This window comes from Streptomyces dryopteridis (assembly GCF_049606955.1).
GTDB lineage: Bacteria > Actinomycetota > Actinomycetes > Streptomycetales > Streptomycetaceae > Streptomyces.
Map to the genome: position 1 here is coordinate 1 of NZ_CP187116.1, position 54359 is coordinate 54359.

General features: G+C 72.0%; 66 protein-coding genes and 2 pseudogenes (1 of these 68 running past the window's edge). 45 read left to right on the forward strand and 23 right to left on the reverse strand.

Annotation, left to right across the window (positions count from 1 at the left end; translation table 11 throughout):
- Positions 1 to 42: 42 nt before the first annotated feature.
- The 7 genes and pseudogenes from tpg to ACN20G_RS36815 form a co-directional block, all read right to left on the reverse strand.
- On the reverse strand, positions 43 to 597 hold the full coding sequence (tpg, locus tag ACN20G_RS36785) for a telomere-protecting terminal protein Tpg (protein ID WP_424217807.1): 555 nt from the start codon (positions 595 to 597) through the stop codon (positions 43 to 45).
- Between the two features lie 147 nt (positions 598 to 744).
- On the reverse strand, positions 745 to 1584 hold the full coding sequence (locus ACN20G_RS36790; RefSeq protein WP_424217810.1) for a hypothetical protein: 840 nt from the start codon (positions 1582 to 1584) through the stop codon (positions 745 to 747).
- Positions 1585 to 2136: 552 nt separating this feature from the next.
- Positions 2137 to 2319 (reverse strand): annotated as a pseudogene (locus tag ACN20G_RS36795) (helix-turn-helix domain-containing protein); the annotation flags it as partial.
- Between the two features lie 875 nt (positions 2320 to 3194).
- Positions 3195 to 3551, reverse strand: coding sequence for a helix-turn-helix domain-containing protein (locus tag ACN20G_RS36800; RefSeq protein ID WP_424217721.1), 357 nt, complete (start codon positions 3549 to 3551; stop codon positions 3195 to 3197).
- Entirely contained in the window at positions 3508 to 4098 is a 591-nt protein-coding gene (locus tag ACN20G_RS36805) for a GNAT family N-acetyltransferase (RefSeq protein ID WP_424217722.1), read from the reverse strand. The genes ACN20G_RS36800 and ACN20G_RS36805 overlap by 44 nt, the downstream gene beginning before the upstream one ends.
- Before the next feature lie 7 nt (positions 4099 to 4105).
- On the reverse strand, positions 4106 to 5431 hold the full coding sequence (locus ACN20G_RS36810) for a hypothetical protein (RefSeq protein WP_424217723.1): 1326 nt from the start codon (positions 5429 to 5431) through the stop codon (positions 4106 to 4108).
- A 263-nt stretch (positions 5432 to 5694) separates the two neighbouring features.
- The gene (locus tag ACN20G_RS36815; RefSeq protein WP_424217724.1) at positions 5695 to 6507 is read right to left on the reverse strand and encodes a GntR family transcriptional regulator; all 813 of its coding nucleotides are present in this window, start codon (positions 6505 to 6507) and stop codon (positions 5695 to 5697) included.
- A 729-nt stretch (positions 6508 to 7236) separates the two neighbouring features.
- On the opposite strand from ACN20G_RS36815, the gene ACN20G_RS36820 reads away from it, so the two are divergent.
- The 25 genes from ACN20G_RS36820 to ACN20G_RS36940 all read left to right on the forward strand — a co-directional run bounded on the left by ACN20G_RS36820 (position 7237) and on the right by ACN20G_RS36940 (position 21671).
- Positions 7237 to 7650, forward strand: coding sequence for a hypothetical protein (locus tag ACN20G_RS36820; RefSeq protein WP_424217725.1), 414 nt, complete (start codon positions 7237 to 7239; stop codon positions 7648 to 7650).
- Positions 7651 to 7769: 119 nt separating this feature from the next.
- Entirely contained in the window at positions 7770 to 7964 is a 195-nt protein-coding gene (locus tag ACN20G_RS36825) for a hypothetical protein (RefSeq protein ID WP_424217726.1), read from the forward strand.
- A 49-nt stretch (positions 7965 to 8013) separates the two neighbouring features.
- Positions 8014 to 8277 (forward strand): hypothetical protein, encoded by a 264-nt coding sequence (locus ACN20G_RS36830; protein WP_424217727.1) that lies wholly within the window; start codon positions 8014 to 8016, stop codon positions 8275 to 8277.
- The gene (locus tag ACN20G_RS36835; protein ID WP_424217728.1) at positions 8274 to 9071 is read left to right on the forward strand and encodes a hypothetical protein; all 798 of its coding nucleotides are present in this window, start codon (positions 8274 to 8276) and stop codon (positions 9069 to 9071) included. Before ACN20G_RS36830 ends, ACN20G_RS36835 begins: the two co-directional genes overlap by 4 nt.
- A gap of 1 nt (position 9072) precedes the next feature.
- Positions 9073 to 9579, forward strand: a complete 507-nt coding sequence (locus tag ACN20G_RS36840; protein ID WP_424217729.1) for a hypothetical protein — start codon at positions 9073 to 9075, stop codon at positions 9577 to 9579.
- Positions 9580 to 9720: 141 nt separating this feature from the next.
- Positions 9721 to 12099 carry a hypothetical protein gene (locus ACN20G_RS36845; RefSeq protein ID WP_424217730.1) on the forward strand — a complete coding sequence of 793 codons (2379 nt, stop codon included), beginning with the start codon at positions 9721 to 9723 and terminating at the stop codon, positions 12097 to 12099.
- Between the two features lie 319 nt (positions 12100 to 12418).
- Positions 12419 to 12592 (forward strand): hypothetical protein, encoded by a 174-nt coding sequence (locus ACN20G_RS36850; RefSeq protein WP_424217731.1) that lies wholly within the window; start codon positions 12419 to 12421, stop codon positions 12590 to 12592.
- Entirely contained in the window at positions 12589 to 12762 is a 174-nt protein-coding gene (locus tag ACN20G_RS36855; RefSeq protein ID WP_424217732.1) for a hypothetical protein, read from the forward strand. The genes ACN20G_RS36850 and ACN20G_RS36855 overlap by 4 nt, the downstream gene beginning before the upstream one ends.
- An 18-nt stretch (positions 12763 to 12780) precedes the next feature.
- On the forward strand, positions 12781 to 13107 hold the full coding sequence (locus ACN20G_RS36860) for a hypothetical protein (protein WP_424217733.1): 327 nt from the start codon (positions 12781 to 12783) through the stop codon (positions 13105 to 13107).
- A 7-nt stretch (positions 13108 to 13114) separates the two neighbouring features.
- Positions 13115 to 13336 carry a hypothetical protein gene (locus ACN20G_RS36865; RefSeq protein ID WP_424217734.1) on the forward strand — a complete coding sequence of 74 codons (222 nt, stop codon included), beginning with the start codon at positions 13115 to 13117 and terminating at the stop codon, positions 13334 to 13336.
- A gap of 152 nt (positions 13337 to 13488) precedes the next feature.
- Complete coding sequence (locus tag ACN20G_RS36870; protein ID WP_424217735.1) at positions 13489 to 14079, forward strand: hypothetical protein; 591 nt, start codon at positions 13489 to 13491, stop codon at positions 14077 to 14079.
- 51 nt (positions 14080 to 14130) lie between these two features.
- On the forward strand, positions 14131 to 14340 hold the full coding sequence (locus tag ACN20G_RS36875) for a hypothetical protein (RefSeq protein ID WP_424217736.1): 210 nt from the start codon (positions 14131 to 14133) through the stop codon (positions 14338 to 14340).
- A 100-nt stretch (positions 14341 to 14440) separates the two neighbouring features.
- Positions 14441 to 14680, forward strand: a complete 240-nt coding sequence (locus ACN20G_RS36880; protein WP_424217737.1) for a hypothetical protein — start codon at positions 14441 to 14443, stop codon at positions 14678 to 14680.
- A gap of 511 nt (positions 14681 to 15191) precedes the next feature.
- Positions 15192 to 16736, forward strand: a complete 1545-nt coding sequence (locus ACN20G_RS36885; protein ID WP_424217738.1) for a DUF2637 domain-containing protein — start codon at positions 15192 to 15194, stop codon at positions 16734 to 16736.
- Between the two features lie 86 nt (positions 16737 to 16822).
- Positions 16823 to 17176: a hypothetical protein gene (locus ACN20G_RS36890; protein WP_424217739.1), complete on the forward strand. Its 354-nt coding sequence runs from the start codon at positions 16823 to 16825 to the stop codon at positions 17174 to 17176.
- A 104-nt stretch (positions 17177 to 17280) separates the two neighbouring features.
- Positions 17281 to 17454, forward strand: coding sequence for a hypothetical protein (locus tag ACN20G_RS36895; RefSeq protein ID WP_424217740.1), 174 nt, complete (start codon positions 17281 to 17283; stop codon positions 17452 to 17454).
- 29 nt (positions 17455 to 17483) lie between these two features.
- Positions 17484 to 17918 (forward strand): RRQRL motif-containing zinc-binding protein, encoded by a 435-nt coding sequence (locus ACN20G_RS36900; protein WP_424217741.1) that lies wholly within the window; start codon positions 17484 to 17486, stop codon positions 17916 to 17918.
- 33 nt (positions 17919 to 17951) lie between these two features.
- Positions 17952 to 18470, forward strand: coding sequence for an AAA family ATPase (locus tag ACN20G_RS36905; RefSeq protein ID WP_424217742.1), 519 nt, complete (start codon positions 17952 to 17954; stop codon positions 18468 to 18470).
- Positions 18467 to 18898 carry a DciA family protein gene (locus tag ACN20G_RS36910; protein WP_424217743.1) on the forward strand — a complete coding sequence of 144 codons (432 nt, stop codon included), beginning with the start codon at positions 18467 to 18469 and terminating at the stop codon, positions 18896 to 18898. Before ACN20G_RS36905 ends, ACN20G_RS36910 begins: the two co-directional genes overlap by 4 nt.
- A gap of 20 nt (positions 18899 to 18918) precedes the next feature.
- Positions 18919 to 19641: an NUDIX domain-containing protein gene (locus tag ACN20G_RS36915; RefSeq protein ID WP_424217744.1), complete on the forward strand. Its 723-nt coding sequence runs from the start codon at positions 18919 to 18921 to the stop codon at positions 19639 to 19641.
- Positions 19642 to 19685: 44 nt separating this feature from the next.
- Positions 19686 to 20234: a hypothetical protein gene (locus ACN20G_RS36920; protein ID WP_424217745.1), complete on the forward strand. Its 549-nt coding sequence runs from the start codon at positions 19686 to 19688 to the stop codon at positions 20232 to 20234.
- A gap of 17 nt (positions 20235 to 20251) precedes the next feature.
- Positions 20252 to 20449 (forward strand): hypothetical protein, encoded by a 198-nt coding sequence (locus ACN20G_RS36925; RefSeq protein ID WP_424217746.1) that lies wholly within the window; start codon positions 20252 to 20254, stop codon positions 20447 to 20449.
- Positions 20440 to 20970, forward strand: a complete 531-nt coding sequence (locus ACN20G_RS36930; protein WP_424217747.1) for a hypothetical protein — start codon at positions 20440 to 20442, stop codon at positions 20968 to 20970. Before ACN20G_RS36925 ends, ACN20G_RS36930 begins: the two co-directional genes overlap by 10 nt.
- Before the next feature lie 141 nt (positions 20971 to 21111).
- Entirely contained in the window at positions 21112 to 21402 is a 291-nt protein-coding gene (locus ACN20G_RS36935) for a hypothetical protein (protein WP_424217748.1), read from the forward strand.
- Positions 21399 to 21671 (forward strand): hypothetical protein, encoded by a 273-nt coding sequence (locus tag ACN20G_RS36940; protein ID WP_424217749.1) that lies wholly within the window; start codon positions 21399 to 21401, stop codon positions 21669 to 21671. The genes ACN20G_RS36935 and ACN20G_RS36940 overlap by 4 nt, the downstream gene beginning before the upstream one ends.
- Before the next feature lie 96 nt (positions 21672 to 21767).
- Here ACN20G_RS36940 and ACN20G_RS36945 read toward each other — a convergent pair whose 3' ends face one another.
- The 3 genes from ACN20G_RS36945 to ACN20G_RS36955 form a co-directional block, all read right to left on the reverse strand.
- Positions 21768 to 22574, reverse strand: a complete 807-nt coding sequence (locus ACN20G_RS36945) for a hypothetical protein (protein WP_424217750.1) — start codon at positions 22572 to 22574, stop codon at positions 21768 to 21770.
- Entirely contained in the window at positions 22574 to 23326 is a 753-nt protein-coding gene (locus tag ACN20G_RS36950) for a ParA family protein (RefSeq protein WP_424217751.1), read from the reverse strand. The genes ACN20G_RS36945 and ACN20G_RS36950 overlap by 1 nt, the downstream gene beginning before the upstream one ends.
- A 664-nt stretch (positions 23327 to 23990) precedes the next feature.
- Complete coding sequence (locus ACN20G_RS36955) at positions 23991 to 26672, reverse strand: ATP/GTP-binding protein (protein ID WP_424217752.1); 2682 nt, start codon at positions 26670 to 26672, stop codon at positions 23991 to 23993.
- A 123-nt stretch (positions 26673 to 26795) separates the two neighbouring features.
- Here ACN20G_RS36955 and ACN20G_RS36960 point away from each other — a divergent pair, with 123 nt between their 5' ends.
- The gene (locus tag ACN20G_RS36960) at positions 26796 to 27092 is read left to right on the forward strand and encodes a hypothetical protein (protein ID WP_424217753.1); all 297 of its coding nucleotides are present in this window, start codon (positions 26796 to 26798) and stop codon (positions 27090 to 27092) included.
- Here the strand turns inward: ACN20G_RS36960 and ACN20G_RS36965 are convergent.
- Positions 27079 to 28767: a zeta toxin family protein gene (locus tag ACN20G_RS36965; protein WP_424217754.1), complete on the reverse strand. Its 1689-nt coding sequence runs from the start codon at positions 28765 to 28767 to the stop codon at positions 27079 to 27081. The two genes, ACN20G_RS36960 and ACN20G_RS36965, sit on opposite strands and share 14 nt — an antisense overlap.
- A 77-nt stretch (positions 28768 to 28844) precedes the next feature.
- Here ACN20G_RS36965 and ACN20G_RS36970 point away from each other — a divergent pair, with 77 nt between their 5' ends.
- The 3 genes from ACN20G_RS36970 (at position 28845) to ACN20G_RS36980 (ending at position 31139) form a co-directional block, all read left to right on the forward strand.
- Positions 28845 to 29105 carry a hypothetical protein gene (locus tag ACN20G_RS36970; protein ID WP_424217755.1) on the forward strand — a complete coding sequence of 87 codons (261 nt, stop codon included), beginning with the start codon at positions 28845 to 28847 and terminating at the stop codon, positions 29103 to 29105.
- Positions 29102 to 29488 (forward strand): hypothetical protein, encoded by a 387-nt coding sequence (locus ACN20G_RS36975; RefSeq protein WP_424217756.1) that lies wholly within the window; start codon positions 29102 to 29104, stop codon positions 29486 to 29488. The genes ACN20G_RS36970 and ACN20G_RS36975 overlap by 4 nt, the downstream gene beginning before the upstream one ends.
- A gap of 286 nt (positions 29489 to 29774) precedes the next feature.
- The gene (locus ACN20G_RS36980; RefSeq protein WP_424217757.1) at positions 29775 to 31139 is read left to right on the forward strand and encodes a hypothetical protein; all 1365 of its coding nucleotides are present in this window, start codon (positions 29775 to 29777) and stop codon (positions 31137 to 31139) included.
- A 217-nt stretch (positions 31140 to 31356) separates the two neighbouring features.
- On the opposite strand, the gene ACN20G_RS36985 is transcribed toward ACN20G_RS36980, so the two are convergent.
- The 5 genes from ACN20G_RS36985 to ACN20G_RS37005 form a co-directional block, all read right to left on the reverse strand.
- Complete coding sequence (locus ACN20G_RS36985; RefSeq protein WP_424217758.1) at positions 31357 to 32445, reverse strand: response regulator; 1089 nt, start codon at positions 32443 to 32445, stop codon at positions 31357 to 31359.
- Complete coding sequence (locus ACN20G_RS36990; protein ID WP_424217759.1) at positions 32438 to 32659, reverse strand: hypothetical protein; 222 nt, start codon at positions 32657 to 32659, stop codon at positions 32438 to 32440. Before ACN20G_RS36990 ends, ACN20G_RS36985 begins: the two co-directional genes overlap by 8 nt.
- Positions 32660 to 32951: 292 nt before the next feature.
- Positions 32952 to 33104, reverse strand: a complete 153-nt coding sequence (locus ACN20G_RS36995; RefSeq protein WP_424217760.1) for a hypothetical protein — start codon at positions 33102 to 33104, stop codon at positions 32952 to 32954.
- 107 nt (positions 33105 to 33211) lie between these two features.
- On the reverse strand, positions 33212 to 33595 hold the full coding sequence (locus ACN20G_RS37000; protein WP_424217761.1) for a DUF6233 domain-containing protein: 384 nt from the start codon (positions 33593 to 33595) through the stop codon (positions 33212 to 33214).
- Positions 33592 to 33948, reverse strand: a complete 357-nt coding sequence (locus ACN20G_RS37005; protein ID WP_424217762.1) for a hypothetical protein — start codon at positions 33946 to 33948, stop codon at positions 33592 to 33594. Before ACN20G_RS37005 ends, ACN20G_RS37000 begins: the two co-directional genes overlap by 4 nt.
- A gap of 213 nt (positions 33949 to 34161) precedes the next feature.
- On the opposite strand from ACN20G_RS37005, the gene ACN20G_RS37010 reads away from it, so the two are divergent.
- From ACN20G_RS37010 to ACN20G_RS37025, 4 genes are read left to right on the forward strand one after another with little or no spacing between them, the layout of a single operon-like run.
- Entirely contained in the window at positions 34162 to 35001 is an 840-nt protein-coding gene (locus ACN20G_RS37010; RefSeq protein ID WP_424217763.1) for a TnsA-like heteromeric transposase endonuclease subunit, read from the forward strand.
- Positions 34998 to 37025, forward strand: coding sequence for a transposase (locus tag ACN20G_RS37015; RefSeq protein WP_424217764.1), 2028 nt, complete (start codon positions 34998 to 35000; stop codon positions 37023 to 37025). The genes ACN20G_RS37010 and ACN20G_RS37015 overlap by 4 nt, the downstream gene beginning before the upstream one ends.
- A complete protein-coding gene (locus ACN20G_RS37020) occupies positions 37022 to 38218 on the forward strand; it encodes a TniB family NTP-binding protein (RefSeq protein WP_424217765.1) in 1197 nt (398 codons plus the stop codon). Before ACN20G_RS37015 ends, ACN20G_RS37020 begins: the two co-directional genes overlap by 4 nt.
- A complete protein-coding gene (locus ACN20G_RS37025) occupies positions 38215 to 40056 on the forward strand; it encodes a TniQ family protein (protein WP_424217766.1) in 1842 nt (613 codons plus the stop codon). Before ACN20G_RS37020 ends, ACN20G_RS37025 begins: the two co-directional genes overlap by 4 nt.
- Positions 40057 to 40104: 48 nt before the next feature.
- On the opposite strand, the pseudogene ACN20G_RS37030 reads toward ACN20G_RS37025, so the two are convergent.
- Positions 40105 to 41498: pseudogene (locus tag ACN20G_RS37030) on the reverse strand (NAD(P)-binding domain-containing protein).
- 231 nt (positions 41499 to 41729) lie between these two features.
- On the opposite strand from ACN20G_RS37030, the gene arsM reads away from it, so the two are divergent.
- The 6 genes from arsM to ACN20G_RS37060 all read left to right on the forward strand — a co-directional run bounded on the left by arsM (position 41730) and on the right by ACN20G_RS37060 (position 45295).
- Positions 41730 to 42596 (forward strand): arsenite methyltransferase, encoded by an 867-nt coding sequence (gene arsM, locus ACN20G_RS37035; RefSeq protein WP_424217767.1) that lies wholly within the window; start codon positions 41730 to 41732, stop codon positions 42594 to 42596.
- Between the two features lie 81 nt (positions 42597 to 42677).
- A complete protein-coding gene (locus ACN20G_RS37040; RefSeq protein WP_424217768.1) occupies positions 42678 to 43049 on the forward strand; it encodes an ArsR/SmtB family transcription factor in 372 nt (123 codons plus the stop codon).
- A 99-nt stretch (positions 43050 to 43148) separates the two neighbouring features.
- The gene (locus ACN20G_RS37045) at positions 43149 to 43622 is read left to right on the forward strand and encodes an N-acetyltransferase family protein (RefSeq protein WP_424217808.1); all 474 of its coding nucleotides are present in this window, start codon (positions 43149 to 43151) and stop codon (positions 43620 to 43622) included.
- Between the two features lie 72 nt (positions 43623 to 43694).
- Positions 43695 to 44051: an ArsR/SmtB family transcription factor gene (locus ACN20G_RS37050; RefSeq protein ID WP_424217769.1), complete on the forward strand. Its 357-nt coding sequence runs from the start codon at positions 43695 to 43697 to the stop codon at positions 44049 to 44051.
- A 148-nt stretch (positions 44052 to 44199) separates the two neighbouring features.
- Positions 44200 to 45090: a permease gene (locus ACN20G_RS37055; RefSeq protein ID WP_424217770.1), complete on the forward strand. Its 891-nt coding sequence runs from the start codon at positions 44200 to 44202 to the stop codon at positions 45088 to 45090.
- A 43-nt stretch (positions 45091 to 45133) separates the two neighbouring features.
- On the forward strand, positions 45134 to 45295 hold the full coding sequence (locus ACN20G_RS37060) for a hypothetical protein (protein WP_424217771.1): 162 nt from the start codon (positions 45134 to 45136) through the stop codon (positions 45293 to 45295).
- Positions 45296 to 45455: 160 nt separating this feature from the next.
- Here the strand turns inward: ACN20G_RS37060 and ACN20G_RS37065 are convergent, their stop codons facing one another.
- From ACN20G_RS37065 to ACN20G_RS37075, 3 genes are all read right to left on the reverse strand, one after another.
- Positions 45456 to 46292 (reverse strand): sulfite exporter TauE/SafE family protein, encoded by an 837-nt coding sequence (locus ACN20G_RS37065; protein ID WP_424217772.1) that lies wholly within the window; start codon positions 46290 to 46292, stop codon positions 45456 to 45458.
- Positions 46293 to 46639: 347 nt separating this feature from the next.
- A complete protein-coding gene (arsB, locus tag ACN20G_RS37070) occupies positions 46640 to 47734 on the reverse strand; it encodes an ACR3 family arsenite efflux transporter (RefSeq protein WP_424217773.1) in 1095 nt (364 codons plus the stop codon).
- Positions 47734 to 48039, reverse strand: coding sequence for an ArsR/SmtB family transcription factor (locus ACN20G_RS37075; RefSeq protein ID WP_424217774.1), 306 nt, complete (start codon positions 48037 to 48039; stop codon positions 47734 to 47736). Before ACN20G_RS37075 ends, arsB begins: the two co-directional genes overlap by 1 nt.
- Positions 48040 to 48158: 119 nt before the next feature.
- Here ACN20G_RS37075 and ACN20G_RS37080 point away from each other — a divergent pair, with 119 nt between their 5' ends.
- Complete coding sequence (locus ACN20G_RS37080) at positions 48159 to 48572, forward strand: arsenate reductase ArsC (protein WP_424217775.1); 414 nt, start codon at positions 48159 to 48161, stop codon at positions 48570 to 48572.
- Positions 48569 to 49537, forward strand: a complete 969-nt coding sequence (trxB, locus tag ACN20G_RS37085) for a thioredoxin-disulfide reductase (RefSeq protein ID WP_424217776.1) — start codon at positions 48569 to 48571, stop codon at positions 49535 to 49537. The genes ACN20G_RS37080 and trxB overlap by 4 nt, the downstream gene beginning before the upstream one ends.
- A 136-nt stretch (positions 49538 to 49673) precedes the next feature.
- On the opposite strand, the gene ACN20G_RS37090 is transcribed toward trxB, so the two are convergent.
- On the reverse strand, positions 49674 to 50567 hold the full coding sequence (locus tag ACN20G_RS37090; protein ID WP_424217777.1) for a hypothetical protein: 894 nt from the start codon (positions 50565 to 50567) through the stop codon (positions 49674 to 49676).
- Positions 50568 to 50688: 121 nt separating this feature from the next.
- Here ACN20G_RS37090 and ACN20G_RS37095 point away from each other — a divergent pair, with 121 nt between their 5' ends.
- Together ACN20G_RS37095 and ACN20G_RS37100 are read left to right on the forward strand one after the other, a co-directional pair.
- Positions 50689 to 51246 carry a hypothetical protein gene (locus ACN20G_RS37095; protein ID WP_424217778.1) on the forward strand — a complete coding sequence of 186 codons (558 nt, stop codon included), beginning with the start codon at positions 50689 to 50691 and terminating at the stop codon, positions 51244 to 51246.
- Positions 51247 to 51378: 132 nt separating this feature from the next.
- Entirely contained in the window at positions 51379 to 52068 is a 690-nt protein-coding gene (locus ACN20G_RS37100) for a hypothetical protein (RefSeq protein ID WP_424217779.1), read from the forward strand.
- Between the two features lie 60 nt (positions 52069 to 52128).
- On the opposite strand, the gene ACN20G_RS37105 is transcribed toward ACN20G_RS37100, so the two are convergent.
- Together ACN20G_RS37105 and ACN20G_RS37110 are read right to left on the reverse strand one after the other, a co-directional pair.
- Positions 52129 to 52572: a hypothetical protein gene (locus ACN20G_RS37105; RefSeq protein WP_424217780.1), complete on the reverse strand. Its 444-nt coding sequence runs from the start codon at positions 52570 to 52572 to the stop codon at positions 52129 to 52131.
- Between the two features lie 89 nt (positions 52573 to 52661).
- The gene (locus ACN20G_RS37110) at positions 52662 to 53396 is read right to left on the reverse strand and encodes a hypothetical protein (RefSeq protein WP_424217781.1); all 735 of its coding nucleotides are present in this window, start codon (positions 53394 to 53396) and stop codon (positions 52662 to 52664) included.
- Between the two features lie 263 nt (positions 53397 to 53659).
- On the opposite strand from ACN20G_RS37110, the gene ACN20G_RS37115 reads away from it, so the two are divergent.
- Positions 53660 to 54178, forward strand: coding sequence for a hypothetical protein (locus ACN20G_RS37115; protein ID WP_424217782.1), 519 nt, complete (start codon positions 53660 to 53662; stop codon positions 54176 to 54178).
- 95 nt (positions 54179 to 54273) lie between these two features.
- Positions 54274 to 54359 carry the 5' end (the start) of a helix-turn-helix domain-containing protein gene (locus ACN20G_RS37120; RefSeq protein WP_424217783.1) on the forward strand. 481 nt of this gene lie beyond the right edge of the window, so the window shows 86 of its 567 coding nt (coding positions 1-86); it begins with the start codon at positions 54274 to 54276; its stop codon lies off the right edge, out of view.

Below are 54359 nucleotides of genomic sequence, written 5' to 3' on the forward strand. Positions count from 1 at the left end.
GGGCGCGGCCGGCCCGGGCGCCGGCTCAGACACCGCCGGTCCTCACAGTTCCAGCTCGACGTAGTCGATGTCGGTGAACTCCACGCCGAGCCCGGCCGCCCTCGACCCGCCGTCGCGGAAGTACACCTCGCCCAATGCCTCCGCCACGATCTGCCGGAGCTCGCCCTCGTCGGCGCCGGCGGCCCGGGCGTCGAAGAGCCGGCCTGCCCACAACGGCGGCAGCGCCTGCGTGATCAACCGTGTCCGGGCGTCATCACTCGACCCCGGCGCCGCGGTGAAACCGAACCTGGCCCGCGTCTCCACCACGATCCCGGACACCGACGCCGCACGGTCCCGTGCCCGCTTGCGGACCAGCGGCTGCCACCGAGCGCGGACCTCGCGCTCCAGGCGCGCCGCGAGGTCCGGCTTCGGTGTGTGGATCTGATCGCGGACATATCGCTCAACCGTCCGTCGGCTGATCCCCAACACCGCGGCCACCTCCCGCGTCGACTTCAACGACCGCACCAGGAACCGCACCCGCGCGCCCGCCGACTTCGGGATCGGCCGCGTGAACGCCGCCTCCACCGCCTTCTCCAACCCGTCACCGATGAGATCCATCTGGCCTGCTTTCAGATCGTTTGACAGAACCACTGCCGCCACGCCATCCCCACGAGCCCCCCGGCGGCCACCTGAGCCCCTCTAAGCCCCGGATGGGAGTCATGGGACCTGAAGGGGTTCACGGGCCGTCAGGCGGCCGTCGGGAGGCTAGAACGGGGCTTCGGCGGGCTGTCGGTAGCCGGCGAGTTCGGGGTGCGCGGCCAGGAACCGGGTTCGGGCGGCCTCGATGTCGGCGTCCTCGGCGGCCCGGCGGGCGGCCTGGACCTCCTCGGGGGCCTGGCGGTCGGAGTGCTCGGCGTAGGCGTCGGCCAGGATCACGTCCCAGACCGGCTCCAGCAGCGCGCGCTCGTCGCGCTGCTTGGCGATCCATTCGGCCTGAGCCGTCTCCTCCGCCCGGGCGCGGGTCTCGGCGTCGGCCTCGACGCGGGCCTGGTCGGCCAGGTCCTCGGCGCGGCAGGTGTCGCACATGTGGTCGGCCGGCGGCCGGCCCTCGCCGGAGGTCGGGCAGAGCATGCACTGCCACCGCCGCCCACCCGACGGAGCCGGAGCCACCGGGGGTGCGGACGTCCGGGGCCCGGGAACCGTCCCAGCCTCGGCACCGGACGAGGCCACGCGGTCGCGGCGGTGAGCGGTCTTGCGGTCCGCCCGCCGTTGGGCGCAGGTCCCGCACGGCAGACCGCTGTCGACCATGAACCCGTCCTCGCAGGCGAGGTCCGGGCAGTCGGCCGGCTCGCGGACCAGGCCGACCGCAACGCCGACGGGGGAGCCGATGCCCTTGCCCTCGGCGGAGTGCAGATCGCGGGCGTAGCCGTGGGCGTCCCACCGCCGGGCGATCCGGGCCGCGAGCTGCTCGGGGGTCCGGGTCCCCAGCGCGGCCAGGATCGCGTCCCGGAGCACCGGCGGCCGGTAACGGGGCAGCAGCTCGACCAGCTCGGCCGGCCACGCCGCCTCCACCGCCCGCACCGCGGCCGCCTCCGCCTTGCTCAACCTCGACGACGACCCCTTCGGCGCCTTGGCGCCGCCGGACGCGGCGGAGCCGCCCTTCGCGCGCGCGCCGGTACCGGTAGAGGGCCTACGGCCGTCACCGGCGCTACGCGCCGCAGGCGCTTGAGGTTCTGTTGTGACGGTTCTTACTGACGGTTCAAGGGGTGACACCGGTGACACCGGGGCCGGTGACATGGGCGTCACCCCCCCCGGTGACGCCGGTGTCACCCCCTCCTGAGCTGCGAAAACGCTTGAGTTAACGAATTCGGTGTCCTCGGCGCTCGGGGACGTCACAGACGTCACCCCCTGCTGACCTGCGGAAACACTCGATTTAACGCTCACCGCGCGCGCCGCCGCAGTCCCCTCGCGGAACTTGCCCTCGCGGGGCTGCTCCGCCCACTGCTCGGCCCGCTTCTGCTTCGGCGTCTTGATCGTCGCGAATGGGACACCCGTCCTCGCGTAGTCGTCCCAGGGCCCGTGCAGATAGAACCTGCTCGACGCCGTCGACCCGTCCGGTCGCAGTCGCTCCTTGTCGGACATGACCCCCAGCGCGCGCAACTCCGCCAAGTGCCTCTGCACCGTCCGGTCGGAGACCTCCGCCTCGGCCGCCAACAGCGGGATCGAGGGGAAACACGAGAACCGCTCGTCCGCCCGGTCAGCCAGCCGGGACAGGATGTACTTCCGCGTCGTGTCCCCGATCAACAACGTCGCCACGTACGCCAACGCCTCCGTGCTCATCGAGGCACACCACCCTCGACAACCTCGACCCGCCCCACACCCGACCTCGACCAAGACCACGGCACACGGGCACGACGCCCACGCCGAACGGACCCGACGAAGACAGGCAGACAGGGCACGGGGAACACCGCTGTGGACAAAGAACACGGACCGACGACGAGACCGCCGTCGCGGACGGCACGAGGGGCAACAGAACAACTGGTCATGCCCCGATTGGACCGGCCAAAGCGGACAACGCCGTTTCGGAGGGTCGCCGGGACCGGCCGGCGGGACGAACCGCCGACTCCGACGGCCACACGGACCGCGAGACGGGACGGGACGGTGTGCAGCAAGAACATCCCCCGACCCTGACGGTCGGTGCCTGTGGACAAGGGTCGCCGGTCGGCGACGACGGGCGAGACACCCCCGCCATCGACGGTCGACACGACCGCGACAGGGGACGAGGTGAGGCCGGCAAGCGCGCGGGGCCGGCGCGGGGCGTACATGAGGTGGGACTCCTTGTGAGCAAGGAGTCGCAGGTCACGGCAGGTGTAGCCAGAAATCACCCAGGTGGTGATGTGTAGTGCCCCTGGATCTGGCTATCCTGGCAGTGGTGGCCGGGCCTTGTGCTAGGCGCCCGGCGTACTGCCGAACCTGCGACTCGGGCTGGCTGGAACCGAGCGAGTCGTGATGTAAGACGAGGGCCGTTCCCTGGTGACACAGGGGGCGGCTTTCGTGTTTTCTACGGGGGCATGTGGTCCTCTCGCGGCTGGTGAGCCCGTTCTACCTGATGGAGAAGAGGTCGTGCAGCATCTGGCGAATCGGTCAGGTGGCTGAGGGCGTAGGTCCCGGTGTGTCTGGTTCGGATCTAGGTCCTCGGGCCGTGAACTGCAAGGTCAATTGGATGGCGCGGTCTCGGACACGGCCCCAGGATGTCTGGCGGCGAGGCCGTCCAAGAGGCGTCGGTACGCTGCGAGGTGTGGCTGCCTGGGCTCTGCGGTTCCGCGTTCCCATCGAATCACTTGGTAGCGCGTGACCCCGAGGGCCTCCGCCACCTGCTCCTGAGTCAGCTTGGCCGCCTTGCGGAGGCGCGCTCGGGCCGCAGGCGCCGGGAGGTCGAGCGACTGCTCCAAGAGCGCGTCGACAGCGTCGTTCAAGTTGGGCATCGCACCCTCCACAACGGCAGTCACAGTCAAAGTCACATTCACTCTACTGTGCTGCCGTCGCGATTGTCTCGTCCGACGCGGGCCCATCTGGAGTTCCGGCCCACTCGTGGGCGAGCACGGAGTACAGGACGCTGTCGCGCCAGACTCCTCCGGTGTGGACGTGGTCCCTCAGCACTCCCTCGCGTTGCATGCCCAGGCGGGCGGCGACCGCCATTGAGGCGTTGTTGTCAGGCCCGATGGCTGCGCTGACGCGGTGCAACCCCAGACTGTTGAACGCGTACGACGTGAGGACGCGGGCGGCATCCGTCGCGTACCCGCGGCCCCACCAACGGGCCGCGACGGCGTACCCGAGTTTGGCCGCTTGGACGCCGGCGAACGCGATGCGAACGAATCCGACGACGGTGTCGTCCGTACCACGTGGGGTGATCGCCAGGTAGTACTCGCTCCGGGGAACTCCCTGAGCCCGGGTGATCGTCCCCTCGATCATGGCCGCGGCCTGTGTGCGGGTGCGGCTGTCGAACGATAGCGAGGCCGTGACGGCGTCGTCGCCGATGACCGCCAGGACGTCGTCCACGTCGTCCTGGCGGAACTCGCGGAGGACGACTCGGTCGCCCTCCAGACGGATGGGGTACACGGATCTCCTATCGCGGCAGCTGCAACGGCAGCCGGCTGAACACTTCGATCTCTTCTTGGAGGGACGTGCCACCGGCGGCCTGGGGCGAGTCGCGCAATGCCCGGTGCACCTGCTTGGTTGCGCGCACGATCCCGTTGATGCGTTGGCCCGGGGGGAGGCTCAGCACCGGGGCGAGGGCCTCGGCAGCTCCCTCCACCTCACCCGCCTGGACCCGCGCGACCGCCAGCGCCGATCGTGCGCCGGCCTCGTCGCCGAAGGCCCACTCGGGTCCCTCGCGGTCTTGGTACGCCTCGACGGCGCGCAGCGCGTACTCCTGTGTCGCTGCGCTCTGGCTCGGAAGCCACGACGATGCCTCCGCCGCGTAATAGATCGTCCGTACCTGTCCGAACTGGCAGAGGCCACCCAACTCGTCGACCTCGTCCTCCCGGACGGTGTCCCAGGCTGTCTCGGCACGCGTGATCGCGGCTCGGGTGCCGTCGATGTCCCCGAGGGCGGCGCGGGCCCGGGCCTCGTTGGCGGCCAACCAAACGCTAGAGGTGTTGGTTGCCCCGAGGGCCGCGCCGTCCTGGGCGTACCGCACGGAGTCGCGGGGGCGGCCGGCCCAGTACGAGACCAGGGACTGAATTCCGCGGATCCATGCCTGCAGGCCGGCGTGGTCGGCACGCTCTGCGCAGAGGTACGCGGTGCGAGCCTGGGTCATTGCCGCACGCGGATCTGCCAGGTCGTGGCTGGCCTTGGCGAGCAGCCCGCTGGCGACACCGGCCAGCCAGTACAACTGCCGGGCTTGCGCCGGCTGTCGGGGGTCTTCGACCAGGGAAAAGATCATGTCTTGAGCGGCGATGAGATCCGGCAGTAGTTCGGACAGGGGGCGCTGGGGGTAGTCCGTTGCGAGGGCCTGGACGTCCGCGTGGATCTGGTCCATGACGCTGGTCGTCAGGTTCGGGCGGGCGGCGTTGAGGAACGATTTGGACCGTTCGGCAGCCATCCTGATCAACTCCCGGTCTGCAGGGGGCTGTCCCATGGGGAGGAGCAGCCCGGAGGCGGATCCGGGCGCCGCGACCGGAAGCGCATCCCCCGGCTTGGCCAGGAGTACTTCCAGCGGGTGCCCGAACATCAGCTGCAGAACACGTCTTGTCACGGGGTTGGTCGCGAGCTTCTTGAACTCGTCGTCATCCTCGTTCGAGGATTTGGCATCCCCGCGCTTGCCGCTGGCTAACCGGCTGAGGTGACGCACGCTCATCGTGGCGTCCTCGCCATGCTGACCCGCCAACCTGAGGTACTCCTCCACGACCTCGGGCTTCGTCTGCGGGCGGTCCCACAGCAGCTGCTCCAAGAACGTGTGCGGTCCTTCCTTCCGTCGTCTGCCGGCCACCGGCCCTCCCGAGTCACATCACGTGCTCTGCTCCAGCAGTGTCGGCCGGGATGGCCGGTCTGTCAGCAGAGCACAGGCCCTGGTCCGGTAGTGGTCCGCCTCATGTCCGATGGTGGTCTCATTCAGGGCGGATACAGGACCTCGTGTGGTCATGTTCCCTCATCAGATGCTGGTGATCAGCAGTTCCGCACAGCTGATGACGAGGAGGACCTGATGAGAGACCGTCACAGAGGGAGAGATTCGTACAAAAGCTCCACCCGGTCCGCTGGCGTAGTCGTCGTGAGCACCTCCACGACGCGCTCGGCGGCCCGGGTGACCCGAGTGATCGCGAGGATGGTGACCTTCGAGCTGATCTCCAGCTCGTCGGCCTCCGAAGATGTGGGGAGCCGGCACAGAACGTGCTCGGAAACGGTTGTCGGCGTGTGGCCGGCGGCGGCGAACGCCGCCAGCGCCCCACCGACCCGTTTGGTGTCGTCCCCGAGCCCGACCTCGTCGGCGAGGACCGCAGGGTACGAGGCGCGCTGGATCTGTACCACGTCCTCCCGCCCCAGCATCGCGTGTCGGTGCCGCACCACCAAAGGGGTTCCGGCAGGTACCTCTAGGAGTTCGGCGGTCTCCTCGTCGGCGTCTGTGCGGTGCACCCCGACCACCTGCATGTACCCGTCGAGCCCTTGGTCGGCGCACGCGGTCTCCCAGGGGCCGCGGGGTGACGTGGAGAGCGTGCGGGTGTACCGACTCAACGGCACGCGTACTCGCACCCGGTGACGGACGACGGTTCCGGCGCGCCCCTTGGTGACGACGAGCCCCTCGTCGCTGAGCACCCCGATGGCCTCTCGGACCGTCTGCCGGGAGAGTTCGTACTCCGCCATCAGGTCAGTGATCCGGGGCAGCACGGCACCGGGTGAGTACACCCCGTCCGTGATCTGTTGGCGCAGGACGTCTGCCAGGTCTCGGTAGCCGCGCATCTCAACTCCTCTCATCAGCCAGTTCGCATTAGAGGCTAGCCCCTTGTTGACAACTTTAAGGGCTAGCCTCATTCTGGAATAGAGCTAGCCCAAAAGAAGCCCAAGGGAAAGCCTCGGCTTCGGGAGAGCACCGCCATGCCTGCACCACCTGCACCACCGCGCCCGGACGCCCGACCTCGTAGAGGCCGCGAGCCAAGGAAGCGCTTGTCCTTTGACAACTGGAGACGCAGTCCGCCGGGTGACGACTACCGCCCCTGACCAGCACGGTCGGGTGTTGCGGCACGGGTGACCGGACCCCAGCCCTTGCGGGGCTGTCGGACGCGTCTGAAGGGCAGGGCCGGAGCCAGAATCCCGGCCACCGTGAACGGCGGTACGCCGCAGGGGAGCGAGAGCAAACCCGCGTCGTGCCACGGACCCCGAGCGATCACCCTCCCCCCGCAGCACCACGCGGCGGCGGCGCGACGACAGGTCCCAGCCGGTATACGGCACATCGCACGACCCGGCAGGTGAGCCGTGGTCGCGGGCACGTCACCTCCCGGACGAAAGGTGACCAGCGCGGAAGGCAGAAGGCCGCGCACCTGAACCACCCCGTACTTCGCAGCTCGCGCTGCCCAGACGTCCACCGACCGGTCCACGTGGCCAGGCCGGTGGGCGGTGGAGAGCGCGGAGGTGCTCGATCCCGCTCTGTCGAGGCGTTGTTCCGCCTCGGTCCGCACGTGCCTCGGCCCCACCAGTAGTCCCTTCGTTGCAGCGGAGGGTGGCGGGGCCGAGGTGCGATCTCCCAGCACAGGAGTGAATCGCATGGACAGCATGCCCCACCCCCTGAGCTCCACCCGCTACCCCGCCGACCACCTGGCGGCCGCGACGGTCGCCGGTGTCGACCGGATCGCCCTCTCCGCCGCCCTCGGCGTCGAGGTCGACCTCCTCCTCGGCCCCGTCGAGGGTGAGTCCGGTCTCGCCGAGCAGACCCGCCAGTCCGCCCTCGTCGACATGCTCGCCGAGAGCGGCGCGTTCCCCGCCGAGCTGGGTGCGAAGCGCTGGGTGACCACGCGTCGGCTCGGTCTGCTCGCGGGCTGGATCGAGGACATGGAGCGGGACGACAACGGGCGCGGCTACGAGGCCGAGCCGGAGTCCGTGACCCCGCTCCCGACGCAGGCCACCACGACGCGGACCCTGGTCGACGGCCGCTGGGCCGGTCGGGCCTGGGCCGCGTAGCACCACCGCACCCCTGCTCGCCCTGTAGTCCCAGGCCCCGGCCGGGCGCCGGCGGATCCCGCATCCGCCGCGCCGCCCGGCCGCGCGGGCCCAACCCCAACCACTTCCTGGAGTTCGTCATGGCCTTCTTCGGCCTGTTCGGATCCGAGTCCTCGAACCGCGAGACCTACAGCGGCCGCGAGTCCGCCAGCGACAAGGCGGCCCGCAAGCGCCGTGAACGCCACCACCGCGAGGCGGCCCAGGCCGACCGCGACGGCTGGGCGTGGGACGCGGCGGAGCGCGAGCGGCACTCCCGCCGCGGCCGCCGCCGCTGACCCCCTCCCCCTTCCTCTTCTTCACCGACCCCGTGTCAGGAGAACGACCGTGCACTCGATCACGACCCTGCGCAGACTCCGCCGCCGTCGCCTGATGGTCGCGGTGGCCCCGGTCACCGTCACCCGGCTGCCCGGCCGGACCACCGGCCACGGCCAGGTCCCCGCCGAGCAGCTGCCGCCGCACCAGCGCACCGCCGGCACCGCGCCCGCCCCGATGGACGGGGACGAGTACGCGGTGTGGCTGTGGCTGCACTACCGCCAGTACCGGCTCGGTGCCGACGCCGAGGCGGGCACCGACGGGGCCGGCCGATGACCACCGACGCCGCCGCCGAACCGGGCGCGGGTGCGGACGAGTTCCCGGTGTTCTACCGCAAGCCCGAGGACGCCCCGGTGGGTTTGTGCGCGGGGTGTCCGATCCGGCCCGGGTGCGCGCTCGCCTCCGACGAGTACCGCACGTGCCCGGTGACGGGCGCGGGCGCCCCGTCCGGGCCGGTCGGGATCCCCGCGCAGGGTTCGGCGCCCGCCGCCGAGGCTTACGCGGACCCCGACCTCGACCTCGACGGCGCCCCGGAGGCGGTCGCGTCGCGGCCGGACCGGTCCGCCGCCTGGGCCGACGCCGCCGGACGCACTGCCGAGGCCGCCGTCTCCGCCGCCCTGGGCCTGTCCTGGGTCGACCTCGCGATCGGCCTGGCCACCGGCCTCAACCGGCACGACTCCGAGGGCAACGAGATCGACTGGGCTCGGTTGCAGCTCAGGCGGAACGCACTCGCGATCGGCGCGGCGACCATGATCCCGCTTGGGGACCACACCGCCACCATGTGGGTTGTCGAGTTCCTGCGCGACCTGCGCGTCGGCGACCTCCCGACCCTCCCCGCCATGACCCTCGGCCTGGCCCTGCCGCTCCTCGTCGGCCAGGTCGTGCCCGGCCCGATCGGCGGGATCTGCCGCGCCACCTGCCACGGTGCGGCTGTCCTCGGCCGCTGGACCTGGAAGTTCCTCAACGGCCGCCTCGGCTGGCTCGTCACCCGCCCCGCGATCTGGGCCGCCATATGCGGCTTCGGGTTCTTGACCGGCCGCTGGTTCATCCGCCTACTCACAGGAGCCTGACGTGAACATCTTCGACAACGACGTCGCGAACGCCGGATTCGGCGCGCTCGTCTTCGGTGCGATGGCCACGGTCGCTTTGATCGCCGGCCTCAAGTTCAAGCTCCTCAAGAGCTGGAAGACCACCCTGTTGGTCGCGGTGTTCGTGCTGTTGGTCACCGTCAACAGCGGCGGCTTGCTCGGTGAGCTCGCCGGGGTTCTGAGGTTGGGCATGAACTCGGGCGGTGAGGCCGCCGTCGACACCCTCAGCGGCGCGAAGCTCGCGCCCAACCCGCTGCGGACCCCTGTCGAACCGGCCAGTGCCGGTGGCGCCGCGATCGGCCTGTGCGGCCTGACCTGGTACGGCGTCAAGGCATACGCCGCCAAGGGCAAGCTCAAGGAAGCCAAAGAAATGATCTTGGGTGCCGTCCTCGGCGTCTGCTACGGCACCACCCTGGGCTTCATGGGCATGGTCGTCGGCGTCATGATCCCCGTCGCGAACAACATCGGCTACTGGGCCTTCTCCGGCTGAGTCCGGTTCGGGCCGTGACGGTCCGGCACACCCCGCGCCCGAGTAGCGGCGTGTGCCGGTCCACCTCAGCCCGCACCACCCGCACATCCCTCTCGCACCACCCCTTCCCTGTCCCTGCCTGCCCTGATGGAGGAGACACCCGTGGCACGCGACATCGAGCCCTTCGAGGGCGAGTGGGTCTGGGCGGAGCTCGTCGACGACGAGACCCCCGGATCCGACTCCCGCAGAACCCGCACCACCACCAACCCGGCCCCGGCCCGTCGGGGCGAGGACGCCGAGGGCGGTCGTCACCGCGCCGAGCCGTCCGGCCGCACCGTCGCGCAGGCCGCGGCCACGATCCTGCGGGCCGCCGGTGCGCAGGTCGTGCCCGGGCTGCGGGACCTGGCCCGGGGCCTGCACCACTGGACCACCGTGGCCCACATGTCCGACGAGGAGATCCGCCGGCACCTCGTCAAGCGGCACTTGGACCTGCGCGACGAACAGCGCGAGGAGGTGCGGGCGGAGGTGACCCGTCTGACCAAGCGCACCGCCAAGTTGACCAGGGACGCGGTCGACTGGGGCCTGACGGCGGGCGAGGCCGCCCGCCTCAAGGACGCCGGGGTCAACCTCAAGCTGCACTCGACGGCGGCGAAGGTCCTGCACAAGCAGCAGCTGGACTTGGCGGCGATCCAGCCGACGCCCGACCAGATCCGGCACCACCGCACGACCCGGACGCTGGCCCGGGCGGCCGGGGTGGTCCTGCCCGTCGGGCTGACGACGATCGGCCTGGTCCTGGCCGCGCCGTTGGCCGGGCTGGTGGCGATCCCGATCCTGGCCGGGGCCGCCTGGTGGGTCGGCCGCCACCCCCTGGCCCTCGGGGTCCGGCCGATCCCCGCCGAACTCTGCTCGACGCCCGAACTCGACCCGATCCCCGGGGCCGACACCCCGACGTCGGTCCCGGCCGGGGCCGAGGCGCCCGCCGAGGCCGAGGTCGACGAGCGGCCGTTCCCGATCTCCAAGGCCACCACCGTGGCCGAGGCGACGGAGGCGGTGCGGCGGGCGTTGCTCGCCGAGGACCTCGACATCGAGGCCGTCACCGACGTCGAGGCCACCCCCTACGGATGGTCCGCCCGCGTCACGTTCGCGACCGGGTCGCCCGACGTCCTCCACAAGGAGGTCCACTACGGCCGGTTGATCACCGCGCTCAAGTTGCGGCGCGCGGGCCTGCTGGTCGAGGGCGACCCGGACTCCGGGGACACCGCGATCCTGCGCATGCTCCTGCGCGACCCGTTCACCCCCGAGGTCCTGGGCCCGCTCCCCTACCGCGCCCCCCGCTCGACCTCGATCCTCGACCCGTTCGACTTCGGTGTCGCGATCGACTCCGTGCCCTTCGTCTTCACGTTGGCCGGGCTCATGCTCCTGATCGTCGCGGACTCCGGCGCGGGCAAATCGGGGATGCTCCTCGCGCTCGCCGAGGCCGTCACCTCCACCCGCGACGCCGTCCTCATCAACCTCGACCCCATCAACACCGGCGTCGGCGAACTCGGCCCCGCCATCACCCTCAACGCCTTCAACCAGACCACCATCGGGGCCGTTCTGGAGTTCCTCCTGGAACTCTCCAGCGTCCGCGCCCACATGCGGGCCTCCTACGGCTGGGGCAACCAGTGGCGCCCGAGCCCCCTGCACCCGGCGCTGTGTGTGTTCGTCGACGAGTGGCCCGCCCTGTCCGAGGAGAACAAGGAGATGTTGATCCTGCTGTTGCTGCGCGGCCGCAAGGACGGCGTGTGGGTCTTCGGCGGATCCCAGTTCGGCACCAAGGACGCGCTCGGCAAGGCGATCGGTCCCAAGCTCGCGGGCAAGCTGCTCGGGTCCTGCCGGGGCGAGGACATCACCGGTCTCCTCGGCAAGGGCGCCATCGCGGAGGGTTACCGAGCCGACCTGTTGGAGCCCGCGACCAACGCGTACATCAAGCGCGACGCGGGCCAGGTCTACGGCACCGTCGCGGGCCTGGACCGCCGTCCGATCCGCTACAAGTTCCGCGAGATCGACCCGGTCGTCGCCCAACGCCTGGGCGCGGAGCGGGCCGCGGCCGGGCTCCCGGACCTGATCCCCACCCTCACCGAGGCCGGCCTGAGCACCCGGTGGTCGGAGTTGGTCGAGTTCTGCGCCAGGGGAGGGAAGAAGGCCGACCCCGCCACCGCGTCCGGCGAGGCCGACGGGTCGGGCACGCGGAGCGCCAGGCCCTCGACGCTGGGGCGGATCCGGGCCGCGTTCGAGGACCTTCAGGACCCGGCCTGGTTGACCCTCGACGCGCTCCAGGAGGCACTGCGCGAGGGCGACCCGGAGACCTGGTCCGCGTGGGACGACCGCAGCGACCAGGACCGCCTGCGCGAGGTCGGCCGCACCCTCGCCCGGCTCCTCAAGAAGGAGAAAGCGGAGCTCTCCTCCTCCAAGATCCACGAGATCGGCGGACTGCGCGGCTACTACCTCGCCGACGTCGAGGCGGCCATCGGCAACCTCCCCGCCGACCCCCTGGACTGAACGGCCGGGCAATGGCCGCGCAATGACCGAACGGCCCTCGGCAATGACCGCGCACGGCCATTGCCGGTCATTGCCCAGCCATTCAAAAACCGTTCCTGACCTGCGAAAGCCATTACGGCCATTCCCGGCCCCACACCCCCTGTTTCGGGCCCCCACAGGGCCGTCCGGGGCCCAATGACCCCCCTGCGGCACCCACCCGGTCCGGCAACGACCGCCGGACCGGCCCGGGCCCCGACTCCCGCACCACGCAAGCGGCCCCGGCCGGTCACCTCTCACAGCTCCCCGGCCAGGGCCAACCACCGAAGTGGAGGACACGATCATGGCACTCCGCCAGCCGTCCGTCACCCCCGACGACCCCAGGCTCCAGGGCCACGCGACCGAGTACCAGGCCAGCCGCGGCGGCTACTACCCCACCCCCGACCGGCCCGTCCCCGGCACCCCCCAGGCCCCGACCGGCACCCCCTCCCAGGACCGCGACGGGAGCCGGAAGTGAGCGCCGACGCCGAGGCCATGCGCCGCCAGGCCGAGGCCGAGATGGTCGCCGCGCAGCAGCGCGCCGCCGCCCAGCTCGCCGCCGCGAACGCCGCCGCCGACGCCATACGTCACGCCGCCGAGGCCGCCGCCGCCCTCTCCGCCCAGATCACCGCGCACCTCAACCGCTGACCCAAAGGGGAGACCGCCATGACCACCAAACACGCCGTTCTCGCCGGAGTGACCCTGGGCTCCACGGAGATGGTCGCCCACGACCTCCTGGGCCCGATCCCCGCGCAGCTCTGGACCGTGATCCTCGTCCTCACGGTCGTCGCCTGGACCGTCATCCCCACGCAGCGCTACCGCATCCAGCCCGTCGTCGACATGGACGGCGCCCCCTGCTGGATGGTCACCGAGGCGTCGCTGCCCGCCGACGACGACGTCCTCGCCGTCACCACCACCCGCTCCGAGGCCCGCGCCTACGTCCGCGCCCTGCGCGCCACCGTCCACCCCACCATCCCCGCCGACGAGATCTGAGGACCCCATGCTCCAGTCCACCCGCACCCGGTACATCAACACCGGCATCGGCCTCGCCGGGGTCGTTCTCGGCGCCGTCTACGCCGACACCGTCGCCCTCGTCCTCACCACCATCGTCGACTGGTGGTCGTCCCTCCCCCGCCCGGTCCACATCATCGCCCTGGCCTGCGAGATCACCGTGATCTGGACGGTCCTCGCGGCCCTCCGCAAGCGGGGCGCCGGCCGGTGACCATCCCCGTCACCCCCGTCTGACCGGCCGCTGTGACCGGCGTGCTCCCCACCCCCACCGGCCCCCTCTCGGGCCGGGCGTGGTGGGGGGTGCACGGGCCACACCGACCCTCCGGCCCCACCCACCGCACCACGATCCCGAAGGAGATCGCCGTGTTCGGAGACCTGCTCCCGCTCGACATCGACGGCATCACCGGCAACTACGAGACCGCCGACGCCGAGTTCAAGGCGGCGATGACCCGCTGGCGGGCCGCCCACCCCGACGCCACCGGCGCCGACGTCCACGACGAGGGCATGCGCCTGGTCGCCCTCACCGAGACCGTCGCCCGCTACGTCGAGGTCCGCTACCTCCTCGCCGAGGAGGAGACCGCCCGCGAGGCCCGCGACGACCTCCTCGACGCCGTCGAGACCCGCTGGGACGCCCTGACCACCGCGAACGCCTGGCACGCCGCGCACCACGCCTACGTCTGCGCCGTGGACGAGGCCCGCATCGCCATCGACATGTGGCGCGAACGCGCCGCCCATGCCCTGCGCCGGCCCTTCTTCACCGACTCGTGGCTGAGTGACCGCGCCTACATCCAGATCCAGGCCGCCGGACACCAGCCGCTGAGGCCCGCGATGGACGCCCTGGACCCGGAGCCCCAGCAGACCGCCGAAACCATGACGGCCGTGCTCGACCAGGCCCACACCTACCGCCTGCGCCTGACCGCCCCCACCCTCACCGCCACCGCCCCGCAGTTCTGACCCGCCCTCACCCGTCCTGACCCGCCGCACCACCGATCAGGGAGCCACCCCGTGACCCAGCCCGTCGAGTACGCCATCGCCATCACCCTCCGGACCCCGGGCGGCGACCACATCACCACCCACGCCACGATCACCCCCGCCCCCGGGACGACCCGCCGGAGCCTGATGAACGACTTCAAGCGGCACGCCGAGCAGCACAACCGCGTCGAGCACTGCGCGATCGTCTGGTTCGACCTCCAGCCCAACCAGCTCCCGCGCTGACGGCCGGTACGACCGGCGTGCTCCCCGCCCCACCCCTCCCCCGGAGCGGGGGGTGCGCCGGCCGGACCGACCCGGCCCCGACTGCCTACTGGAGGACCTGATGCTGCTCCGTACCTACCGCCACCAGCGCCTGTTGGCGATCGTCATCGACCTCGTCCGCACCCGCGAGACCCGCGAGCTGGGCAGCGCGAGCGAGCTGACCCCCGCGCACGTGCAGGCCATCGTGTTCGCGCGTCAGGGGCGCCGGATCCACGAGGACCTCGCCGCCGACTACCTCCGCGCCGCGCTGATGGTCCGCGGCCGCCACGAGCTCGTCGGGCCCTTCCCCACCCAGGACTGACCTTCGGCGAGGCCCGTTTCGGGAGCACCCGGACCCGTTTCGGGGACGCGGTCCTCGACTTCGGGAGCACCCGACCCCGTTTCGGGAGCACCCGAAATCGAGGGTTGGCCGCTTCGGCGGCGACGATGACAGACCGCCGGAACCACCCGTTCCGGCAGACGGTTCAGGGCCCGCCCGGGCCCTGTCCAACCCCCGTTTCGGGGACGCGGCTCCCGACTTCGGGAGCACGCCTCCCCGCTTCGGGGCCACCGATCCGACCATCAGGAGACCACTCGTGACACTGCTCGACTGGGGCCGCAACGTCCTCTCCGACACCTCCTCCCCGAGAGCCGTTTCGGAGACACCCGAGCCGATTTCGGAGACGCCCGCGCTCGTTTCGGAGACGTGGCCCGCCGTTTCGGAGACGCCCGAGGGCGTTTCGGGGACGGAAACCGGAACCGGAACCGACACCTCCCCCGGTGGAGTCGACCCGGCGGCCGCGGGGCGCGAGAAGATCACGCTCTGGCAGGGCGTGGTGATCGCCGTGATCGTCCTGGCGGCCGCCGCCCTGGCCGCCGTGGGCCTGTACCTCTCGTTCAACAACGTCGCCTCCTTCGCCCACCGCAGGCTCCACTTCGCCACCCTCCACGACGGCCGCCTGTTCGCGATCGGTGTCGACGTCGGCATCATCGTGATGATCGGCATCGACCTGGTCATGGCGTGGCTGCGCCGGCCCATCGGCTGGGTCCGGTTCCCCGTGTGGGCGCTGACCGGCGTCACCGTCGTCCTCAACGGCGGCAGCGTCCTGCCCGAGAAGGGCCGGGCGTGGGAGCTGATCGACGTCCTGGCCGTCCTGGCCCACGGCACCGTCCCGATTTTGTTCATCATCGTGGTGGAGATCGGTCGGTATGCCATCGACCGGATCTTGCGTCCCCGGACCAAGACCCGCACCCGTGACCGGATTCCCGTGATCCGTTGGGTTCTCGCTCCCGGCGCGACCAGCGACATCTACAAGCGGATGCGCCTGTGGGGCATCTCCTCCTACCCCGAGATGGTTCGCCGTGACCAGGAGCGGCTGGGCTACGAGCAGTGGCTCTCCCGCAAGTACAAGGGGGACCTGAGTCAGGCGACGGCGGACGAGAAGCTGCCGATGGAGATGGCCCAGTACGGCTACACCGTCGCCGAGGCGTTGGACCTGCCCCGCGCGCAGGAGCGGGACGCCAAGCTCCGCGAGGAGCAGGCCAAGCGCGACAAGGCAGCCGCCGAACAGGCCACCGAGCTGGCCGCGATCGCCGACGAACGCGAGCGGATCCTGGCCAAGGGCGACCGGGACCGGACCCGGATCCTGGCCGAGGGCGGGACCGCGACCGCCCAGGCCGAGATGGACGGACAGGTCCAGATCGCCCGCCGGGTCGTCGAGATCGAGACCGAGGCCCGCGAACGGGCCGAGACCGCCGAGTCTCTCGCCCGCAAGGCCACCGCCGACCGCGAGGTGGCCGAACAACGGCAGCGGCAGGCCGCCGCAGACGACCGCGCCGCCGAACTGGAGCGCGCGGCAGCGCAGAAGCGGAAGGAAGCGGCCGACCTCGACCGGGTCGCCGCCGCCGAGACCGCGGCCGTGGAGACCCAGACCATCGCGAAGGCCCGCCAGGCTTCCGCCGAACACGACAAGGCCGCTGCCGAAATCGCGAACGCCGCTGCCGAAACCCGACGCCGTGCGTCCGAAGTCGCCCGGCGCGCGGCCGAAGAAGACGAGCGCACGCAGCAGGCGATCACCCGCACCGAACAGCTCAAGGCCGACGAGGCCGAAGCCAGGAAGCGCGCGTCCGAAGCCCGACTGGGCGCGTCCGAAGTCGAAGCGCGTGCCCTCGAAATCGAGGACGCCAACCGGCTCCGGCCCCGCGAGCGGATGATCCGCCGGGTCGCCCGCCTCATCCTCGCCGCCGGCGGAGACGCAGAGAACGTGCCCCTCTCCGAAATCCAGACCGAGTTCGCCGTGTCCCCGCCGACGGCCTCCGACTACCGGCGCGAAGCCCAGGACCTCATCAACTCCGGCTACACCCCCACCACGACCTGATGATCCCCCACACGCACGAGACCCCCGGCGCTCGTGACGCCGGGGGGCCCGTGAACCCATCATCCCGCTCCGGAAGGACACCCGAGGTGAAATACGCGATCACGTCCCACGGCGGCAGCCTCGACGGCGACGACATCCACCCGCTGGCCCACCTCACCGCCCTGATCGGCTACGCCTCCGCCACCCTCCCCCACGACGGCGCCCAGGCCGTCGTCCGGCTCCTGGCCGCCCCCGCCGACGCCGTGACCGGCGAGACCTACACCGTCCCCGCCGACCACGCCGCCCGCCTCGCCCCCCTCCTCGCCCGCCTGTCCACCACCCGCTACAGCACCGCCACTCGCCCCCTCGGCGCCACCGCCCGCCTCCTCGCCGACAGCGCGGCCCGCGCCGCCGACACCGGCGAGCCGTGGACCTGGCAGATCGAGACCGGCGCCTCCTGACCGGCCTGTCCCACCGGCGTTCCCCACACCCCCACTCCGGGGTGTGGAGTTCGCCGGCCGGACAGCCCGCCCGGCCGGTCCCCACCGGCACCCGGGAGACCCCGATGCGCACCACCCGCACCCTGCTCCGTCTGCCCGACCCGGCCTGCCCCGACTGCGGCGGCCGCGGCTCCCACACCCTCGCCGACGGCGACGACGTCCACGGCGACATCCCCTGCGACTGCCTTCCCACCGACCAGACCACGTGGGGCGCCACCGACACCGTCGCCCCGTTCTGACCCCCCGACCTCGACCCGGAGGCAGCACCGTGACCCGCACCGCGCCCGCCCCCGACACCACCACCGACGAGGGCCTGGTCGATGTCGACCCCCACGACGACGGGACCCTCCCGATCCATCGCTGGCGGCAGGCACCGCCCGGACTCGCCACCCGCAGGCAGTTGATGGCCCGCCGGCTCCGCCCGGGCGGCCAGGAGCCCGTCGCGCGGATCGAGTGCCGGGGCGGGGCTCGCTGGGCCTGGCTCTACCGCATCGACCTCGCCGCCCCGATACGCCCGATGACCCTGGCGCGCGAAGCGGCCCTCGACCGGGCGATGGCCGCCCGCCAGACCTGCCCCCGCTGCCACCGCCGCTACTGGCACTGCCTCCCCCTGCGCACCCTCGGCGCCTGCCTGGAGTGCACCGACGGCACCCCCGCCGACCCCACCAGCTACCTCCCCGCCCCCGCCCCGACTCCCTCCTGACCGACCCGCCACCTGCCCGAGTTGGAGATCCGCATGTTCACCGTTCCGCTGCACCTGCCCGCCGGCGTCGTGGTCCTCGTCGGCCCGCCCGCCTCGGGCAAATCCACCTACGCCGCCTACCACCCCACCACCTGGCGCCTCTCCCTCGACGCCTACCGAGGCGCGGCAACCGACTCCGAAGCCGACCAGTCCGCGACCCCCGTCGCCGCCCAGATCCAGTCCCTCCTCCTCGACGCCCGCCTCTCCCGCGCCCTGCCCGTCATCGTCGACAGCTGCAACGTCCACGGTCACGTCCGCGCGACGCTCCTCGCCCGTGCCCGCTACTGGCAGCGCCCCTGCGTGGCGATCCTGTTCGACACCCCCCTCAACGAGGTGCTGGCCCGCAACGCCGCCAGGCCCCGGGTCGTCCCCGAACACGTCATCCGCGACCACCACGCCCTCCTCCCCACCCGCGAACAACTCCTCGCCGAAGGCTTCGACGCCGTCCACAACGGCGCCAGGATCCCGGCCCTCCCCGCCCAGACCACCCCGGCCACCCGGACCCGCCGATGACCACCCCGGCCCCGGCCTCGGGCGTGGATCTGGCCCGCGCGGCCCTCGCCGCGGCCCGCGCCCAGGCCCGCACCCGAGGCACCACCCCGACCATCGCCACCGGCCGCGCCCGGGCGGCTCGGACCGAGGCCCGGGGCGCCGGCCGCGAACCCGTCTCCCTGATGGCCGCCCTCGAACGCCTCACCGCCGAGCGCGGCTGGGAGCGGCCGGTCGCGACGGCCGGGGTCATCGACCGGTGGCCGGACCTCGTCGGCGAGGCCACCGCCGCCGGCCTCACCCCGGTCCGCCATCAGGACGGCGTGCTGCACCTGCGCCCGGCCTCCCCGGCCTGGGCCGCCGAGCTCCGCTACCGCTCCCCCTCTCTGCTCGCGCTCCTCGCCCAGGCCCTCGGGCCGGGCGTCGTCCACACCCTCACCGCGCACCGCTGACCCCTGGGGAGCCACCCACCATGACCAACACCATCCCCGCCGACCTGCGGGACTGGGCGATGCCCTGGCCCGGATACCGGCCGATGGACGCCACTCCGTCCGAGCTCAGCCCCGCCGCCCTCGCCGGGCACGTCCCGGCCTGGGCCGAGGCCGCCGTGACCCCCGCCGACGTCACCGACTGGCCCGCCCGCCAGGCCGCCGCCCTCGTCCCCTACCGCCTCGACGCCCGCGGCTGGCCCCTGCACCCCCACGGGCGTACCGGCCGCACCGGCCGAAACCTGGGCCGGTGGGCCGAGAACTGCGCGGCCGACCCCATCGTCACCGCCGGACACGGCCGGGACCGGCGGGTCCTGCTGATCACCCGGTCCGACATCGCCGTCGAGGCCATCCCCGGCGGCATGGTCGACCCCGGCGAAACCGCCCCCGAGACCCTGATCCGCGAGTTGCGCGAGGAGACCGGGATCGACCTCACCGGACACCAGCCCGTCATCCTCGGGCGCGGCATCGTCGACGACTGGCGGACCACCGACCACGCCTGGATCACCACCACCGCCGCCCTCTACCACCTCCCCGCCCCGATCCACGCCGTCGCCGCCGACGACGCGACCGACGCCACCTGGTGGCCCGCCCCCACCCTCACCGCCCTCGACACCGCGATCACCACCACCGGACGCACCCTCTACCCCGCCCACCGCCCCTGGCTCCGCCACGCCCTGGACCACCTCGACACCCACGACCGCTGACCACCCCCCCCCACCGTCCCGCTACCACCGAGAGGAACACCTCCGTGACCACGCCGGATCAGATCACCGAGCAACTTCTGCGGCAGGCCGTCACCGGCCCGCTGCGCGTCGCGTCCCTGGCCTGGACCGCGCTGACGCTCCGCCAGGCCCTCGCGGACGTCGCCCCCGACCTCGTCGACCCGGCCCTGCTCCGGGCCCACGCCGAGCACCAGGCCGACACCGGCCACTACGGCCTCGCCCGGGCCGCCGCCCTCACCGCCGGACACGACCCGGACCAGTGGGCCGAGACCGAGCCCACCACCGTCGTCCTGTGCGGATCGATGCGGTACTGGGAGCAGATGCTCGCCCGTGAACGCGAGGAGACCCAGGCCGGGCGGATCGTCCTCAAGCCGATCCGCACCTGCCGCCCGACCACCCCCGACGAGCGAGTCCGCCTCGGAGCCCTGCACCTGGCCCGCATCCGCGCCGCCGACCACGTCGTGATCGTCGGTTCGCACGTTGGGGTCTCGACCCGCGCCGAGATCGCCTACGCCCGACGCCTGGGCAAGCCGATCGAGTTCACCGACCCCGAGGCCGACCCCGACGGCCACTGACACGCCCCGGACCCGAGATGCGCTTCACCATCGGCACCCGCGTCACCATCACCACCCCGCTCACCACCCCCGCCGGCGCGACCGCCCGTCCCGGCGACCAGGGCGTCGTCACCGCCCGATACCGCGACGACGCCTACCGGATCGACCTCGACCACGGCCCTGTCGTCGTCGCCGGATGGGACCAGATCACCCCCACCGCACCGCCATGCCCCTGACCAGCACCGACCCTTCTTGGAGGATCCTCGTGTTCAACCTCAGCACCCGCACCCGTGCCCGCCTCCGCGCTGCCGCCGAGGACCGCATCGCCCTCCACGCGGAGATCGCCGCGCTCCGCGAGGCCCACGCCGACCAGGTCCGCGACCTCACCGACCGCCTGACGGCCGCGCTCACCGAGAGCGGCCGCCAGTCCGGCGAGGCCACCGCGGCCGACGGATACATCGCCGACCTCCACACCCGCATCGAGCACCTCGTCGCCGAACGCACCCAGGCCGAGCTCGCCCCCAGCCTCCCCCTCCAGCCCACCCCGCCCGTGTCCCTGGCCCCCGCGCTGACCCACGCCGGACTCCCGGACTCCCCCTACGACAGCCAGGAGTGGACCGCGCTCGGCGACTCCCTCCTGGAGACCGCCCTCACCATCACCGACCCCGACCACCGCCGCGACGCCATCGCCGCCGCCCACGCCGCCTACACCCGCGCCCTCACCCTCCGGCAGACCGTCTACATCACCAAGTACTGACCTCCGCCCGGGGTGGTCCGACCCGACGGGCCGGACCACCCCGGACGCACCCGATGCCGTGATGACCCCTCGCCAGTCACCCGCACCCGGCAGGATGGTCCTGGCCCCCGGCGGGCCGGGACCCCGCACGAAGGAGACATCGTGACCGCCCAACCCACCCCCGAGCCCCACCCCATCCCGCCCATGCGCACGCTGGCTGAACTGCGCGCCGCCGTCTCCCGCTACGGGTTCGACGGCGACAGCAACGCCCTGGAGCGCGAGCTGGGCGCCGTCGTCCTCGACGACCTCGGCGCCGTCCGCGCCATCGCCCAGGCATACCGACACCGCGTGCTGCTCCACCTCAACCCCGCCGCGATGGCCGAGGTCATGCGCCCCACCGACGACGTCGCCGCCGAACTGCGCCGGCGGATCGCCGAGGCGGGCGCCGCGTGAGCTACGCGTTCCTCGGCGACGCCGCCACCAAGGCCCTCGCCGAACTGACCCCGAGGGAGCAGGGCGCGGTCGAGTTGATCCGCCGGCTCCTGGAGGACGACCCCACCCCTGACGGAGTCCGCGGCCTGCCCGATGCCGACCCGGCCTCGGAGTCCTACGCCATCGACATCACGCCCGAGGTGACCGGCGGCCGGGGCATCACCGTCGTCTACCGCCACGTCCCCGACCTCGACGCGTGCCTTGTCTCCTGGATTATCGCGGGCCCCTGACCCTCACCCTGATTCGGATCTGGGGCCTTGCCCTGAACGCAAAGAGGCCCCCCGGCAGATCGCTGCCGGGGGGCCTCTTTGCGTTCAGGGCGGGTATCAGGCGGTGATGCCGGCCTTGATCTCCACGTTGATGCCTGCCGAAGCGGACAAGGCGGTGATCAGGGTGTGCACCATGGCCCGGGCTCCGTCCGGGTCCTGTTCCATGGCCGCCGCGATGGAGTCGGAGGTGAGTTCTTTCGAGGCCCGCCGCAACAGCTTGTACGGGTCGCGAGCGGCGGGGAGCTGTGGCTTCGTTTCGAGCGAGGCGAGGTAGGTCAGGACGGCCTCCTCGGTGGCCTTCTTTTTCCCGGCCGCGCTCGCAGGGAGAGCGGCGGCGGCGCCGGCCACCACCGTCGCGGTGAGCTTCAGCCCCAAGACCTGGATCAGGGCCAGATAGAGGTGGGCGGCGGCGTCCGTACCGTGTTCCTCGGCCAAGGAGACCAGCTCGCGGGCCTGGCCGATGCCGAGCTTCTTGGAAACAATTGTTTCTGAGTTCTTCCCTTGGGCCCGGGCCAGCTCGAAGAGGCGCTCCGTGATCCGCCAGGTTCGGACCAGCTGGTTCCCGTACTGCGGGGTGATGTCCCACAGCTCGTTGCAGTAGCCCTCGAACGTGCCGTGCGTGGCGCGGAACAGCTTCCCGTCACGGATGGCCTGGAGCGCCTTGCCCGCAGCCCAGTAGGCGATGCGGTGGTTCTCCAGCGCCGCCTCGCAGCGCGTCAGCAGCTCTCGTTCCTGGGCGATGAGCACCGGGGTGTTCGCGAGCTGCTTGGTCGGCATCTTGTCGATGGCCTTGGCCAGTGCCACCGCAGTGCCGGGCTTCGCCGGGCCCTGGGGGGCGCCGGAAAGGTCGATCTGCTGTCCCATCAGAGCATCTGCTCCATCGTCAGTGCGAGACGCATGAAGTCCTCGCGCGCGTTCAGAGCGGTACCGCTCATCTTGTACTCGGTGACGAGGGTGCCTTTTTCGTAGGCGTGCTCGTGGATGGTGTAGCGCCGGATCGGGTCGCTGACGCGAGGGTACTTCCGCTCGTCGACCCATGCCTCCGCCTTGGCCAGCTGGACCTTGGTCTTGTCCTTGGCGGAGTCGTGCATGTTGATGACGACGAGGAACGGGATGCCCCGGGGCTTCAAGACGCGTTCGATCGTGAACTCGGCCTCGTCCCAAGTCATCTTCGACGGCGTGATCGGAACGATCGCAAGGTCCGCGATGTCCAGGACCTCGCGCAGGGCGTCGGCGGTCCGACTCTGGCCGAGGGGGTCGGCATCCCACTCGGCGTCCGGGTCGATGTCGAGGAACCCAGGGGTGTCGACGATGATCCGGCGACGGCGCGGGTCATCGACGACCACCGGCAAAATCCCGGTCTTCCCTCGCGTGACCAAATAGTCGAACGGAAGCGCCTTCTCCCGTACGCCGGCGCACCACTTCTCCAAGGTGCCCTGGACGTCGATGCCCGCAGCGACGACAGGCAGCGCATCGTCGGCATCTTGGGGCGCGATCGCCGACCGGCCGGCGCAAGCCGCGGTGTTGACGGCGATGGTGCTTTTGCCCGCGCCGCCCTTCTGCTGGATGACGACGATCACCTTGACGGCGCCGTTGTCAGGGGTGGATGTGGACATCCGTGGCCTTTCGATTGTCCGTTGGTTTCACCACGTTCGTGGCTACTCGGACAGTCCCCAGCTTGCCAGATCGGACGGCGCTGTTCCGGTGCCAGGGCGCGCCACCCGGTGAGGTTGCCCGACAGTTCCTGACCGGACTCCCAAATTTGGGAGTCCAGGCCGTAGCCCGGCAATCCCAAGAGCCTGTCACCGCAGGGCCCACTCCCGATGACTCGGGTGCGGGCCCTGCGGTTTCCTCTTTTCGTTACCGGCGGGCAGGGGTGTTCAGGAAGGTTGCAAGGGCCTGCGGTGCAGGTGCTCGCACAGCGCTGGGGCCGGCTTGTCGAGTGACGAGGGAAGACGACGCCGAGGGTGATCGTTGCCGCGCGGAACAGCTGTCGGCCCTCGGGGGACTGCGGTGTCGTGGACCAGGCGTGAGTCTCGCGGTCGGTGACGGCCTGGCGGAGCATCCGCAGTGCGTAGCCGCGCCGTTGCCACGGCCCGGTGACCCGGATCTTCGCGATCCGGCCGATCGCGCAGGCGTCGCAGACTTTCCAGGACAGGCGAGCGAAGTCGTAGCCGTCTGGGGCGAGCACGTGAAGGTGCTGGAAGCCGGCCGACGCGCCGACGGGCGGGGTGTGCCGCCAGACCTCCTGAGGCTGGCTGCCGTCGTCGAGGCCCCGGCTCATGAGGCGGGCCGTTCGCCGCGGCGGTTGATGACGAGGGCGACCCACTGCCCGCGGACGTTGGGGAGGGCGTCGATCCACTGGGTGCCGGTGGTGGGCGGGGTGAGGCCGGCGAGGTGGTGGGTGATGTCGACGTAGTGGGCGTGGTTGCCGTCGCGGGTCTGCTCGACGAGCCCGTCGAGGAGTTGCCGGGCCTGGTCGGTGTTGCCGAGGACGGTGTGGTGGAGGACGAGGACGAGGTCGAGGAGGAGGGCGGCGGAGGTGATGCCGGCGATGTCGATGCGGGCGCGCAGGACGGCGGCGCGGTCTACGAGGTCGGTGTCCGGGCGGCCTGCGTGTTGGGCGAGGTGGGCGACGTGGAGGGTGAGCGCGGTGGCGCGCTGATCGAGGCCGGTGAGGAGCTGCCCGGCCAGGGCCAAGGCGCCGTCGGCGTGTTCGGGGTGGGCGAGGGCGGCGGCGAGCGCGAGGTTGGTCTGGGCGATGGCCTGCTCGCCTTGATTGCCGTGGGTGGAGGCTTCGTCGCGGGCGGCGGTGAAGTGGCGGATCGCGCGGTCCATGTCGCCGTGCGCGAAGTGGATGTCGCCGAGGACGCGTTCCCCGCGTCCGGGCCAGCCCAGGGTTTGGGCGGTGGCGTGGGCGGTGGGGAAGTCGCCGGTGGCGCGGGCGAGGTGGGCGAGGCCGCGGGCGGCGTCGGGGGCGAGGCGGCCGCCGCCTGCGGCGACTTGGCGCATGCCGCGGCTGGAGGCGGTCAGGTTCCCGAGGTCTCGGTGGGCCTTGGCCTGGTAGTAGAGGGCCATGTCGGCGAGCTCGGGGGGCAGGAGCCGTCCGGCGAGGACGTCGGTGAGGCGGGAGACGGTGATGGCGCGGTGTTCGTGTTGGCGGCGGGCGAGGGCGGTGAGGAGGTCGGCGAGGGCCTCGGCGGGGGTGCCGGCGCGCCCGGTGTGATCGGCGGGTTCCGGTAGGGCGAGGGGTTCCCACACGTAGTCGTCGGTGTAGGCCCAGGCGGCGTCGACGAGCCAGTCCAGGTCCAGGCCGTGGTCGCGGGCCAGGAGCAGCCCTTGGCGGAGGGCGGCGGCGAGGAGACGGCGGTCGCGTGCGGGGTGGGCGCGCCATTGGGTGCCGAGGGCGGTGTGGGCGCGGTGGGCGGCGGCGGTCCAGTCGGTGGGGGTCCAGCGGTCGTCGGTGGTGTCGGTTGCGGTGCGGACGGCGTCGCGGATCAGGGCGTGGAGGTGGTAGGGCCACAGCCCGAGCGGGTTGTGCCTGACGAGGGGGCGTTCTACGAGGCGGGCGGCGGCGGCCTGGTGGGTGAGCCCGGCGGCGGCCGTCGCGAGGGTGAGGTCGAAGGCGTCGAGGAGGGACACCGAGCGGAGCAGGTGGCGTTCGTCGGGTGTGAGGTCGGCGAGGGTGCGGGTGACCAGGGCCCCGAAGTCGGCGCCGAAGTCGGCCGGGGTGGGGGAGTGGCCTTGGCGGTGGAGGTCGAGGAAGCGGGCGGCGGCGAGGTCGAGGTAGAGGGGCAGGCCGTGGGAGCGGTCGGCGATGACGGCCCGAAGGTCGTGGCTGATGAGGGGGCGGCCGTCGTGGGTGAGGCGGCGGGTGAGGTAGTCCTCGCAGTCGCGGGGGCTGAAGTCGCCGATGAGGATCTGTCGGCCGGGAACGGTGGGCAGCCCGGTGCGGGGGGAGGGCAGGGTGTGGTGGGCCAGCCCGGGCCAGGCGGCCGGTCCGACGTGGTCGAGGTGGCCCTCGAGGGCGTCGTCGGCCCACTGGAGCCGGTCCCGACCGGTGATCACGAAGAACACGTTGGGCATCAGCCAGACCATGCGCTGCACCAGCCGCTCCAGGTCCCGATGGGTGCGCGAGCCGATCTCCTCGAAGGTGTCCAACAGCACGACCGGCAGCACCGCCTTGTCGGCGGGGAGCTGGGAGATCTCCCAGGCGAGGAGGTGCGGGTAGTAGGAGAGGGTCTCCAGGTCGGGTTCGGCCTCCAGGAGGTCGGCGAGCCGATCGCACTCGGCGAGTGCCCGCACCGTCTGCCGCCGTTCCCGGAGGGCGCCGACGAGGGCGCCGGTGAGTTGCCCGATCGCGCTGCCTACGGCGCCGGGCAGCAGCAGCGCCTGGGCGACCTCGCCGAGCGCGGCCTGCATCTGCGCCGGCAACGCCCGGCCGAACCTTGTCGCGAGGTTGCTGCGCCGGAGGTACTCCTCCAACGACTCGCCCGGGTGCTGGTGCTCCCAGTAACGCTTGAGGGCGAGGTCGAACGCGGGCAGCGGCTTGCCGACGGCGCCGGCGAGCGCGAGCCGGACGGTGAGCAGGATGCGTTCGTAGTCGACGCCGGCGGAGCGGGCGAGGTCGATGCGGACCGGGACCAGCCGCGGCCGTTCCGGCCACACCGGCTCCCCCCACGACGCCGGCCGGGCCCTCGGGTCGGCGAGCGCGGCCTCCAGCGTCCGCGACAGCGTGGACTTCCCGATGCCGCCGACGCCGTGCAGCATCAGGACGTTGGTGCGCGGGGCCTCGAGGTCCTCGACGTCCAGGCCCGCCCCGGTGACCCGGGCGAGGTGTTCGGCGACGGCCCCGGCGACGACCTCCCACTGCTGATGCCGGTCGGCGAACACCTCCTCGCCGCCCAGGCTCCGGTTGTTGGTGCTGAACAGCGCCCGCAGATCGCGTCCCGGTCCTGTCACGTCGTCCCCGTCCCTCGCCGCTGGTGTCGGTCCTGGTCAACCTATGCCCGCATCACGCACGGTGAAGGCGTGTCACCGACAATGGCCGACCAGGCACGACAGCACGACGCAAAGGACGACCCCATGCCCGAGCACCCCGACGCGCAGCACCAGCACGAGGACGAGGAGGCGTTGCGGCAGCCCGGGGGAGATTTGCGCCAGGCACAGGACGCCGTGCACCAGGTCCTCCGCCACCTCAACGCCGCCCTCCTGCGCGCCGCCGAGGCGAGCGCTGCGGACGAGACGGAACGGGCCCGGCTCCGGGCGCTGCGTGCGCAGGCCCTGGAGGCCGTGGACCGCCTGGAGGAGGCCGAACCGGAGGAGGTCGTCGAGATCGCCGTCCGCTACGCCGCCCTCCTCAAGCAACTCACCCAGGACTGACCCGGCCGGCCCGGGTGGCCTCGGCCGGTGCGGGCAGGCGAACCGACCCGACGCCGCCGGTGTCGAGCGGGCGGGCACGGAGCCCGGGCGGCATCAGCGGGTCGGCCTGCGCCGTGATGCCGTCGATCTCGGCCCCCAGCCGGGGCAGCGCGCGGTGCAGGGCGCGCTGGACCGTCCGGAACCGGGCGGCCTCGGCGGTGGTGTAGGGGCGCAGGCGGGCGGCGGCCAGTGCCCACAGGGCGTGCCGGGCTCGGCCGAGCTCGTGTTGGTCTCCGTCGACGACCCGCACCGTCGCGATCCCGGGGTGCGCGGCTGCGGCCGCGACGATGGCGTCGACGGTACGGCAGGCGCGGGCGTGGTCGGCCGGGGTGGGCAGGGGAGTGGGCACGTCGAGTTCGAGTGCACGGGCGTGGGCGATCAGGGTGCGTTGGCGGCTGTCGGCCGGCCGGTCGGCGACGGCCACGACCTCGACCCGATACCCGGCCCGCACGAACCGCCCCGCGCTCGCGGCGAAGTCCTCGACGGTGGTGAAGTCGGCGAGGACCAGCACGTCACCCCGCCGCTCGCGCACGAGCGCCTCCGCCTCGACCTGCCACGCCTCCGCGTCGGGGCGCACCAGCTCGTCCGCGATCCGGGGCGCGTCGGTGACCAGCGCCGCGTGGTCGGGGTGGGTGCCCCGCAGCAACTCCGCGTCCAGCCGCACGGTGCCCGGCCGCAGCGCGCGCCCCACCACCCGCCGCACCTCCGGCATCCGGGTGCCGGGCTCGCCCACCAGGTAGACCACCACCGGATCGAGCCGGGCTGGCGCCCGCACCAAGCCCGGGGCGACGAGCTCGTCGAAGGCCCAGCGGTGTTGGCGCGCGGACAACCGGTGATACCCCGTCCCGGGAGGCCCCGGCACCGGGTGCGCGATCCTGCGCACCGGCTCGGCACTGGCCGCCGCCCGCTCCGCGTCCCGGGACACCGCAAGGCGCCGATCCACCGGCAGCCGCTCGTCGTGCACCCGCACCTCCGCGCGCACCAGCTCCCGCCCGAAGGCCCGGCTGCGCCGGGCACCCCACGGCCGCGCCCGTTCCGCGCGCACCGCTGTCGCGGCGGCGGTCGGCCGTTCCCACCGGCCCTCGACAAGCACGTTCGTATAGAGGGGACGGAGACCTCGGCGGACCACGGTGACACGGTCCGCGAGTCCTTCGGCCTCGACGGCGGCGAGGACATCGGGCAGGGCGGCCGCCGTGGTGTCGTGGTTCTCCCACGCCACGAACCGGCCGGTGTCGAGAAACCGGTCGAGGACGGAGAGCTGACTGCGGGCCTCCGCGACCGCGAGGGCCACCACCTCGATCCGGTACCCGGCCGCCCGGTACGCGGCCGACGCCGCCCGCGCCTCGTCCACGTCGTCCAACGCGGTCTCCACGATCACATCGAACCCGGCCACCCGCGCCCGCTCCTCCTCCTCGGCCTGCCGCCGGCGGACGTCGGCGCGCACCAGCGCTCCGGCGGTGCGGACGTCGGCGGCCAGGAGGGCCGGGTAGTGGGGGTGGTCGGCCTTGTAGAGGTCGCTGCCGATCCGGACGACCGTGCCCCGGCGGGAGAGCACGGCGTGCAGCAGCGCGGCCGTGGTGGTCTTCCCGCTGCCGGGCTGTCCGGCCACCCACACCACCACCGGCTGCGCCGTCACGACCCGAACCCCCACCCCGTCGTGTTTACGGGTACGTACCCGTACCCCTACAGTGATCGTACGGGAAGGAGCCCACCATGTCCGACGCCAACGTCCGAATCCCCGAGTCCACCCGCGACCGCCTCGCCGCCGTCGCCGCCGCCGAAGGACTCTCCCTGCGCGCCTACCTCGCCCAACTCGCCGACACCCTCCAGACCCCCGACGAACGCGCCGCCCGCGCGATCGCCGCCAAGGCCGCGCTGACCGCCTGGTCCGGCTACGACCCCACCACCGCCACCGAAGCCGACCTCGACGCCGAACTCGACCGCCGCCTCAACCAGGCCCGAGGCGCCGCATGAGTACGACCGAGCCCGTCCACGTCATCCTCGACGACACCGCCATGGCCGCCGCCGGCAAAGGCCACGTCCTCATCTCCCGCCTCATCCACCGCGCCCACGCCGAAGCCGGCTGGCGCCTCTACGCCACCACCTGCGCCCTCGTCGAAGCCGACCGCGACCGCCCCGGCACCGCCGAACACCTCGCCTCCCTGCCCGGCCTGATCGTCCTGGACCTCGACCTGCCCGCCGCCCTCGACATCGCCCACCACGACACCTGGGCCCACGCCCACACCCTCCACGCCGCCCAGCCCTCCCCGGACCGACCCGACGGCGCGCTCGTGGCCACCGTCGACCCGGCCCGCTGGACCGGACACCCCGTCCGCGTTCTCGACCTGTCGCCCTGACCGTCGAGCCTGGTCGTGCGGCGAGCCGCAATGTCACCTCAGGACCGACCGACCAGAGGCGCCCCGCTCGCCCGGCCGTCTCTCCCGATGCCCGGCGGATCAGGCGCCGCCGCAGTCGTCGAACGGATCACCCCGATCGAGACGACGGCGGACCCACTGCGGGGACGAGGTCGTCGGGCGGCCCGCTGATCGTGGACGGTTTAGCGGGGCCGGTGCTGCGCAGGGATGGGGGGATGTTCGCCCCGCACCGTGCGGGGTCCGCACGCGGCAAGATGGAGAGACGATCTTGGGTGAGTTCCGTCCCGTGGCCAACGGACTTCGAACCGATCATCCCGTTCCGGGCCTGCCGTTCATCAACGACGAACGGCTCCCGCTCGACAACCCGGATGCGATCGAGCGCACGGGCCGCAACCAGGGCGCGGGCCTGTGGGGCCGCACCGACAAGTTACCGGGAGGCGGCTGGGTCGCCTTCACCACCGAGCCCAAGAACCGGAAGTACGCCTGGGCCGTCCACTACCACCCCGAGCACGGCCGCACCGTCGTGCTGGTCTCCGACGCCAGCTGGAGCGGGCTCCACCACGACTGGATGTACAGCCACACCGGCTTCCTCTACCGGCACGGCGGCTACTGGTGGGACGGCACCGCCTGGAACCGGCCCGGCGTGGTCTTCGACGGAGCCTACGAACGCTACGACGCCCGCCCCGTCCAGGACGCGCTCACCGTGACGGCCGCGGACCTGCTGATCCACCCGACCGACCCGGGCAACGCGAGCGTCCTCACGATCGCGGGCTTCACCGCCCCCACCGAGAACCTGCCCAACTGGCTGGACCACCTGGCCCTGTGGGCGGAGCACCGCCGAGGCACGCCGGACGCGAGGCCGCTGGACGCCTGCGTGGTCGACCTGAACGCCCCCGAACTGGAACCGGGCACCCTGGTGGACCGCGCCGGACTGGCGAAGATCGCCAGCATCGACGAGAGCGACCTGCCGGCCCCCAAGTACGGCGACCACCAACTCCCCGAGCCGCAGACACGCACTGCGACCGGACCGCTGTGGTCGCGGCCCGTGGCTCGGGACTGGGCTGAACAGCACCGCCGCTCCCACGGCCCCGGCGTGCTCCTTGCCGCCTCCACAAGCTTCGACACCACCCAGCCCCTTGGGCTCGTCGCCGACCACAACCGTCTCACCGAGATCATCCAAGGGGACGGTGAACAGACCGAGCAGGTCGCGAAGAACCTCGCCTGGTGGCCGGCGGTGGCTCTCACGGAGGGCACCGAGAGCCTTTTCCCCATGTCCGCGCTGCGCACGACGCTGATCGAGGCCGTGCTCGCCCATCTGGCGATCGCCGTTCACGAAGAGAGGAGCAATCTGCAGTTCGAGAGTCTCCGCCGCGACGTCGTCGCCGTCTTCGACTGGTACGTCCAGCGCAAGCCCGAACACACCGCCGGGCTCCTGAGCGAGATCTGCCTGGAGGCCCGCGCACAGTTGGACCTGGATCCGGTGACCGTGGGGCAGCTCATTCGCCGGTCGGTTCGCTTCGATGGCACGTTGAGCCCGGAGACCGTCGACGCCCTCTTCGACATGGCGCTGCCTCCGTCCGCGCGGCCCGCCGAAGGGCCCACCTCGTCCGGCAGCGACTCGTCCCGGTCCTGAACCGGACGGACTCCTCGAACGGGCGCTTTGGGGCTGCCGGCGAGGGGGAAGCCGAACGAGGACCTCGCCCGCCCTTGGCGAGAGCCGATCGCCGGTTGCCGGGCCGGAGTCGCCGAGTGCTGGGCAAGCCCTGTTGTGAGGCTTGTCCAGCACTTGGCGACCGAGCCCCTGCCTGGGGCGCAAGGCCGCGAGCGTCGGTCGCACCTTCGTGAGGTGGTCAGCGGTGTCGTTCGAGGTAGAGGTTGGTGAACGCGGTGACCTTCGCGCGCAGGGCCCAGGGGTCGAAGGGTTTGACGATGTAGTCGACGGCGCCGGCGGCGTAGCCGCGGGCGGAGTGTTCGGGGCTGGGGCCCATGGCGGTGAGGAAGATGATGGGGATGCTGCGGGTGCGTTCGCGGCCCCGGATGTGCCCGACGGTCTCGTAGCCGTCCATGTCCGGCATCTGCACGTCCATGATGATGACCGCGAAATCGTCGTGTAGGAGGAGCTTCTTGAGGGCTTCTTGACCGGAGGGCACGGTGATGAGTTCCTGGTTGAGGGTGGCCAGGACGGCGGTGATGGCCAGGAGGTTGTCGGGTTGGTCGTCCACGATGAGGATCTTGGGCATCTGCTCGGGGCGGAGCGGGCCGCCGGGAGCGGCCGGGAGAGCGGCGGTCCGGGCGACGGGTTCGAGGAGGGCGAGTTGTTCCTCCAGGAGCTGGCATCGGGCCTCGGCGTCGGCGTGTAAGCGGGCGGTCTTCTCCAGCTGCGCCTTCAACTCGACGGCCTCGTCGCGCAAGGCGTCGCGTTCCCGTTTGACCTCCAGGAGCTCGTAGGCCGTGCTGCTTTCGGAGCGCAGGGTGCTGAGCTGGACTTCGAGTGCGGCGATCCGGGTCCGTCGGTCCAGCAGTGCCTCTCCGAGGGCGTCCCCTTGCACGGTGGAGAGAAGGGATGCGCGATCGGCGGCGCGCAGGGCCTGGGACATGTCCGCGACGTGATGGTCGATGACCTGCACGGCCTCGGTGGGTGTGCCCGCCCCGCTGGCGGCCGCGGCGGCCTGGTGGAGGCCCTGGATCAACTCGATCGCCTCCGGGGTCGCCGGCATGCCGCGTACCTCGGCGACCGTCGTGATCAGTTCGTCCACGACGTCCCAGCCGGGGTGGCGAGTGCCGGAGAGGTAGCGGGAGATCGTGCTGGGGTCCCGGTTCACGCGGGCCCCGTAGCGCCGGATCGAGATGTTCAGCCCGGTGAACAGGTGGCGCAGCGCAGTGGCCAGGGACCGAGCCTCGTCGGAAAGGGTGGCGGGCAGGGGGCGCAGCTCAGCCACGGTCGGTTCCCTCCTGCTGGGTGCCCACGGGCCCGGGGCCGGCCACCAGGCGGTGGGTGACGGCGAGGGTGCCGCCGGCGGCCAAGAGGCCGGCGAGCACGCTCCGGGGGAGCGGTTCACCGCCGTGAGCGGTGAGCACGCCGACGAGCACACCGGCCAGGGCGGCGATGAGGAGGACCACTGCCGCGCGCAGCGACAGCAAAGGCTGGTCCATCGAGACTCCTTCTGGGCACCCACGGCATCGACCGGCGGTGGGGACGGTCCGGTGCGCTCCACGGCGCGCCGGATGGAGATCAGGATGGGCGCGCTGAAACCTGTTGCACCACTGATGCAGGATTTTGACAACGAAATCGGCTGATGCCGATGGGGTGCAACGGTTTTCGCGCTGGTCACTTGGGGTTCGCCTTGTTGCAAGCTCTGCAACAGCACCTGCAACACGGCAGGCAAGAAGAAGGCCCGGAACCGTCCGCCGACGAGTTCCGGGCCACCTCACATCCAGACGCGGGTCAGACGCGGCGTCCCCAGCCGACGTCGGGCGTCGTGCCCCAGCCGGTCTCGGCCGATCCCCAGCCGCTGTCGGGTCCCACGCCCCATCCGGACTCGGGCGCGACGCCCCAGCCGATCTCGGCGTATCCCCAGCCAGTTTCCTTGCGCATCATGCGTCCCCTCCCGGTGTTGTCGTGATCGCGATGGTACGTACGAGGCGGGTGGGATTCACCGGTCGAGTGCGGGTCTGGCCGAAATCCGCCGGCCTGGAGCGTGCGGGTCAGGTGGTGCCGAGAAGGCGCGCGGCGCCGCAGATCCCGCAGGCATCGACGGATGGGTCGCGGAGGACGTCGAGGGCCTGGGCGCGGGTGGCGGGGCGTCGGCGGCGGCCGGGCATGGTGCAGTCGCCGGCGTGGACCAGGATGGGTCGGCTGAGGGCGTCGATGCCCAGCTCGATGATCCATTCCGGTGGGGGAGGGGTTGGCCGGGATCTGACCGTGCCGGTGGTGTCGGTCGTGCGGGGTCCGGCGGCGGCTTCGAGTTCGGCGATCCGGGCGCGCACGGCGTCGAGGAGCACCGTGGTCCAGGTCTCGATGGTGCGCAGGCGGTCCAGGTCGGGTGGGAGGATGTCGCCGAGCGCGCCGGGGCCGGGTATGCCGGTCATGCCGCCGCGTCCCCGGCCGCGTCGTCGGTGCAGGTGGTGACCCGCTTCAGCCCCATCCGGGCGGCCACGAGCTGCTCCCGTTCCACGGTGGCCCAGTGGGGGTGCGCGCTGATGGCCTCGGCGAGGCGGAGCGTGCGGCGGCGCAGGCGGGCGATCTCGGCGGCCTGGTCGGGGGTGTAGCCGGGGCTGGGCGGGACGGCGCCGCGGTGGGAGTGGCGATGCTCGGAGGCGGGCCAGCCGGGCAGGGGCTCCGCCGACCAGGGCAATGTCGCGGCGTAGCGGGCCTGCTCGGCGCTCACGCGGTGGAGCTGGAGCTGGAGGGCCCGCAGCCGGAGGGGGTAGGAGATGCTCACCCCCCGAGCGTACGTCTGTTCGAATTATTTGTGCGAGTGAGGCACGCTCGCGGCGGTCACGTTGTGACTGAGCACTACATCTGTCCAATGAGCACTCGACTTGTCCACGGTGTGCGCTCCAGATGGCCAGCAGGGTAGCCCTGGTTAGGCCCGAGCTGGGTGGTTTTGCTGGTTTCTCTAATGTTGTGTCGCCGTACGTGGTGCTCTGGTGGCGTGGAGAGCTGGCTGAGGGTCGAGCCCGTGGCGCAGGGGCCGGCGTGGTCGCATCGGGTGGTGCTGGGTGATCTCGTCGCGCGAGGTGTTCCTTCGGCCGAGGTCGAGGGGGAGGTCGCGGCGGAGTCCCTGCGGGGTTGGTCGCTGAGATGGTCGGTGGGTCGGGCCGATGTGCTGTTTCCGGTGGGTGATCTGGCCTTCGGGCCTCCAGACGGCGCGGTGCCCGTGCGTCGGTTCTCGTGGCGACCGGGGCAGCGGCACCGGCCGGGGCTGGGCTACAGCGTTTCGACGGGGCGGATGCACGGTTTCGAAAGCCTCGCCGAGCGTCGGACCCTGTTGGTGCTCGACTTCCTGGGAGGTGTCGGGGAGGTGTCGTCGCAGCCGTTCGTGCTGCGGTTCACGGTCGGTGGGCGCCGGATGGAGCACGTCCCCGATCTCGTGGTGCTCGGCGAGGGCGGGGTTCGGGTGGTGGACGTGCGGCCTGGAGCTCGGGGCGACAGGACGGACGCGGTGAAGTTCGCCGCGACCGCGCGGGTTGCCGCGGCCGCCGGATGGTCCTACGAGCTGGTGGCGGGATGGCGGCCGGGGCCTGCGAAGGTGATCGAGACGTTGGCCGCCCGCCGCAGGACGCTGCGGGACCCGCTCGCCTTGCAGGCTCGCTTGCTTGAGACGGTCGCGCGCGAGCCAGCCCGCTTGGGCCGGCTGGTCGCGGGCACCGGTGTGCCGGCGGTGGCTCGCGTCCACCTGCTGTACCTCCTCTGGCATCGGCGCCTGGCCGTCGACCTGCACCACCCCCTGGATGATGCGACCTGGGTCCATCTCGTGGGCGGCGCGCGATGACCGGCCAGGACTTCGGGCTGGAGGAGCTGCCGCCCGAGGAACGAGCTCGGCTTCGACTGCGCCTGGAACACCTGTTGGAGGTCGAGAGCGGGTTCCGCAGTGGCAGCCGGTTCTGGGCGAGGCCGGGGGAGCCGCGTCCAGGCTACGACCCGGCGACGACGACCTTGATGCAGCGACGGCACCGCAAGGTGGCCGAGCTGAAGGCGTTGGGCTCGGGCGAGGCTCGGCAGCTGGGTTGGGCGGGAGTGGGGGTGCGGACACTGGGACGGATGGCGGCGGCCTACCGGGTCGAGGGCGCGGCGGGACTGGTCGATGGACGTCGGATCGGCAGGCCGCGTGGTCGCCGGTCGGTGGGGCCGGAGGTGGAGGAGGCGATCCGGGCGGTTCACGAGCAGTGTCTGCGGCGGTCGCGGATCAGCATGACTTCGCGGGAGCGGTTGATCCACCAGTACGTGCGGGAGGTATTCCCCGGCCGTGAGGTGCGGGTGCCGCACCGCACGACGCTGGCGCGGGTGTGGAAGGAACGGTTCGGCCCCGGAGGTGCCCGCCAGCGATACGTCCGATCCGCCGCCGCCCGGCCCGCTCCGGTCGGGGCGGCGGTGATCGCGACACGGCCCGGGCAGGTGGTGGTGCTGGATTCGACGCCGTTGCCGGTGAAGGTCCTGGACGACGTGTTCGGCACGCCGATCACGGTGCACCTGACGATCGCGTTGGACGCCTGCACCCACTCGATCGTCGCGTTCCGGCTGACACCGATCGCTGAGTCGTCGATCGAGGTCGCGATGCTGCTGCGGGACGTCCTGGCTCCGCTGCCGATGAGGGCGGGCTGGGGCGAGACCATGGCCTGGCCCTACCCGGGTGTCCCGGCCGCGCTGGTGGCGGACTTGGCGGGCGGGCCGGTGGCGGGGCTGCCGTTCTTCGCCCCGGAGGCGATCACCGTCGACCACGGGACCGCGTTCAAGAACCATCACCTGGTCGAGGTGGCCCGCACGCTTGGCATCGACGTCCTGCCGGCCCGCGCGATGCGCCCCACCGACAAGGCCGCGTGCGAGAGGGCGTTCGCCGCGATCCAGTCCCTCCTCCTCGAACTCCTCCCGGGCTGGCGCGGCATCGACGTCGCAGACCGGGGGATCGACCCGGAGGGCGACGCCTCCTGGACGGTGGGGGAGATGGAGCACCTGCTGGCCTCCTGGATCGTCGCGGTCTGGCAGAACCGGCGCCTGGACCAGCACGCCCCCGCCTGGGACCCGGCCGGCCGGCACAGCCCGAACACCCTCTTCGCCGCAGCGGCGGCCCGGGACGGCATCGCGCTGGAGATCCCGCCGCCGGAGCTCTACTACGAACTGCTGCCCGTGCATTTCGTCAAGGTCGACGCCCGCCGCGGCGTCAAGGTGGGCGGCCTCTGGTACGGAGCCCGCAGCCCGGCCCTGGATCCGTGCCGCGGGGTGCGGGCGCCCCGCAGTGGGCGGCACACGGGGAAGTGGGCGATCCGCCGTGACCCGCGCGACGTCCGGCACGTGTTCATCGAACTCGACGGGGCCTGGCACACCCTGGCGTGGAACGGCCTGCCCGAGGACGGCACCGTGCCGGCGTTCGGGGACGCCCGGATCGGAGAGGTCCTCAAGGAGGCCGCCCGGGCCGGGCTGCGGCCGCGGACGGACGCCGAGCTGCTGCCGGTGCTGCTCGACCTGCTGGCAGAAGTCACTCCGGTCGAGGGCTGGCCCGGGCGGCCCGGGGCCCGGAAGAAGGCCGCGGCTCGCGCCCGGGAACTGGCCCGAGCCCGAGCCGCTGCCGCCGACCGCCCCGACACTCTCCTGCTCGGCGCACCGGGCGTTGGGGGAGGACCTGCCGCGGAGGTGGCGGCCGCGATCACGGCCGACCGCCTCCGGCGCCGGCGCGCGGCGGGTACCACTCGGCCGGTGCCAGCCGCGCTCCTCGGCGACGACCTGACCCGCAACGGGCTGTTCCCCGCCGCGAGACCACGACCCGACGGCGACGGTATGGAGGAGGGGGAGACGGGATGAACGGCGAGGCAATTCGGAGGGACACGGCCGCCGGGTGGAAGGCGTGGCGGGTGACCCGGCACTCCTTCACCCCGGCGCCCTGCCTGTCCCCGGCTCGCTGGCGCGCGCTCCCGCCGGCCGAGCGGGCGGCGTGGGAGTTGGCGCGGGCGGCCACCCACGCGAACCTGCCGCTGCTCGGCACGCCCATGAGCCGGGCCGTGGACCACCTGCTGTCGGGGCGGATCCGGCAGAACGCATTCAAGGCCCGCCCGGCCACACGAGCGGGGGTGATGGTGTCCGGCGGCGGTTACCAGGGCAAGACCGAGACCGTCTGCGAGATCGCCGCCGTCTTCGAGGACTCCTGGCGCGCCCTGCACGCGACCAACCCCGACGCGGTGCCCGGCGCCCGGGACCTGTGGGTGCCCGTCGCCTACGTCCAGACCCCGGTGACGGCCAAGCCGAAGAGCACCTGCAAGGCGATCCTCGACTTCTACGGCGCCCCCAACAAGAACATGGACCTGCCCGAACTGATCCGCCAGGTCGCCGATTCCCTGGACGATCACGGGACGAAGGTGTTGATCCTCGACGACATCACCCGCCTGCGGATGCACCGCGTCGACGACCAGGACACCCTCGACCTGATCCGCGCGTTCATGTCCATGCACGTCACCCTCGTCCTGGTCGGCGTCGACATCCCCGGATCCGGACTCCTGAACGAAGGCCGCACCCTCGCCACCGGCCAGACCGCGCGCCGGCCGGTGAACGGGTGGGAACCCACCCAGACCCAGCGCCGCTTCGACCTCGTCGAACTCGACCGCTTCCGCTACGACAGCCCCGACCAGATCACCGCCTGGACCTCCCACCTCGCCGGCGTGGAAAACCACCTCCGGCTCCTCAACACCCGACCCGGATTCCTGACCGACGGCACCATGCCCGAATACCTCTACGCACGCACGGACGGCGTCGTCGGACTGCTGGAGCGCCTCATCGAGGACGGCTGCACCCGCGCCATCACCACCGGCGCCGAAACCCTCACCCCCACGCTGCTGGACGAACTGCCCCTCACCCTCGCCGGAGCAACGGGCCGCCACCAAGAGGCCGGCGAGATCCCCACCGTCCCCACCACCCCCCAGCCCGCCAGCCGCACCGGACGCGGGCACCGCAACGGCGCCTTCGACGACACCGGAACCCCACCCATCGGAGCCACCGCGTGACCGCCGTCCCGCTGCCCCGCTCACTGGACCCGTCACCGGGAGAAATCCTCCCCGGCTACCTGCTGCGCCTGGCCCACCGTCTCGGGATCAGCCCCTTCACCCTGATCGACCGGTGTGGGCTGGCCACCGGCGCGAACCGGTCCGGGCTTTCCACCCGCCACCTGGTCCGCCTCGACGATGACCACGCCGCCCACCTCGCGACCACCTGCGGCCTCACCCTCTCCGAAACCCATACCCTCACCCTCGCCGGACAGTTCCCCGGCTACGGCCCGCTCGCCAAGACCCACCTCGGCCGAACCCTCAACCACGCCGGGCTCGCCAACGACGGATGGGTGTTCACCGCCCTCACCCGCTACTGCCCCCAATGCCTGGCCACCCCGGACGGACCCATCTGGCAGGCCGCCTGGCGACTGCCCCACACCTTCCTGTGCCCCCACCACGACCGACTCCTGGACCTGCACTGCCCCGCATGCCGAGCACCAGCCCAGTCCACCGGTCTCCGCGGCGACGGCCGCCGCCGCAACAACGGCCGTCTCGTCCCCTTCCCCCTCGTCCGACTGCACCCGGCCGCATGCCGCAACCGACCAGGACCGAACCACAGCAACCCCCACTGCGGTCACCGCCTGGACCACGCCGAAACCTCCGCCCGACCCACGGCCGCGATGCACACCACCCACTATCTGCTGGCCACCGCCGCGCGCACCCACCCCGGCACACCACAGGCCGCCCCATCACCGCCCGAGCGCGACCTGTTCGCAGACCTCCGCCTGACAGCCCTCCTCATCACCGGCACCTGGCCCCACCTGGCCCCCCACTGCGAAACCGACACCGAACGCGCCGCCATCACCCGCCACGTCACAACCCACCGCAGCAGAAACACCACCACCCCCTGGCACCACCGCTCCAGCCACGCCGCACCCCTCCCGGCCGACGAAGCCGCCGCCACCCTCACTCTCGCCCACCACCTCCTCATGCCCGACCAAGCACCAGTGTTGGCCGACACCGTCGACTACCTGTCCCCCACCTGGGACGGCTGGGACCGCCTGCGCCGCTACGCCCCCCACTGCTCCCCAACCCTGGCCGACATCGTGCTCGCCCGCGCCCAAAACCACGCCAGGCCGGCCGGACGCCGCCCCCTCTTCCCTCAAGCCGCCACACACTCCGACCGGCTCGACGCCCGACACATCCCTCAATGGCTGCCCGAAGCCTGGGCCGAGCCGCTCCTCGCCCTCGACGGACCAACCGTGGCACTCCACCGCGACGCCGCCGTGCGACTTGTCCAGATGACCACCCCGCTCACCTACCAGGCCGCCACCCGCCACCTCGGTCTGCCCCACAACGCCATCCACAGTGCCGCCACGGCGGTCCGAACCTGGCTTCGCACCCCGATCCATCACACCTGTCACCGCGAGGCATTGGCGCGCATCGCCGATCTCATAGCCGCCCAGGAAGCCCCGGTCGACTACCACCACCGCCGGACCTGCATGGCCGACCACACCCTCACCGACCAGGACTGGCAACGCCTCCGAGCCCTCATCACCCGAGCACATCCCCGCGCACGACCCCCGGGACGGACAGCTGTGACCGCGTTCATCTGGGCCGTCGTCACCAGCTCCGAGATTCGGTGGGCCCCCGTTCTGAGCACCTCGCCCGACCTGGGCACACGAGCACGTGAGCGCGCAGAAGCCCTGTCCTTCGTACGACCCGGAGCACGCCGGCGTGCACCGCTCCGAGCTGTGTTGACCGAGTACGCGCTCACCATCGTGTCCGGGCTCCACGACGTACAGAGCCCTCCGGCCGAGGGAGGCCGAGGCGGAACCCCGGACAGCCGCCGGTGAACAAGCCGCAGCGAACAACACCCCCGTGGGCTGTCCGCCGCGGCGTCCTCACACGCTGCATCCGGTTCCGCCGGCCCCATCCACCGCAGGCTTGGTGACGTCGATCCCGCAGGCATGGTCAGGGACCGTCGAGCAGCAGCCACTGCCCGCTGCCTCGTCGACCGACGGCTGTTCGAAGAGGCCCGCGCCGCCGCACACCCCGGTCTCGGGCAGGACGAGTTCGACGCGTTCGGCGGCCTCGTGGTCGCCGGCGATGGCGGCGGCCACGGAGCGGACCTGCTCGTAGCCGGTCAGGGCGAGGAAGGTGGGTGCGCGCCCGTAGGACTTCATGCCGACCAGGTACACGCCCGCTTCGGGGTGGGCCAGTTCGCGGGCGCCGTGGGGGTAGACGGTGCCGCAGGAGTGCTGGTTGGGGTCGATGAGGGGGCGAGGGTGGTGGGGGCCTGGAGGCGTTCGTCGAGGTCGAGGCGGAGTTCGTCCAGGAAGGTCAGGTCGGGGCGGAAGCCGGTGAGGACGATGACCTCGTCGACCGGGTCGAGGCGCCGGCCGTCGTCGCCGATCAGGATCAGGAGGCCGTCGGGGGTGGGTTCGACGGCGCTGGTGCGGAAGCCGGTGACGGCGTCGGCGCGGCCGTCCTCGACGGCGGCCTTGGCGGCCAGGCCGAGGGCGCCGCGGGCGGGGAGTTGGTCGGCGGTGCCACCGCCGAAGGTGGAGCCGGTGATGCCCCGGCGCAGGACCCACGTCGCGTGGGTGCCGTTCCCGTCGGGGGCGGCGGCGAGGGAGGCCAGGGCGGCGAGGGCGGTGAAGGCGGAGGCGCCCGAGCCGATGACGGCCGTCCGCCGGCCCGCGTACCGGGCCCGGACGGCGGGGTCGTTCAGGGCGGGAACGCGGTAGGAGATGTTCGCTGCGGCGGCGCGTTCGCCTAGGGCGGGCAGTCCGTCGCCACCGGCGGGGCTGGGGGTGGACCAGGTGCCGGAAGCGTCGACGACGGCGCGTGCGAGGATCCGCTCCTCGCGGCCGTCGGCGTGGGTGACGTGCACGGTGAACGGCCGGGTCTCGCGGTCGGCGTCGACGATCCGGTCCCGGCCCACGCGGGACACGCCCGTGACCCGGGTGCCGTGGCGGACCTTGTCGCCGAGGGCGTCGGCGAGGGGCCGGAGGTACTCCTCGGCCCAGTCCTGTCCGGTGGGGTAGGTCTTCGGGTCGGGGTGGACCCAGCCGGTGGGGGCGAGGAGCTTTTCGGCGGCCGTGTCGACGACCTCGCCCCAGGTCGAGAACAGCCGCACGTGTCCCCACTCCCGCACGGCCGCACCGGCGGCGGGTCCAGCTTCCAGGACGAGGGGTTCGATGCCGCGGCCGACGAGGTGGGCGGCGGCGGCCAGACCCGCGGGGCCGGCTCCGATGACGACGACGGGCAGGTCATGGGTGGCAGGGGTGTTCACGACGGCTCCTCACACAAGCTGTTTCGACGTTTGTCGATGTGATGACGTCGGCAAGCGTCACACCCACTTCGATGCTCGTCAATATAGGCAAGCGTCAAAGTTGAGTCACCCTCCACCCGGTGACCTCTTTGTTTCGACATTCACCTATGTTGACGTTTGCCGATTCAGAGCGCAGGGTTGCATAGAGGACTGTCGAAACAGGTCGATGGTGCCCGAGTCCGAGGAGTCTCCATGTCCGAGAACACCGCCCCTGTCGCCGTGGACGCCGGCGCGCTGCGGGAGACGGTCCGCTCGCGGTACGCGGCGGCGGCCGTGCAGGTCGCCGAGGGCGGGTCGGCGTGTTGCGGGCCGGCCGCGATCGAGATCGACGAGAACTTCGGCGCGGGCCTCTACGCGGACGGCGAGCGCGGGGAACTGCCCGCCGAGGCGGTGGCCGCGTCCCTGGGCTGCGGAAACCCGGCCGCCGTCGCCGACCTGAGCGAGGGTGACCGGGTCCTGGACCTCGGCTCGGGCGGCGGGATCGACGTGCTGCTCTCCGCCCGTCGGGTCGGCCCGACCGGCAAGGCGTACGGGCTGGACATGACCGAGGAGATGCTCGCCCTCGCGCTCGCCAACGCCGAGAAGGCGGGCGCGACGAACGTGGAGTTCCTCAAGGGCGCCATCGAGGCGATCCCGCTGCCGGCCGCGACGATCGACGTGGTCATCTCCAACTGCGTGGTCAACCTGTCCACCGACAAGCCCGCCGTCTTCGCGGAGACCTTCCGCGTCCTGAGGCCCGGCGGTCGGATCGGGATCTCGGACGTGGTCGCCGACGACTCCCTCACCCCCGCGCAGCGCGCGGAGCGCGGCGACTACGTCGGTTGCATCGCCGGCGCCCTGTCCTTCGCCGAGTACCGGCGGGGCCTGGAGGTGGCCGGGTTCACGGAGGTCTCCATCACCCCGACCCACGCGGTCGCCGACGGCATGCACTCCGCGATCGTCAAGGCCCTCAAGCCCGCCGACGCCCGCACCGTCCTCCCGCTCGCCGAGGCCGCCCCCGAGGCCGGTTGCTGCGGGAGCCCCGCCCCGGCGCAGGAGGCGCCGTCCGGCTGCTGCTGAACAGACGTCGACCGGCCGGGCCCGGCGCGAACGTCCATCACCCCCCTGTCCTCCTGATTCGACATGTGTCAACATAGACGTATGTCGAATGCGAGGTTGTTGCCGGTCCTGGAGCCCGACGCCGGCGCGGTGGCGCCGTGCTGTCCGCCGTTGACCGAGCGGCCGATGAACGCGGACGAGGCCGAGGTCGCCGCCCGCATGTTCAAGGCCCTGGGCGACCCGGTCCGTCTGCGGCTGTTCTCCGCCGTCGCCTCCCACGAGGGTGGCGAGGCGTGCGTGTGCGACATCTCCGACGTCGGCGTCTCCCAGCCCACGGTCAGCCACCATCTGAAGAAGCTCAAGGACGCCGGGCTGCTCTCCTCCGAGCGGCGCGGCACCTGGGTCTACTACCGCGTCGAGCCCTCCGTCCTGGCGGCGATGGGCGCGATCCTCGGCAACGTCGCCGGCCGCTGACCGACCGATCCACCCGCCCCGCCCCGCGCACTGTCGCGGGACGGGGCGGTTCGCGTGACACGGGACGAAACGAGGAGGTCCACAGTGGAGATCGTGCCGATGGCGGCCGGGCACGCCGAGCGGGTGCTGGCCATCTACCAGGCCGGCATCGACGAGGGCAACGCCACCTTCGAGACCACCGCCCCACCCTGGACCACCTTCGACACGGCCCGGCTGCCCGAGCACCGGTTCGTCGCGCTCGACGCCGACGGTACGACCTTGGGCTGGGTGGCGGCGAGCGCGGTCTCCGACCGCTGCGCCTACGCCGGCGTCGTCGAGCACTCCGTCTACGTCGACCCCGCCGCACGCGGCCGAGGCGTCGCCCGCGCCCTCCTGGACGCGTTGATCGCCTCGACGGAGGCGGCCGGGATCTGGACGATCCAGTCCGGGATCTTCCCCGAGAACACCGCGAGCCTCGCCCTCCACGCCCGCACGGGCTTCCGCGTGATCGGCACCCGCGAACGCGTCGGCCGTCACCACGGCGCCTGGCGTGACGTGGTCCTCCTGGAGCGCCGCAGCCCCGTCGTCACCTGACGGGACCACCATCCACACCTATCAACAGCATTTGCTGTTGATAGGTGTGGATGGTGGTGTTAGGGTCGGATCATGACAACGACTCTTCCGGTCGCGGTGACCACCCCTACCGAGCTGCTCTCCGAGGGTGATCGGGCCCGGCTGCTGGCCCCGAAACTGCGGGCCCTGGGCGACGAGACCCGCCTGACGCTGATGCTGCTGATCGCCGAGCGGCCCCGCACGGTCAAGGAACTCCAAGAGGCCACCGGCCTGAGCCAGACCCTGGTCAGCCACCACCTCGCCCCCTTGCGGGAGCAGGAACTGATCAGCTCCAAGCCCCGCGGGCGCAGCAACGTCTACTCCCTGTGCTGCGCCGAGCTCGGCGGCCCCGTCCAACTCCTGGCGAGCCTGGCCGCCCAGGCGCCCGAGGGCGCCGCCTCCTGCCGGTGACCTGAGACGGGGGCCCCTCCCCGTCGCCCCCGTCCCCGCACATCTCAAGATCGCGTCCCCTTCCACCGGTTCGGCCGTTGCCCGTGCCGGTGGGACGGCACCGCGCTGCCTTCACCCACTCCTCTCTGTTGCTCAAGGTGCACCACCCGTGAACCCTCTCCTCGACGTCCTGTCGACGTTCGCCCTGATCACCGCCGAACTCGTCGCCCTGTTCATCGCGATCACCTTCCTCGTCACCCTCCTGATGCGCAGGCTCGGCCCCGAGAAACTCGCCCACTGGCTGGGCGGCGGCCACGTCAAGGGCATGATCAAAGGCGCCGTGTTCGGCGCGGTGACCCCGTTCTGCTCCTGCTCGACCATCCCGGTCATGGCCGGCATCCTGCGCGCCGGGGTGCCCTTCGCGACCGCCGTGGCGTTCCTGATCTCCTCGCCGATCATGGACCCGTTCGTGTTCGTCGCGGTCGGCACCCTCTTCGGCTGGAAAGCCGCCGCCGGGTTCACCATCGTCGCCGCCGCAGGCACCCTGCTGATCGCGCACGGCATGCACCGGGCCGGATTCGCCTCCCAGGTCAAACGCGTCCGCGTCACCGGCGGCCCAGACCAGGCGCATACGCCGTGGCGGGGTCTGCGCGCCGAACTCCCCGACGCCTGGCGCGAGGCCCTCGCCGAGTTGAAGCCCATGGTCAAGCCGATGCTGATCGGCGTCGCGGTCGGCGCCCTGATCTACGGGGCCGTGCCCACCGACCTCATGGCCGCCGTCGCCGGCGACGGCAAGTGGTACGCGATCCCACTCGCCGCACTGATCGCCATCCCCCTCTACATGCGGGCCGAGACGGCCCTGCCCATCGGGTTCGCCCTGATGGAACGCGGCATGAACCTCGGCGCCGTCTTCGCCTTCGTCATCGCCGCAGCAGCCATCAGCCCGCCCGAACTCTCCCTCCTCACCAAGCTGTTCAAGCCCAAGCTCCTGACCACCTTCACCACCTCGATCTTCCTCCTCGCCCTCGCCGGCGGCTTCCTCGTCCCCCTCGCCACCTGACCGCAACACCCACCACCCGCTTCACGAACCACGGAGACACCTCATGACCGCCAAGACCGGCTTCCTCGCCAAGCTCTTCCGCAAGCCCGACACCCCCGCCCCCACCCCCGCCCCCGCCTCCGACTGCTGCGACGTCCGGATCGTCGAAGAGGACGGCATCACCGTCGAACCGGCCACCACTCCCCGCCGGGACCACGGCAACTGACCCACCCCTCTTCCACACCCCGCCCGGCAGACGGCAGACGGCGGGAGTCCCCACCGGATCACCGGTGGGGACTCCCGCCGTCTGCACACAGCTCTCCCCGACCGCCGGCTCAACCCGGCCGGGATCGGCCCGGCGCCGCGGTTCGGGGCGTCCTCTCGCGTCAGGCGGTCGCCTTCGCGGGGGCCGCGTGACGGGCGGTCTTGACCGCCGAGATCAGCAGGATCACCGCGAGCGCCGGGATCAGGACCGTGTTCGGGACGGTGCCCAGGAGGAGCCCGCCGAGGAGGGCGCCGGTGACGGAGCCGGCGGCGAGGACGAGGGTGAAGCGGAGGTTGGCGCGCAGGACGGTGAAGCTGCCGTCGCGGCTGTAGCGGGCGAACGCGACGAGCATGGTGGGCAGGGACACCACGAGGGACAGGCTTCCGGCGATCTTGATGTCGACGCCGTAGAGCAGCACGATCGTCGGGATGAGGAGTTCGCCGCCCGCGACGCCCATGATCGCGGCCACCACGCCGATGCCAAACCCCGCGACCACACCGACGATCGCGAGGAGCGGGCCGGACAGGCCGAGGCCGCCGAGGTCGGCGGTGTGGGTGTAGGCGAGGGCAGCGGCCATGGCCACCATCAGGACCGCGAGGACCTTGTAGAGGGTGCTGGTCCGCATCCTCACCGCCCACGAGGCCCCGGCCCAGGCCCCCAGGAGGCTCCCCGCGAGGAGGTTGACCGCGACGGTCCAGTGCGGGGCGAGGTCGGAGAAGGAGACGGCCGCCAGGCGCGCGGGCAGCGCGGTCAGGACGACGATCAGGCTCATCGCCTTGTTCAGGATGACCGCCGACAACGCGGCGAACCCGAACACGCTGATCAACAACGGCAAGCGGAACTCCGCTCCACCGAGGCCGATCATGCCACCCAACACGCCGACCGCGGCCCCACAGGCGAACGTCACAGGCAGCGAACGCACGGCGGCGCCCGGCAGGGTGTCGGATTTGGTGCTCAACGAACGAACCTCTTCTTCGTGCGGGCGCGAAGGCGCGCCACGTCGCCGACCAGCATCACCCGCCACACCCCCACACCCCCACACCCACCACCCCGGATCTCACCTTCCTCCGACTGCCGCTTCGCTGGTTGGGCCGATCCGCCGAGGAAGGCCACGACACCCGACAGGGCAAGGGCCGCAGCCCCGCACCCGCCACGTCGTTGCCGCTCATCGAGCCCGAGGTGCGTGGCGGGTGCCGCTCTGATGAGCGTGCCGCAATGATCCGTCGACGAGACAAGGAGGGGCCCCTGGCGATCACCCAGGGGTCCCTCCTGCGATCCCGACGGCCCTCCGGCGTATCGGTCCCTCTACCGGGCGGCGCCGGTGAAGCGGCGGCGCCAGGCCAGGGAGACGTAGACCAGCGCGACGAGGACGGGGACCTCGATGAGGGGGCCGACGACGCCGGAGAGGGCCTGGCCGGAGGTGACGCCGAAGGTGGCGATGGCGACCGCGATGGCGAGTTCGAAGTTGTTGCCGGCAGCGGTGAAGGCGAGGGTGGCGGTGCGGTCGTAGGCCAGGCCGATGGCCTTGCCGAGCGCGAACGTTCCGAACCACATGATCGCGAAGTAGACCAGCAGTGGCAGCGCGATCCGGGCCACGTCCCAGGGCTGCGAGGTGATCGTCCTCCCCTGGAGGGCGAAGAGGATCACGATGGTGAACAGCAGGCCGTAGAGGGCCCACGGGCCGATCTTCGGCAGGAACTTCGTCTCGTACCGGTCGCGGCCGAGCTTCTTCTCGCCGATGCGGCGGGTCAGGAACCCGGCGAGCAGGGGCACGCCGAGGAAGATGACGACGTTGAGGGCGATCTTCCACATGGAGATGTCGAGGGCCTGGCCGTCGCCGAGGCTGAGCCATCCGGGCAGGAGGTCGAGGTAGAACCAGCCGAGCAGGCCGAACGCGAGGACCTGGAAGACGGAGTTCAGGGCGACGAGCACGGCGGCGGCCTCGCGGTCGCCGCAGGCGAGGTCGTTCCAGATGATGACCATGGCGATGCAGCGGGCGAGGCCGACGATGATCAGGCCGGTGCGGTACTCGGGCAGGTCCGGAAGGAAGATCCAGGCCAACGCGAACATCACGGCCGGGCCCAGGACCCAGTTCACGATGAGCGAGGAGACCATGAGCTTCTTGTCGCCGGTGACGGCGTCGAGGCGGTCGTAGCGGACCTTCGCCAGCACCGGGTACATCATCACCAGCAGGCCGACGGCGATGGGCAGGGAGATCCCGCCGATCTCGACCTTCGCGAGCGCGTCGTTCAGCCCGGGGATCAGGCGTCCGAGCCCGAGGCCGAGGCCCATGGCGAGGAGGATCCACACGGCGAGGAACCGGTCCAGGGTGGACAGCTTCGCGACGACCGAGGCGTCCGTGTCGGCGGCGGGTCTGGCGGGGGTGGTGTCGGCGCTCATCAGCAGGCCCTCTTCTTCCCGGCGCTCTCGCGGGCGGCCCCGGCCAGCGCGGCGAACTGGGCGGAGAGCCCTTCGAGGACCTCGGGCCGCAGGCGGTAGTAGGTGAACCGGCCGCAGGGTTCGGTGTCGACGACTCCGGCCTCCCGCAGGACCTTGAGGTGGTTGGAGAGGTTGGTCTGCTTGGCGCCGGTCTCCTCCACCAGGTGGGTGGTGCACAGCGTCTCGCTCGCGAGGAGGGTGACGATCTGGAGTCGGAGCGGGTCGCCGAGAACCCGGATCAGATCAGTGTCGACTGAAGTCAGCATGAGCTGATACTTTCACATCAGTCGACACTGACGCCAGCGGATGCTGATGTCAGTTCGGTGCGGGACGACGTCCGTCCCGTCTTCCGCCTCCTGTCTCCCGTTCGAGGAAGAGCACCCCGATGACCGTGAAGCCCTCCGTGTTGTTCGTCTGCGTCCACAACGCGGGCCGGTCCCAGATGGCCGCCGCCTGGCTGACCCACCTCGCCGGGGACCGGGTCGAGGTCCGCTCCGCCGGCTCCGCCCCCGCCGACACGGTCAACCCGGCCGCCGTCGCGGCGATGGCCGAGGTCGGCATCGACATGTCCGCCGAGACCCCCAAGGTCCTCACCGTCGACGCGGTGAAGGCGTCCGACGTGTGCATCACGATGGGCTGCGGCGACACCTGCCCCGTCTTCCCCGGCAAGCGCTACCTCGACTGGAAGCTGGAGGACCCCGCCGGGCAGGGCGTCGAGGCCGTCCGCCCGATCCGCGACGAGATCAAGGCCCTCGTGGAGCGGCTCATCACCGAGATCGCCCCCGAGACCGCCTCGTGAGCGACATACACGACGTCGTCGTCATCGGCTCCGGCCCCGCCGGCTACACCGCCGCCCTCTACGCCGCCCGCGCGCAGCTCGCCCCGGTGCTGTTCGGCAGTTCCATCTTCGTCGGCGGGTCGCTGACGACGACGACCGAGGTCGAGAACTTCCCCGGCTTCCCCAACGGGATCGACGGCCCGGACCTCATGGACAACATGCGGGCCCAGGCCGAGCGGTTCGGCGCCCGCATGGTCGACGACGACATCGTCACGGTCGACCTCACCGGCCCCGTCAAGCTCCTCACCGACTCCGAGGGCACCGTCCACCGCGCCCGCACGGTGATCGTCGCCACCGGCTCCGGCTACCGCAAGCTCGGCCTGCCCGGCGAGGACACCCTCTCCGGCCGCGGCGTGTCCTGGTGCGCCACCTGCGACGGCTTCTTCTTCAAAGGCCGCGACATCGTCGTGGTCGGCGGCGGCGACACCGCCATGGAGGAAGCCACCTTCCTCACCCGCTTCGCCCGCTCGGTCACCGTCGTCCACCGCCGCTCCACCCTGCGCGCCTCCAAGGTCATGCAGGACCGCGCCTTCGCAGACGACAAGATCTCCTTCGCCTTCGACACCGAGATCACCGAACTCAAGGCCGCCGACAACATGCTCACCGGCCTGGTCCTGCGCGACGTGTTCACCGGCAAGCTCCGCGAACACCCCGCCACCGGCCTCTTCATCGCCATCGGCCACGACCCCCGCACCAGCCTGTTCACCGGCCAACTCGACCTCGACAACGCCGGCTACATCAAGGTCAACGCCCCCACCACCCACACCAACATCCCCGGCGTCTTCGCAGCCGGCGACGTCGTCGACCACACCTACCGCCAAGCCATCACCGCCGCCGGCACCGGCGCCGCCGCAGCCCTCGACGCCGAACGCCACCTTGCCACCCTCGCCCACGAGGCCAACGCCACCCCGGCGGCCGTCCTCTGAACGTGACGCACAGACCTCGGCCGATTCTCCTCACGAAGGAGTAGCGGCCGAGGCCCGGGCCGTTTCTGAGCACTGAAGTTGTCCATCGAAGTCAGGTGGAGCGCTCGGTCACATCACGGAACCACCTGTCCGGGGGCTACGGCACCCGTTTCGCGGCTCGCTCGGCGGCCTTGCGCGCGGTGGTCGCGGCCGCCCGCGCGGCTGTGGCCTCGGCGCGGGTGGCCTCGGTTCGGGAGTGCGCGGCCTGCTGGTCCTCGGTGGCACGCGCGAGCCGGGCCCGGGCCTGCTCGACGGCCTCCGTCGCTTCCCGTTCGGTCTGTCGGGCGGTCTCGTGGGCGAGCCGGGCCCGGGTGGCCTCGCGGTCGGCGGCGTCGGCGGCCCGCGCCGCGTCGGCCGCCACCCGCCGCGCTTCCTCGACCTCACGGGCTTTCCGCGCTTCCCGTTCACGTGCCTCGCGGGCCCGGGCCCGCGAGGCCGAGTCGACCTGCGCCGGGGCTTTACGGGCGGGGCGGGCGGCGGGGGGTGCGGCTGTGCGGGGTGGTGGTGTGCCGGTGGGCACGGCATCGAACCCCACGGCCCCTTCCGGCGCGACGGCCAGCCGGCCCGCGGCCAGCAGGTCGGCGAGGGCGGGGTCGGCGAGGGCACCCCGCAGGATCGTCTCGACCTGCCGCGTGGGTCCCTCGCCCAGGCGGTGCCCGGCCTCGGCGGCCGCGGCCGCGATCTGCCGGGCGAGCACGGCCACCAGCCGGTGCTGATCGGCCACCGCCTGCCGCAGCGCACCACCGGCCAGGCTCTGGTGCGCGTCACGCATCACCACGCCCAAGGCGACCAGTTGCTCGACTTCGGCTTCGTGGGTGCGGGCCCAGGTGTTCGCGGCCCAGGCCGCGATGGTCGGCCGCCGCAGCGCCGCGACCTCGCGCGCCCCCGCCAGGTCCTTGGCCCGGCGAAGCTCGGCGACGCGTGCGTCCCGGGCCGCGACGAAGCGGTCGGGCGGCTCTTGGTAGAGCTCGTCGAGGATCGCGTCGTCCACCACGGCTCCACGATCCCCCGAGACCGGCGGTCGTGCGGTACCGCCACACCGGCGCGGCACGACGGCCGGTACCCGGCCCGGAGACGGAATGGTCGGATCCGGGGAGGGGCATGCTGCCGGCATGGTGATGAGGGAGCGGCGTGATCAGGTGTGTGTTCTGCCGGGGGATCCGTCGTGGTTCGAGGGCGTCGTCTATCTCGAGGCGCTGTTCGGGGTGCTGGAGGCGGCGGCCGAGGCGACCGCTGACGGGGACGCCGCCGGAATGCCGCCGCCCCTGACCTTCGGTGTGGCCGAGGGCGCGGTCGCGCGGGTCAGGGAGGACGTCCTGGACCCTGAGGCGGGCCTTCCCACGTTCCGTCTGTTCGTGCTGCCGGCCCATGAGCTGGACGCGTTGTGGCAGGTGCTGGAGAGTCTGCGTTCCGCGAGATCCGGTGACGCCGACGCCGCGGGCGTCCTGGAGGTCGTCGCGGCGTTCTGTTCGCACTCCGTGCCCTCACGCACGGTCGACGCGGTCATCGGGGACCTGGAGCGAGTGTTGACGCTGCTCAGTCTCGACATCCCGGCCGTCAAGGACCTCGCCACCGCCGTCTGCCTGGACGTCCCGAGCCACGGGCTCGACCCCGAAGCCGCATACGAGGACATCACGCGGGTGTGGCGGACCGCCGGCATCATCCCCTGACCACCCCCACGCGGCCCGCGGCCGGGAACGCGCACCACGGTCCGGGAGGATTTCCCGGTTCCGGCTGTGCGACACGGGGGTGGTGGGGAGGATGGGCCGGGGCCCGCTCGGGCTCGTCATCGAGGGGGCCTGATGGAGCCGTTCGTACCGCAGTACCAGGGCGCGCCGTGGCCGGCCGGGCCGACACCGGAAGACGGGGTCGGCGTGCTGCACGTCTATGCCCTCCCACGCCCCGGCGTCGACGACGACCTGCTCGATCTGGTGCGGGCGTGCGGTCCGGCGATGACCGGCTATCCCCTCGATCCGCAGCTGCCCGCAGGCGAGCCGGGTGCGGGTCTGTTGCACGCGACGGTGGAGATGCTCGCCGACGCCCCGGCCGCCGCCTACGATCAGGCCGCCCGCGACGACCTGGTGGCCGCGCTCCGCAAGGAGCTCGCCGGGGTGCCGCCGTTCGTGACGGAGGCGGGGCCGCCGATCGCGGGGTTGGCGGGCGTGGTCGTCGACTTGTGGCCCGACGCCGAGTTCCTGGCTCTCGCCGAGCGGGTGCGGGGCGCTGTCCGCCGGACCCGGGGTGATGCGGCGCTGCGGCATTCCGGGGGTCGGCCGCATGTTTCCGCCGCGTACGCGTACGGCGCCGCCTCCTCCGATCGCCTCAACACGGTCCTGCGCGGCATCACCCCCCGGCGCGTGCCGTTCACGATCGACCGCGTGCACTTGTTGGACGTCAGCTGGAGGTTCGACGCCGGCCTGCCCGGTTGGAGGATGTCGTGGACCCCGGTCGCCGAGATCCCCTTGGGGGGCGTGCCCCGTCGAGCAGCTTGAGGGGCCATTCGGTCCGGTGCGGGATGGGCTCGGCTCGCCGGTCGCCGATCCGGGCTGTCGTCACGCGGGTCCCGGACGGTGCAGGGCCCCTTGGCGCAGGGTGTCGATCAGCATCGGCACGTCGTCCGCGGCGGCGTTGCTGATGGCGAGGAGATAGCCGATCAGGGACCGCCCGATCGTTTCCGCCTGCGCGGCGGTCGCACCCGCCGCGAGTTCGGTGAGGGTCTCGACCCACACTTTCGACACGCGCACGGTCGGATCGGCGTTCATCCTGGCCGCGGCGGCCTCCAGCTCCTGCGGGGAGAGACCGCCGTGGATGCCGAACTGCGGGGGCAGCATCGTCTGCATGATGAGCGCACCCAACTCCGCGACCAGCACGGCCGTGGGCCTCTCGCCGGGCTCGTGCCGCAGGAGCACGTCCCCGCTCGCGGTGTCCTCCATCCACACCGCCTCGAGGTAGCCGCAGGCACGCAGCATCTCGTCCGGGGTCATCTGGTCAGCCACTGCTACTCCCAGGGGTGTCGTTCCACGCACGATCGAGGTCGATCCGGTCTACCAGGCCGAACAGGGCCGGGTCACGGCCGGGGTGAGGGTCACCGGCCGGCGTCGGCGATCAGCGCGCTGCTGTTGTCGGCGAGCGGGCCGCCCGCGGCGCGGGCGCGGGCGACGGCTTCGTCGACCAGGGCGTGGGCGGTCGGTGTGGGTGGGCCTGCCAGGTGTTCGGCTGTCAGACCGCCGGTGGTTTCGTACGGTTCGTAGGCGCCGTCGGACGCCAGCAGCAGCCGGCCGGGGCGGGGCAGGGTCTCGGCGAGGGCCTCGATCGCGGGGTGTCCGTAGACCTCCTGGGTGCGCCGGTCGTCCCATGGGACGCCCAGGCAGCTGGTGAGGGCGTCGGGGGAGCCGCCGGCGCGGCGTCGTTGGTTGTGGTCTGCGGTGAGGAGGCGGGTGGTGGTGTCGCCGTCGAGGAGGAGGTAGGCGCGGGCGTCTCCGCACCAGGCGACCGAGAGCCGGCCGCCTGGGGTGTGGACGGCGGCGACCGCTGACGCGTGGGGGAGCCGTATCCGTGTGCGCGGGTCGTGGCGGGCGGATTCGGCCGCGTGGCGGTTGTACTCGGCGCGCAGTCCGGTCTCGGCGTCACCGGCCAGCGCGCAGGCCCGCGCGAGCCGGTCGGCGGCGGCCAGGGTCCAGGCGCGGACGGTATCCGAGCTGCCCACCCCGTCGAGCAGGACGAACGCCGTGACCCCACCCGGGATGGTGTGCACGGTGGCGGCGTCGCACTGCCGAGAGCGATCACCGAGGCGCTGGGCGATGCCGTAGGCAGGGGTCATGTCGAGCTCCTTTTCGTGAAGGGACACACAGGCCGGGGCCCGCAGTGGGCGAGACGGCGACCGGGGTGGTTCTACCTCGTTCGGACGCGCGTACCGCCTTCGGCCGGGCACCCTGGACGGGCAACAGATCAAGCCGGGGGAGCGGGACGCCCGTACGGGAGCGCCACCCGCGTCCTCGGCCGGGTGGCCCCGGCCACCTAGGGCACGCACAGCATGGGCGAGCCCGGGGCAGGGCATCGGACGGACAGGGAGCGGGGATCAGGGTGACGACGATCGACACGGAGCAGGACGTGGGCAGGTTCCCCGAGCCGGACCTCGTCCAGGACCTGGCGCTCGTGGCCGGGCACGGAGCGATCCTCGTGGTCACCGCCGAACCCGACCACGCAGACCACGCCGAGACCTCGCTGGTGCGGGCCGCCTCGGCCGGTGAACACCCGCCGATCTGGCTGCGCCCGGCCGCCCCGGTGACCCGAACCGTGCTCCTCCAAGCCCTCGCCGACACGCTCGCCGGGGACCTGCCGAACCTCCCGTTCGGGCATCCCGGCGGGGTGGAGGCCCAGGTCTCACTCGCCCTGCGCGCCGGACGCCGCCCGCTGATCGTCCCCGCCGCGCACACCCTGGACGTCGTCGCCCTGCTGACCCTCTTCGCGTTGTGGAAGGTCCCGGCACCCGGTGGGTGGCCGCTGATCCTGGCCGGGGACCGGACCCGGCTCAAGCGGCTGCTGGCGCGCCCGCGCCTGGAGAGCCTGCGCTCCCACGTCTTCACGTACCACCACCTCTGACGGGACCCGCCTCGGGCAGAGGGGTGAACAGACTTCGAGGTGTTCCCGCCTTTCGAGGTCTGTTCACCCCCGGCATGTCCGGGTAGACGCCGTTCGTGAGTATCGCGTTCTACGGGTTCGCCCCGGCTCGCCTGCATGCCGCGCGTGCGGCTGCCGGGGTCTCGGTGGCGGTCTTGGCCCG

What these genes read in the sequence shown, in the direction of transcription:
- tpg (WP_424217807.1), bottom strand. Translation starts at nt 597, where the DNA reads ATGGATCTCATCGGTGACGGGTTGGAGAAGGCGGTGGAGGCGGCGTTC.
- ACN20G_RS36800 (WP_424217721.1), bottom strand. Translation starts at nt 3,551, where the DNA reads ATGGGCCCGCGTCGGACGAGACAATCGCGACGGCAGCACAGTAGAGTG.
- ACN20G_RS36815 (WP_424217724.1), bottom strand. Translation starts at nt 6,507, where the DNA reads ATGAGGCTAGCCCTTAAAGTTGTCAACAAGGGGCTAGCCTCTAATGCG.
- ACN20G_RS36820 (WP_424217725.1), top strand. Translation starts at nt 7,237, where the DNA reads ATGGACAGCATGCCCCACCCCCTGAGCTCCACCCGCTACCCCGCCGAC.
- ACN20G_RS36825 (WP_424217726.1), top strand. Translation starts at nt 7,770, where the DNA reads ATGGCCTTCTTCGGCCTGTTCGGATCCGAGTCCTCGAACCGCGAGACC.
- ACN20G_RS36835 (WP_424217728.1), top strand. Translation starts at nt 8,274, where the DNA reads ATGACCACCGACGCCGCCGCCGAACCGGGCGCGGGTGCGGACGAGTTC.
- ACN20G_RS36850 (WP_424217731.1), top strand. Translation starts at nt 12,419, where the DNA reads ATGGCACTCCGCCAGCCGTCCGTCACCCCCGACGACCCCAGGCTCCAG.
- ACN20G_RS36860 (WP_424217733.1), top strand. Translation starts at nt 12,781, where the DNA reads ATGACCACCAAACACGCCGTTCTCGCCGGAGTGACCCTGGGCTCCACG.
- ACN20G_RS36865 (WP_424217734.1), top strand. Translation starts at nt 13,115, where the DNA reads ATGCTCCAGTCCACCCGCACCCGGTACATCAACACCGGCATCGGCCTC.
- ACN20G_RS36880 (WP_424217737.1), top strand. Translation starts at nt 14,441, where the DNA reads ATGCTGCTCCGTACCTACCGCCACCAGCGCCTGTTGGCGATCGTCATC.
- ACN20G_RS36895 (WP_424217740.1), top strand. Translation starts at nt 17,281, where the DNA reads ATGCGCACCACCCGCACCCTGCTCCGTCTGCCCGACCCGGCCTGCCCC.
- ACN20G_RS36905 (WP_424217742.1), top strand. Translation starts at nt 17,952, where the DNA reads ATGTTCACCGTTCCGCTGCACCTGCCCGCCGGCGTCGTGGTCCTCGTC.
- ACN20G_RS36910 (WP_424217743.1), top strand. Translation starts at nt 18,467, where the DNA reads ATGACCACCCCGGCCCCGGCCTCGGGCGTGGATCTGGCCCGCGCGGCC.
- ACN20G_RS36915 (WP_424217744.1), top strand. Translation starts at nt 18,919, where the DNA reads ATGACCAACACCATCCCCGCCGACCTGCGGGACTGGGCGATGCCCTGG.
- ACN20G_RS36925 (WP_424217746.1), top strand. Translation starts at nt 20,252, where the DNA reads ATGCGCTTCACCATCGGCACCCGCGTCACCATCACCACCCCGCTCACC.
- ACN20G_RS36930 (WP_424217747.1), top strand. Translation starts at nt 20,440, where the DNA reads ATGCCCCTGACCAGCACCGACCCTTCTTGGAGGATCCTCGTGTTCAAC.
- ACN20G_RS36945 (WP_424217750.1), bottom strand. Translation starts at nt 22,574, where the DNA reads ATGGGACAGCAGATCGACCTTTCCGGCGCCCCCCAGGGCCCGGCGAAG.
- ACN20G_RS36950 (WP_424217751.1), bottom strand. Translation starts at nt 23,326, where the DNA reads ATGTCCACATCCACCCCTGACAACGGCGCCGTCAAGGTGATCGTCGTC.
- ACN20G_RS36960 (WP_424217753.1), top strand. Translation starts at nt 26,796, where the DNA reads ATGCCCGAGCACCCCGACGCGCAGCACCAGCACGAGGACGAGGAGGCG.
- ACN20G_RS36970 (WP_424217755.1), top strand. Translation starts at nt 28,845, where the DNA reads ATGTCCGACGCCAACGTCCGAATCCCCGAGTCCACCCGCGACCGCCTC.
- ACN20G_RS36975 (WP_424217756.1), top strand. Translation starts at nt 29,102, where the DNA reads ATGAGTACGACCGAGCCCGTCCACGTCATCCTCGACGACACCGCCATG.
- ACN20G_RS36990 (WP_424217759.1), bottom strand. Translation starts at nt 32,659, where the DNA reads ATGGACCAGCCTTTGCTGTCGCTGCGCGCGGCAGTGGTCCTCCTCATC.
- ACN20G_RS36995 (WP_424217760.1), bottom strand. Translation starts at nt 33,104, where the DNA reads ATGATGCGCAAGGAAACTGGCTGGGGATACGCCGAGATCGGCTGGGGC.
- ACN20G_RS37000 (WP_424217761.1), bottom strand. Translation starts at nt 33,595, where the DNA reads ATGACCGGCATACCCGGCCCCGGCGCGCTCGGCGACATCCTCCCACCC.
- ACN20G_RS37015 (WP_424217764.1), top strand. Translation starts at nt 34,998, where the DNA reads ATGACCGGCCAGGACTTCGGGCTGGAGGAGCTGCCGCCCGAGGAACGA.
- ACN20G_RS37020 (WP_424217765.1), top strand. Translation starts at nt 37,022, where the DNA reads ATGAACGGCGAGGCAATTCGGAGGGACACGGCCGCCGGGTGGAAGGCG.
- arsM (WP_424217767.1), top strand. Translation starts at nt 41,730, where the DNA reads ATGTCCGAGAACACCGCCCCTGTCGCCGTGGACGCCGGCGCGCTGCGG.
- ACN20G_RS37040 (WP_424217768.1), top strand. Translation starts at nt 42,678, where the DNA reads ATGTCGAATGCGAGGTTGTTGCCGGTCCTGGAGCCCGACGCCGGCGCG.
- ACN20G_RS37045 (WP_424217808.1), top strand. Translation starts at nt 43,149, where the DNA reads ATGGCGGCCGGGCACGCCGAGCGGGTGCTGGCCATCTACCAGGCCGGC.
- ACN20G_RS37050 (WP_424217769.1), top strand. Translation starts at nt 43,695, where the DNA reads ATGACAACGACTCTTCCGGTCGCGGTGACCACCCCTACCGAGCTGCTC.
- ACN20G_RS37060 (WP_424217771.1), top strand. Translation starts at nt 45,134, where the DNA reads ATGACCGCCAAGACCGGCTTCCTCGCCAAGCTCTTCCGCAAGCCCGAC.
- arsB (WP_424217773.1), bottom strand. Translation starts at nt 47,734, where the DNA reads ATGAGCGCCGACACCACCCCCGCCAGACCCGCCGCCGACACGGACGCC.
- ACN20G_RS37075 (WP_424217774.1), bottom strand. Translation starts at nt 48,039, where the DNA reads ATGCTGACTTCAGTCGACACTGATCTGATCCGGGTTCTCGGCGACCCG.
- ACN20G_RS37080 (WP_424217775.1), top strand. Translation starts at nt 48,159, where the DNA reads ATGACCGTGAAGCCCTCCGTGTTGTTCGTCTGCGTCCACAACGCGGGC.
- ACN20G_RS37095 (WP_424217778.1), top strand. Translation starts at nt 50,689, where the DNA reads ATGGTGATGAGGGAGCGGCGTGATCAGGTGTGTGTTCTGCCGGGGGAT.
- ACN20G_RS37100 (WP_424217779.1), top strand. Translation starts at nt 51,379, where the DNA reads ATGGAGCCGTTCGTACCGCAGTACCAGGGCGCGCCGTGGCCGGCCGGG.
- ACN20G_RS37110 (WP_424217781.1), bottom strand. Translation starts at nt 53,396, where the DNA reads ATGACCCCTGCCTACGGCATCGCCCAGCGCCTCGGTGATCGCTCTCGG.